45 protein-coding genes and 1 pseudogene are annotated in these 57,671 nt (G+C 69.1%); 21 read left to right on the forward strand and 25 right to left on the reverse strand.

The genetic code is table 11. The annotated features are described in order from the left end of the window. Window positions 1–86, forward strand: a pseudogene (locus ACIBL3_RS09780) (IS5/IS1182 family transposase); the annotation flags it as partial. Between the two features lie 150 nt (window positions 87–236). On the opposite strand, the gene ACIBL3_RS09785 reads toward ACIBL3_RS09780, so the two are convergent. Genes ACIBL3_RS09785 through ACIBL3_RS09805 form a run of 5 tightly spaced genes read right to left on the reverse strand, consistent with a single transcriptional unit; the run spans window position 237 to window position 6,721 of the window. After that, a complete protein-coding gene (locus tag ACIBL3_RS09785; protein WP_396352874.1) occupies window positions 237–1,172 on the reverse strand; it encodes a dihydrodipicolinate synthase family protein in 936 nt (311 codons plus the stop codon). Further along, window positions 1,169–2,188: an oligopeptide/dipeptide ABC transporter ATP-binding protein gene (locus ACIBL3_RS09790; protein WP_396352875.1), complete on the reverse strand. Its 1,020-nt coding sequence runs from the start codon at window positions 2,186–2,188 to the stop codon at window positions 1,169–1,171. Before ACIBL3_RS09790 ends, ACIBL3_RS09785 begins: the two co-directional genes overlap by 4 nt. Next, a complete protein-coding gene (locus ACIBL3_RS09795; RefSeq protein ID WP_396352876.1) occupies window positions 2,185–4,140 on the reverse strand; it encodes a dipeptide/oligopeptide/nickel ABC transporter permease/ATP-binding protein in 1,956 nt (651 codons plus the stop codon). The genes ACIBL3_RS09790 and ACIBL3_RS09795 overlap by 4 nt, the downstream gene beginning before the upstream one ends. After that, complete coding sequence (locus ACIBL3_RS09800; protein WP_396352877.1) at window positions 4,140–5,099, reverse strand: ABC transporter permease; 960 nt, start codon at window positions 5,097–5,099, stop codon at window positions 4,140–4,142. The genes ACIBL3_RS09795 and ACIBL3_RS09800 overlap by 1 nt, the downstream gene beginning before the upstream one ends. A gap of 11 nt (window positions 5,100–5,110) precedes the next feature. After that, window positions 5,111–6,721, reverse strand: coding sequence for an ABC transporter substrate-binding protein (locus ACIBL3_RS09805; RefSeq protein WP_396352878.1), 1,611 nt, complete (start codon window positions 6,719–6,721; stop codon window positions 5,111–5,113). A gap of 303 nt (window positions 6,722–7,024) precedes the next feature. Here ACIBL3_RS09805 and ACIBL3_RS09810 point away from each other — a divergent pair, with 303 nt between their 5' ends. Beyond that, entirely contained in the window at window positions 7,025–7,759 is a 735-nt protein-coding gene (locus ACIBL3_RS09810) for a FadR/GntR family transcriptional regulator (RefSeq protein ID WP_396352879.1), read from the forward strand. 28 nt (window positions 7,760–7,787) lie between these two features. Here the strand turns inward: ACIBL3_RS09810 and ACIBL3_RS09815 are convergent, their stop codons facing one another. Both ACIBL3_RS09815 and ACIBL3_RS09820 read right to left on the reverse strand, forming a co-directional pair. Further along, entirely contained in the window at window positions 7,788–8,453 is a 666-nt protein-coding gene (locus ACIBL3_RS09815; RefSeq protein WP_396352880.1) for a Type 1 glutamine amidotransferase-like domain-containing protein, read from the reverse strand. Between the two features lie 121 nt (window positions 8,454–8,574). After that, on the reverse strand, window positions 8,575–9,486 hold the full coding sequence (locus tag ACIBL3_RS09820) for an AraC family transcriptional regulator (RefSeq protein WP_396352881.1): 912 nt from the start codon (window positions 9,484–9,486) through the stop codon (window positions 8,575–8,577). A gap of 65 nt (window positions 9,487–9,551) precedes the next feature. On the opposite strand from ACIBL3_RS09820, the gene ACIBL3_RS09825 reads away from it, so the two are divergent. The 3 genes from ACIBL3_RS09825 (at window position 9,552) to ACIBL3_RS09835 (ending at window position 13,321) form a co-directional block, all read left to right on the forward strand. Then, complete coding sequence (locus ACIBL3_RS09825) at window positions 9,552–10,421, forward strand: phytanoyl-CoA dioxygenase family protein (protein WP_396352882.1); 870 nt, start codon at window positions 9,552–9,554, stop codon at window positions 10,419–10,421. Then, window positions 10,418–11,296 carry a phytanoyl-CoA dioxygenase family protein gene (locus ACIBL3_RS09830; RefSeq protein ID WP_396352883.1) on the forward strand — a complete coding sequence of 293 codons (879 nt, stop codon included), beginning with the start codon at window positions 10,418–10,420 and terminating at the stop codon, window positions 11,294–11,296. Before ACIBL3_RS09825 ends, ACIBL3_RS09830 begins: the two co-directional genes overlap by 4 nt. 69 nt (window positions 11,297–11,365) lie before the next feature. Next, complete coding sequence (locus ACIBL3_RS09835) at window positions 11,366–13,321, forward strand: hypothetical protein (RefSeq protein ID WP_396352884.1); 1,956 nt, start codon at window positions 11,366–11,368, stop codon at window positions 13,319–13,321. A gap of 2 nt (window positions 13,322–13,323) precedes the next feature. On the opposite strand, the gene ACIBL3_RS09840 is transcribed toward ACIBL3_RS09835, so the two are convergent. The 3 genes from ACIBL3_RS09840 to ACIBL3_RS09850 form a co-directional block, all read right to left on the reverse strand. Further along, window positions 13,324–23,490: a MupA/Atu3671 family FMN-dependent luciferase-like monooxygenase gene (locus tag ACIBL3_RS09840; RefSeq protein WP_396352885.1), complete on the reverse strand. Its 10,167-nt coding sequence runs from the start codon at window positions 23,488–23,490 to the stop codon at window positions 13,324–13,326. Beyond that, window positions 23,438–24,643 (reverse strand): MFS transporter, encoded by a 1,206-nt coding sequence (locus ACIBL3_RS09845; RefSeq protein ID WP_396352886.1) that lies wholly within the window; start codon window positions 24,641–24,643, stop codon window positions 23,438–23,440. Before ACIBL3_RS09845 ends, ACIBL3_RS09840 begins: the two co-directional genes overlap by 53 nt. 132 nt (window positions 24,644–24,775) lie before the next feature. Then, window positions 24,776–25,270: a DUF6069 family protein gene (locus ACIBL3_RS09850; RefSeq protein WP_396352887.1), complete on the reverse strand. Its 495-nt coding sequence runs from the start codon at window positions 25,268–25,270 to the stop codon at window positions 24,776–24,778. A 193-nt stretch (window positions 25,271–25,463) separates the two neighbouring features. Between ACIBL3_RS09850 and ACIBL3_RS09855 the strand changes: the two genes are divergently transcribed. The 4 genes from ACIBL3_RS09855 to ACIBL3_RS09870 all read left to right on the forward strand — a co-directional run bounded on the left by ACIBL3_RS09855 (window position 25,464) and on the right by ACIBL3_RS09870 (window position 28,670). Beyond that, window positions 25,464–25,955 (forward strand): DUF1269 domain-containing protein, encoded by a 492-nt coding sequence (locus ACIBL3_RS09855; protein WP_396352888.1) that lies wholly within the window; start codon window positions 25,464–25,466, stop codon window positions 25,953–25,955. Window positions 25,956–26,026: 71 nt separating this feature from the next. After that, window positions 26,027–26,284, forward strand: coding sequence for a hypothetical protein (locus tag ACIBL3_RS09860; RefSeq protein WP_396352889.1), 258 nt, complete (start codon window positions 26,027–26,029; stop codon window positions 26,282–26,284). Continuing rightward, window positions 26,281–26,538: a hypothetical protein gene (locus ACIBL3_RS09865; protein WP_396352890.1), complete on the forward strand. Its 258-nt coding sequence runs from the start codon at window positions 26,281–26,283 to the stop codon at window positions 26,536–26,538. Before ACIBL3_RS09860 ends, ACIBL3_RS09865 begins: the two co-directional genes overlap by 4 nt. Then, window positions 26,535–28,670 (forward strand): alkaline phosphatase family protein, encoded by a 2,136-nt coding sequence (locus tag ACIBL3_RS09870; RefSeq protein ID WP_396352891.1) that lies wholly within the window; start codon window positions 26,535–26,537, stop codon window positions 28,668–28,670. The genes ACIBL3_RS09865 and ACIBL3_RS09870 overlap by 4 nt, the downstream gene beginning before the upstream one ends. Window positions 28,671–28,681: 11 nt before the next feature. On the opposite strand, the gene ACIBL3_RS09875 is transcribed toward ACIBL3_RS09870, so the two are convergent. Beyond that, window positions 28,682–30,055, reverse strand: a complete 1,374-nt coding sequence (locus tag ACIBL3_RS09875; protein ID WP_396352892.1) for a DUF2252 domain-containing protein — start codon at window positions 30,053–30,055, stop codon at window positions 28,682–28,684. A 262-nt stretch (window positions 30,056–30,317) separates the two neighbouring features. On the opposite strand from ACIBL3_RS09875, the gene ACIBL3_RS09880 reads away from it, so the two are divergent. Then, entirely contained in the window at window positions 30,318–30,854 is a 537-nt protein-coding gene (locus ACIBL3_RS09880; RefSeq protein WP_396352893.1) for a potassium channel family protein, read from the forward strand. Here ACIBL3_RS09880 and ACIBL3_RS09885 read toward each other — a convergent pair. The 5 genes from ACIBL3_RS09885 to ACIBL3_RS09905 all read right to left on the reverse strand — a co-directional run bounded on the left by ACIBL3_RS09885 (window position 30,838) and on the right by ACIBL3_RS09905 (window position 33,817). After that, window positions 30,838–32,415 carry an MFS transporter gene (locus ACIBL3_RS09885; protein WP_396352894.1) on the reverse strand — a complete coding sequence of 526 codons (1,578 nt, stop codon included), beginning with the start codon at window positions 32,413–32,415 and terminating at the stop codon, window positions 30,838–30,840. The two genes, ACIBL3_RS09880 and ACIBL3_RS09885, sit on opposite strands and share 17 nt — an antisense overlap. A gap of 4 nt (window positions 32,416–32,419) precedes the next feature. After that, on the reverse strand, window positions 32,420–32,731 hold the full coding sequence (locus ACIBL3_RS09890) for an SHOCT domain-containing protein (RefSeq protein WP_396352895.1): 312 nt from the start codon (window positions 32,729–32,731) through the stop codon (window positions 32,420–32,422). Window positions 32,732–32,741: 10 nt separating this feature from the next. Beyond that, window positions 32,742–33,197, reverse strand: a complete 456-nt coding sequence (locus tag ACIBL3_RS09895; RefSeq protein ID WP_396352896.1) for a DUF6325 family protein — start codon at window positions 33,195–33,197, stop codon at window positions 32,742–32,744. A 100-nt stretch (window positions 33,198–33,297) separates the two neighbouring features. Beyond that, on the reverse strand, window positions 33,298–33,564 hold the full coding sequence (locus ACIBL3_RS09900; protein WP_396352897.1) for a hypothetical protein: 267 nt from the start codon (window positions 33,562–33,564) through the stop codon (window positions 33,298–33,300). Continuing rightward, window positions 33,548–33,817 carry a hypothetical protein gene (locus ACIBL3_RS09905; protein WP_396352898.1) on the reverse strand — a complete coding sequence of 90 codons (270 nt, stop codon included), beginning with the start codon at window positions 33,815–33,817 and terminating at the stop codon, window positions 33,548–33,550. The genes ACIBL3_RS09900 and ACIBL3_RS09905 overlap by 17 nt, the downstream gene beginning before the upstream one ends. A gap of 262 nt (window positions 33,818–34,079) precedes the next feature. Here ACIBL3_RS09905 and ACIBL3_RS09910 point away from each other — a divergent pair, with 262 nt between their 5' ends. Continuing rightward, the gene (locus tag ACIBL3_RS09910; RefSeq protein ID WP_396352899.1) at window positions 34,080–36,689 is read left to right on the forward strand and encodes a LuxR C-terminal-related transcriptional regulator; all 2,610 of its coding nucleotides are present in this window, start codon (window positions 34,080–34,082) and stop codon (window positions 36,687–36,689) included. Here ACIBL3_RS09910 and ACIBL3_RS09915 read toward each other — a convergent pair. The 5 genes from ACIBL3_RS09915 to ACIBL3_RS09935 are packed head-to-tail and all read right to left on the reverse strand — an operon-like array spanning window position 36,686 to window position 41,027. Then, the gene (locus tag ACIBL3_RS09915; RefSeq protein WP_396352900.1) at window positions 36,686–37,147 is read right to left on the reverse strand and encodes an RDD family protein; all 462 of its coding nucleotides are present in this window, start codon (window positions 37,145–37,147) and stop codon (window positions 36,686–36,688) included. The genes ACIBL3_RS09910 and ACIBL3_RS09915 overlap by 4 nt on opposite strands. Before the next feature lie 8 nt (window positions 37,148–37,155). Further along, on the reverse strand, window positions 37,156–37,740 hold the full coding sequence (locus tag ACIBL3_RS09920; RefSeq protein WP_396352901.1) for a hypothetical protein: 585 nt from the start codon (window positions 37,738–37,740) through the stop codon (window positions 37,156–37,158). Between the two features lie 56 nt (window positions 37,741–37,796). Next, window positions 37,797–38,900 (reverse strand): hypothetical protein, encoded by a 1,104-nt coding sequence (locus ACIBL3_RS09925; protein WP_396352902.1) that lies wholly within the window; start codon window positions 38,898–38,900, stop codon window positions 37,797–37,799. A 1-nt stretch (window position 38,901) separates the two neighbouring features. After that, a complete protein-coding gene (locus tag ACIBL3_RS09930; RefSeq protein WP_396352903.1) occupies window positions 38,902–40,497 on the reverse strand; it encodes a phospholipase D family protein in 1,596 nt (531 codons plus the stop codon). 11 nt (window positions 40,498–40,508) lie between these two features. Then, entirely contained in the window at window positions 40,509–41,027 is a 519-nt protein-coding gene (locus ACIBL3_RS09935; protein WP_396352904.1) for a hypothetical protein, read from the reverse strand. A gap of 200 nt (window positions 41,028–41,227) precedes the next feature. Here ACIBL3_RS09935 and ACIBL3_RS09940 point away from each other — a divergent pair, with 200 nt between their 5' ends. Genes ACIBL3_RS09940 through ACIBL3_RS09950 form a run of 3 tightly spaced genes read left to right on the forward strand, consistent with a single transcriptional unit; the run spans window position 41,228 to window position 44,320 of the window. Beyond that, the gene (locus tag ACIBL3_RS09940) at window positions 41,228–42,415 is read left to right on the forward strand and encodes an AI-2E family transporter (protein ID WP_396352905.1); all 1,188 of its coding nucleotides are present in this window, start codon (window positions 41,228–41,230) and stop codon (window positions 42,413–42,415) included. A gap of 10 nt (window positions 42,416–42,425) precedes the next feature. Further along, entirely contained in the window at window positions 42,426–43,031 is a 606-nt protein-coding gene (locus ACIBL3_RS09945; RefSeq protein WP_396352906.1) for a hypothetical protein, read from the forward strand. Further along, window positions 43,031–44,320: a cation:proton antiporter gene (locus tag ACIBL3_RS09950; RefSeq protein ID WP_396352907.1), complete on the forward strand. Its 1,290-nt coding sequence runs from the start codon at window positions 43,031–43,033 to the stop codon at window positions 44,318–44,320. The genes ACIBL3_RS09945 and ACIBL3_RS09950 overlap by 1 nt, the downstream gene beginning before the upstream one ends. A gap of 4 nt (window positions 44,321–44,324) precedes the next feature. Here ACIBL3_RS09950 and ACIBL3_RS09955 read toward each other — a convergent pair whose 3' ends face one another. Continuing rightward, window positions 44,325–44,945, reverse strand: a complete 621-nt coding sequence (locus tag ACIBL3_RS09955) for a phosphatase PAP2 family protein (RefSeq protein ID WP_396352908.1) — start codon at window positions 44,943–44,945, stop codon at window positions 44,325–44,327. 53 nt (window positions 44,946–44,998) lie between these two features. Then, a complete protein-coding gene (locus ACIBL3_RS09960) occupies window positions 44,999–46,279 on the reverse strand; it encodes a diacylglycerol/lipid kinase family protein (protein ID WP_396352909.1) in 1,281 nt (426 codons plus the stop codon). A 190-nt stretch (window positions 46,280–46,469) separates the two neighbouring features. On the opposite strand from ACIBL3_RS09960, the gene ACIBL3_RS09965 reads away from it, so the two are divergent. From ACIBL3_RS09965 to ACIBL3_RS09980, 4 genes are read left to right on the forward strand one after another with little or no spacing between them, the layout of a single operon-like run. Then, complete coding sequence (locus ACIBL3_RS09965; protein ID WP_396352910.1) at window positions 46,470–47,987, forward strand: DUF2252 domain-containing protein; 1,518 nt, start codon at window positions 46,470–46,472, stop codon at window positions 47,985–47,987. 23 nt (window positions 47,988–48,010) lie between these two features. Continuing rightward, complete coding sequence (locus ACIBL3_RS09970; RefSeq protein WP_396352911.1) at window positions 48,011–50,842, forward strand: cation-translocating P-type ATPase; 2,832 nt, start codon at window positions 48,011–48,013, stop codon at window positions 50,840–50,842. Further along, window positions 50,839–51,768, forward strand: a complete 930-nt coding sequence (locus ACIBL3_RS09975; RefSeq protein ID WP_396352912.1) for a polyphosphate kinase 2 family protein — start codon at window positions 50,839–50,841, stop codon at window positions 51,766–51,768. Before ACIBL3_RS09970 ends, ACIBL3_RS09975 begins: the two co-directional genes overlap by 4 nt. A gap of 19 nt (window positions 51,769–51,787) precedes the next feature. Continuing rightward, window positions 51,788–53,569, forward strand: a complete 1,782-nt coding sequence (locus ACIBL3_RS09980; protein ID WP_396352913.1) for a SulP family inorganic anion transporter — start codon at window positions 51,788–51,790, stop codon at window positions 53,567–53,569. Between the two features lie 13 nt (window positions 53,570–53,582). Here the strand turns inward: ACIBL3_RS09980 and ACIBL3_RS09985 are convergent, their stop codons facing one another. Together ACIBL3_RS09985 and ACIBL3_RS09990 are read right to left on the reverse strand one after the other, a co-directional pair. Continuing rightward, window positions 53,583–54,077, reverse strand: a complete 495-nt coding sequence (locus tag ACIBL3_RS09985) for a hypothetical protein (protein ID WP_396352914.1) — start codon at window positions 54,075–54,077, stop codon at window positions 53,583–53,585. 137 nt (window positions 54,078–54,214) lie between these two features. Next, window positions 54,215–54,715 (reverse strand): DUF1269 domain-containing protein, encoded by a 501-nt coding sequence (locus ACIBL3_RS09990; protein ID WP_396352915.1) that lies wholly within the window; start codon window positions 54,713–54,715, stop codon window positions 54,215–54,217. A 208-nt stretch (window positions 54,716–54,923) separates the two neighbouring features. On the opposite strand from ACIBL3_RS09990, the gene ACIBL3_RS09995 reads away from it, so the two are divergent. The 3 genes from ACIBL3_RS09995 to ACIBL3_RS10005 all read left to right on the forward strand — a co-directional run bounded on the left by ACIBL3_RS09995 (window position 54,924) and on the right by ACIBL3_RS10005 (window position 57,456). Continuing rightward, window positions 54,924–55,226 (forward strand): hypothetical protein, encoded by a 303-nt coding sequence (locus ACIBL3_RS09995; protein ID WP_396352916.1) that lies wholly within the window; start codon window positions 54,924–54,926, stop codon window positions 55,224–55,226. Window positions 55,227–55,315: 89 nt separating this feature from the next. Continuing rightward, window positions 55,316–56,617: a hypothetical protein gene (locus tag ACIBL3_RS10000; RefSeq protein WP_396352917.1), complete on the forward strand. Its 1,302-nt coding sequence runs from the start codon at window positions 55,316–55,318 to the stop codon at window positions 56,615–56,617. Window positions 56,618–56,631: 14 nt separating this feature from the next. Beyond that, window positions 56,632–57,456, forward strand: coding sequence for a hypothetical protein (locus ACIBL3_RS10005; protein ID WP_396352918.1), 825 nt, complete (start codon window positions 56,632–56,634; stop codon window positions 57,454–57,456). Window positions 57,457–57,671: the final 215 nt, after the last annotated feature.

The raw sequence follows: 57,671 nt of genomic DNA on the forward strand, positions 1-57,671 counted from the left end.
GCCGCATCACCCTCGACCCCTGGCGCATCGGCGCCATCACACAAGCCGCACTCGTCCTACTTCAACTACAAAGACCAGCCCGGTGAGAAAACCTCGCTATACCGCTCATCACGCGGAGCGGACGAGCCTGGGTGGGGAACGGCCCCTGGGCGTTCGCGGGATCCTTTACCTGTAAAGCTTTCGCTCATCACCGGTAAGCGGTGATCACTTTGCCGACCATCCGCGTCGGCGTTACATCAGAGGAGGGCGGCGGCTACGAGGTGCTTTTCGACCTGGGCGATTTCGTCCGTGTCGAGCGGGATCTGGGGTGGGGCCATCACGCCGTGCTCGATCACGCCGCGCAGTTGCAGTGCTGCCTTGAAGGCTCCTAGGGCGGAGGAACTCATGCCCATCCGGGCCGGGTCGCCGACTCCGATCAGTTCGAAGAGACGCACCAGCCGTTCCTGCTCGGTGCGCGCGTCCTCCCACTCACCGGCGGCCGCGTGATCGAAGAGCTTGACGTAGCCGTGGGGGTCGACGTTGCCGAGCCCTGGGACCACTCCGTCGGCTCCCATCCACAGCGCGTTGTCGACGGTCAGTTCGGAACCGGTGAGCACGCTGAAGTCGGTGATGTCGCCCCGGTCGCGCGCCCGAAGGATGACGTTGCGCAGACCGCCCTCGTCACCGCTGGAATCCTTCAGACCCGCCAGTACGCCGTCGGCCGCGAGCTGCAGCACCAGGTCGGCACCAAGCTTGGAGTGCACCGATACGGGCAGGTCGTACGCGAACACCGGGAGCCCACCGGCCGCCGCGACCATCCGGAAGTGTCGGTCGATCTCGGCCGGATGGGTGCGGGTGTAGAAGGGCGCGGTGACGACGATTCCGTCCACACCGGCCGCAACGGCCGTCCGGACGTGGTCGATCACCCGCAGGGTCGCCATGTCGATGACGCCTGCCAGCACCGGCAACCGGCCCGCCACGTGGCCCACGACGGTGTCGAGCACGACCTGGCGGTGCCCGTCCGGCAGGTACGCCACCTCGGAGGTGGAGCCGAGGACGAACAGTCCGCTCACACCGCCGTCGATCAGGTGGTCGACCAGCCGGACCAGGGAGGCGGTGTCCACCTGGTGATCCGGCGTGAACGGCGTACAGACAGGTGGGATGACGCCGGTCAGGCGGGCAGGCAAGGTCATGAACGCTCCAATGCTTGGGTGATCAGGTCACCGGTGGAGTCTCGCGTGGCCACGGGGTGGTAGCAGCGGAACAGATGCGCTGGGTCGGCGGCATCGGACTCGAACTCGGGCATCGAACCGGCGCAGTCGTCGTCGGCCTTCCAGCAGCGGGTCCGGAACGGGCAGCCGGTCGGCGGCCGGGTGGCCGACGGCACCGGCCCGGCCAGCGGGATCGGCTCGATCGGCGAGATCAGGCCGGGGGTCGCCGAGAACAGCGCGCGGGTGTACGGATGCCGCGCCTGACCGGCGATGCCGGCGGCCGGTGCCTGCTCGACGATCCGGCCGAGGTACATGGTGACCACCCGGTCACTCATCCGGCGTACGGTCTGGATGTCGTGCGAGACGAACACCATGGCCAGGCCGAGGCGTTCCTTGAGGTCCAGCAGCAAGTTGAGGATCTGCGCCCGGACGGAGACGTCGAGCGCGCTGGTCGGCTCGTCGGCGACCAGGAGCGACGGTTCGAGTGCGAGCGCGCGGGCGATCGCGACGCGCTGCCGCTGGCCGCCGGACAACTGGCCGGGCAGGGCATCGGCGACGCTCCGGGGCAGACCCACCAACGCCATCAGCTCCCGGACGCGTTCGTTGCGCTGGGCAATGGTTCCGCGACGGTGCACGTCGAGCGGGTCCCGCAGTACGCGATGAACGGGCAGCCGGCGGTTCAGGGCGGTCGACGGGTCCTGGAAGATCATCCCGGTCCCGGTGCCGATGGCCTCGCGGCGTTCGGCCGGTTTCATCGACCAGATGTCCCGGCCCCGGAACGCCGCCGTGCCCTCGGTCGGTTGCTGGACGCCGACCAGGACCTTGGCCAACGTGGACTTCCCGCAGCCGGACTCGCCGACCACGCCGACGGTCTCACCGGCGGCGACGGTCAGATCAGCCCCGGTCAGCGCGTACACCCGGTCCCTGCTGAAGAGACCACCGGACCGGGCCCGGTGTACGACGTGCACGTCCGAAAGCTCGAGCACCGTCTCTGTCATCGCACCGCTTCCTTCTCCAGGGGCTCGAGGACAAGTGCCGGATGATGGCAAGCGACCAGGTGCTGCGAAGCTCGGCCGGTCAGCTCGGGTGCTGTGCTGCGGCACAGGTCGGTGACCATCGGGCACCGGTCGGCGAACCGGCAGCCTGCGGGGAAGTCGGCCGGCGAGGGTACGACGCCGCGGATCTGGGTCAGCCGGGCCGCGCCGGACTCCAGCGACAGGACCGAACCGAGCAGGCCACGGGCGTAGTGGTGCGCGGGCTCGCCGACCAGGTCTGCCGTGACACCGGCCTCGACGATCTGGCCGCCGTACATCACCACGACCCGGTCGGTGACGTCGGCAACCAGCGCCAGGTCGTGTGATACCAGGATGAGGGCGAAGCCGAGTTCGGCGCGCAGCCGCAGCAGCAGTTGGATCACCTGTGCCTGCACGGTGACGTCGAGTGCCGTGGTCGGCTCGTCGGCGACGATCAACTTCGGCTCCCGGGACAGTGCCATCGCGATCAGCACACGCTGACGCTGGCCACCGGACAGTTCGTGCGGATAGCTGGTCAGCGTCCGCTCGGGATCCAGCCCGACCAGTTCGAGCAGCTCTGTCGGCGTATGCCGTCCGCCGCGGCGAACGACCTGCTTCAACTGCGCCTTGATCGTCATCGCCGGGTTCAGCGAGGACAGAGCGTCCTGGTAGATCATCGCCATGTCGTGTCCGAGCAGCCGTCGCCGTTCGGAACGCCGCATGTTCAGCAGGTCCTTGCCGTCGAAGCGGATCCGGCCGCGGATCCGGGCGCCGCGCGGCTCCAGCCCCATCACGGTGAGTGCAGTCAGCGACTTGCCGCAACCGGACTCGCCGACCAGGCCGAGCACCTCGCCGGGCCGTACGTCGAAGCTGATCCCGTCGACGACGTCGACCCCGTCGTGCCGGCCTTCGAAGCCGATCGCCAACTGCTGCACGGACAGCACGGGTTCACCGTCCGGCAAGGGGCGCGCTCGTTCCCGCAGCCGCATCGCCGCCAGGTCCAGACCGGGAAGCTCGACCAGTTCACCGGAGCCCGGGCGTGCGGTCTCCAGCAGGTCCTTGTCCTGCTTCTTGCTCTCCGCCCGGCGTCCGCCCGGCGCCGCCCAGGCGTCGGAGACGGCCTCGGACAGGATGTTCAGCGACAGCACGGTGATCAGGATCAGCAGTCCCGGGAACACCGTCGCCCACCAGCCGCCCAGCAGCACCATGTTCTTGCCGTCGGCAATCACCGAGCCCCAGGACGGTTCCGGCGGCCGGACTCCGGCGCCGATGAAGGACAGCGACGCCTCGAAGACGATGGCATCGGCAACCATCACCGTGCAGAACACCAGCACCGGAGCGGCGCAGTTGATCGCGACATGCCGGAGCAGGATGTGCGGACTGCGGGCGCCGATGATCTTCTCCGCGACCACGTAGTCCTCGCCGTACTGCGCGAGCACGTTGGCGCGGACCACCCGTGCCACGGGTGGCGTGTAGAGGAAGGCGATCGCGATCACGAGCACCGGGATGGATCCACCGAACACCGCGACCAGCACGGCGGCGAGTGCGATCCCCGGGAACGCCATCACGACGTCGAGGCACCGCATCACCGTCTCGTCGACCCCCTTGCGGGAGGTCGCCGCGACAGCGCCGATGATCGCGCCCGCGGTCAGTGCGAGCGCGGTCGCGCCAAGGCCGATCATCAGCGACCAGCGGGCGCCGTACACGAGCCGGGTGAAGATGTCCCGGTTCGCGCTGTCCAGCCCGAACCAGTGCGCCCCCGATGGCCCGCCGCCGGCGTCCTCCTGCGTCAGGATGTCGTACGGCGTCAGCAGCGGAGCCAGGATCGCGGCCAGGATCACCACCGCGAGGACCGCGACCGCGATCCAGGCCGCCGGCGACAGCCGCTTGAAGTTGATCCCGGGCCGGGAGAGCCGCTGGGCCAGTCGTGCACGCATCAGGCGGCGCTCCTCAATCGCGGGTTGACCAGCAGGTACAGCACATCGACGACCAGGTTGACCACTACGAAGCCGATCGCGATCGTCAGTACGACGCCCTGCACGACAGCCGGATCACCGTCGCGGACGGCGTTGATCATCAGCGTGCCCATGCCCGGCAGGGTGAAGATCTGCTCGATCACGACAGCTCCGCCGAGCAGGTATCCGATTCGCAGACCGAGCACGGTGAGCGGGTTGATCAGTGCGTTCCGCAGTACGTTGCGTCCGACCACCACGACCGGCGGCAGACCGCTGCCGATGGCGGTCCGGACGTAGTCCTTGTCGAGTTCCTCGACGACCGACGTACGAATGATCCGGGTCAGCTGAGCGGCCACCGGCAACGACAGCGCCAGCGCCGGCAGCGCCATCGTCCGCAGCCACGGGACGGTCCCGTCGGCCGGATTCACGTACCCGCTCGGCGGAAACCAGCCGCGGTCGACGGCGAGGTACTGGATCATCAGGAGCGCCAGCCAGAACGAAGGCGCGGCCACACCGATCAGCGAGACCAGCCGGATCACCTGGTCCGGCCAGCGGTCCCTGAAGATCGCGGCGGTGACACCGAGGACCAAGGCCAGCACCAGTGCGATCAGCAACCCCAGCAGGGTGAGCTGGAACGTCAGCGGCATGGCGGTGGTGACCGACTGCAGTACGGGCGCCTTGGTCAGCACACTGGTGCCGAGGTCGCCGTGCAGCAGGTCACCGACGAAGTGCACATAGCGCAGCGGCAGCGGGTCCAGCAGGCCGTTCTCCTGCCGGAACTGGTGCAACTGCTCCTCGGTCGGGTTGGCGCCCTGGAAGTACGCGACCGCGGGATCGTTGTTGGAGAATCGCATCACCAGGAAGACGAACGCGATGATGCCGAGCAGCAACGGAACCAGCAGCAACAGCCGGCGAACCAGCATTCTGATGATGACGGCCACAATCGGTGACCTCAGGCCCGCTTGGCCTGCAGCAGGTTGATCCCCGGATAGGGCTGCGCCTTGATCCCGCCCAGCTTCTTGGCGTCCCAGGCCGTCATCAGCTCGGTGTGGACGACGGGATACAGCACCGCCTGCTCGGCGACCAGGTCGAGGTACTCGTGGGTCAGTTCGAGCCTGGTGTCCGCGTCGGTGGCCCGGACCGCCTCGTCCATCTTCGCGAAGATCATCTTGGCGCCGGCGCTGTTCTCCCAGCGCGTGTACTTCATCCACGACCCGCCCTGGGTGTAGTTGTAGCGCAGGATCAGGTCGGCGTCGGCGCCGAACTGGTTCGGGTTCGACGCCGCCGCGACCACCTGGTAGTCGGCGTTCTGGTCCATCTTGGTGAACACCGCGGCGGTGTCCTGCGGCTCCAGCGTCGTCTTCACGCCGATCGCGTTCCACGACGCGGCGATGGTCGGCAGGCAGTCGACGATCCAGCTCACGTTCACCGCGAGCAGATTGATCGACAGGTTCGTCACGCCGGCCTCGGCCAGCAGCGCCTTGGCCTTCGCCGGGTCGTAGCTGTAGACCGTCTTCGCCTTGGCATAGGCGGGGTTCGCCTCGTTCAGGAACGACGTACTCGCCGTGCCGCGGCCCTTGAGCGCGACCTCGATCATCTTCTGGGTGTCGATCGCGGTGAACAGCGCCTGCCGGACCCGCACGTCGTCGAACGGCTTGTTCGCGGTGTTGAACATCAGGAACAGATGGTTCATCCCCTTGCCGCCCTCGACCGTGAGGCCCGAGCTCTTCAGCTGCTCGATGTTGGCGTACGGGATGTTGTCGGAAATCTGCGCCTCGGCACTACCTCCGGAGATCTTCGCGACCCGGGCGGAGGAATCGACGATGCTCAGCCAGTTCATCTTCTTGAACGCCGCCGGGCGGGGGCCGTTGTAGTCGGCGAAAGCCTCGAACGTGGTGTTCGACTTCGGCTGGTGCGAGACCTGCTTGTACGGGCCGGACCCGACCGCCTTGCCGTTCTTGGCCTGGTCCCAGGCACCCGCCTGGGAGAAGACGTGCTTGGGCATGATCTTCGCGATCGTCAGCCGCGGCGCGCCGTCGGGGAACGGGAAGTTCAGCACCAACTCGACGGACTTCTCGTCGACCTTCTTGACCTCCTTCAACCAGCTGGCGAAGAAGTTGTAGGTGAGCACCTTCAGCTTCGGGTCGAGGATCCGCTGGAAGGTGAAGACGACGTCATCGGCGGTCACCGGCTGGCCGTCGTGCCATTTCGCCCCGTCCCGCAGGGTGAACTTCCAGGACGTGGCGTTCAGGTCGGACGGCACTTCCTTGCCGAGCGCGGCGTACGGCTGCCGGGTGATCGGGTCGGTGTCGAGCAGGCCCTCGTAAATGTGCTGCATCGCCGCCATCGTGAAGGCGGAGGCACTCATGGTCGGATCCCAGCTCTGATTGTTCCCGTAGCCGATCACCGCGGTGACCAGGCCGGTGTCCGCGCCGGCGCCGACGGCTCCGGTCGAGGCCGGACCGCTGCTGCAGGCCGACAATCCACCAGTGATCGTCGCGGCTGCGCCCAGCACTCCGGAGTACTTCAGGAACGAGCGGCGGTCGAACCCGGTTTGGTTCACGATGCCTCCAGCGGCAGGGGGTGTAATAGAGCTTCACAGGAGGTAGGTTGTGGGACATCCTACGTCCTATGAGTGCCGACCTTAGGAGTCTGTCTCCGGTCGGTCAAGACCGGAGGCGATGCCGATGGCTCCACCCCGCGGGACCCAGCACGTGCAGGACCAGATCAAGAACCCGATCCCGCGGCTCGACCTGTCCGCCGGTGAAACGAGGCCGACCGCGGCCGAGCTCGCCGATGTCCGGAGCCGGCTGACCTCGGACGTAGGATGTGGGACCATACCGGAGCGGAAGACTGGGAGTGCGTCGTGGCAGTGACGCGGCCGAAACGCAGCGACGAACTCGCCAACGCGATCGCCGACCTGATCATCGAGCGCAACCTGGAACCCGGCGCCCCGCTGCCGGCCGAGAACGTGCTGATGGCCGAGTTCCAGGTCAGCCGCAACTCGGTCCGCGAGTCGCTCAAAGCCCTGCAGGCACTCGGGATCGTCGAGATCCGGCACGGCTACGGCATGTTCGTCGGCTCGGCCAACTCGGCAGCGCTGCACCCGTGGTTGCTGTTCCGCACCCGGTCGTCCGGCAGCAGCACCGAGCGGCTCAGTGAGCTGCTCGAGGTCCGGGAGATCCTGGAGACCGAGCTCACCCGCCGGGTCGCCGGCACCGACAGCGGCGAACTGCGGCAGAAGCTGTCCGGCTGTGTCGAACGGATGCGTGCCGACGGTCAGGACGCGGCCACCGCGGACCGCGAGTTCCACGAGCACATCTGCGACGCCGCCGGGGTCCCGCTGGCCCGGGAGCTGGTCGGTCTGTTCTGGGACGTCTATCGGGCCGTCGAGACCGATCTGGAGACGTTGATCTCCTCACCGGCCGAGACCGCAGCGCGGCATCAGGCGGTGGTCGACGCGATCGGCTCCGGCGACGCCGAACAGGCCGAGAACGCCGTACACGCGCACTTCGGCGAGGTCCGCGACCGCCTCGGCACCGGCCCCTACCGAAGCCCGCGGCGCCCAACTGCAACCAGTCTCGCCGACCAGGCCCACTAGACACCATGGCGCCGGTAGCGGTTGGTGGCTATGTGAGGAAGGCTTTCCAGTGTCCTTCGGAGATGATCTCGATGGTGCCGTCGGTCACTTTGATGGCGGTCTGGTCGTCGATGGCGTAGGCCGGAGCTGCGATGTCGGCGGCCCATCTTTCCGCGTCGGCCATGGTGTTGCCTGGCATGAGTTCGTGGTCCAGGTGCGGGTAGATCGAGAAGTCGACGACTCCGAGCGTGCGGTCGTCCGGCGCGGAAGGCCAGTTGACGAAGTCGGCGCCGATGCGCGGTGTCATCACCATGCTGCCGGCGCTGAGGCCTACCCAGACCGTCTCGGGTAGCGACGAGATGACGTCCGACAGCCCTGACTGCCGCATCCAGTGGTACAGGTACGTCGCGTCGCCGCCGTCCACCAGGAACACGTCCGCTTCTCGGACCCACGGCACCCATCGGTCCTGGCCGATGCTGGGCAGCGCGGTGAGTTCGAGGACGCCCACGGATGCCCAGCCCAGGCTGGTCATGAGCCGTGGCGGCTCGCCGGTGACGAAGCCCCGCACCGAGGCGGGCCCGAGCATCGGGTGGCCCCACTGTGCCGTGGGGATGCAGAGCGCACGGGACTCGGAGATCGGTTTACCCAGCAGATCGAGCAGCGCATCGCGGATGCTCTCGTTCGTGACGCCTCCGGAGGTGAGAAGGAGCTTCACACCGCCTCCCGAGTTGAGTGCGACGGATTCGTGTGACCTAGGCACCGCGGACGCGTCATCGCCTGACTCCCTTGCCCTGTGGCGCCCTCGACTGGGGCACCATTCACCTGTTCAACGAACACTACGTTCCGGATCCGACAACTGGAGTCGAGCTCATCTGGACGATGCCGCCGGCAGTTGTGGCGTCCAGGCGGCGGGCTAGGCGGTGGAGGTTGGTGGTGGTCAAGGGTGATTCCAGGGTGGCGGTGTGGCGAAAGGTTCTTGGGGGTGTGCCGTAAGTGGCTCGGAATCTGCGGGAGAAGTGGAGGGGGTCGGAGAAGCCGCAGGCGTGGGCTATTTGGGTGATGGTCAGGTTGCTGCGGGACAGCAACGACTCGGCGCGGGCCAGTCGGACCAGTTCCAGGGCGGTGATCATGCCGGTGCCGAACTGCTTCCCGAAGAGGCGGGCAAGATGTGCGCGCGACGTGCCGGCTGCGGCGGCCAGCTCGGCGAGCGTAAAGGGTCTCAGCTGGTCCGCCCACTGCGTGCGGACGTGATCCAGGGCGGCCGCCAGGGCCGGCGGTTCGGCCGGGCCGTCGTCAGCGGGCAGTGGGCCATCGATGAACAGGCGCATGATCAGGGCCAGCACGTCCGCCGCGCGGCACGCCCATGTCGGGTCTGGCTCGTCTGCCAGCCACAGCAGGTACTGCAGTAGGCCGGCCAGCGGTCCTGGCTCCGCAACCGGCCGAACGAGCGGCGGCAGAACCGGTGCCGGGTCGATGTCGAAGTGGACGTAGCCGTGCCGGGTCGGCCGCCGTTCGTCCCAGCGGTACTCGTCGCGCATGCCCGGGCGGGTCAGCAGCAACATGCCCGGGACGAGCTCCAGCTCCCGCCGGCCGCCGGCCTTGTCGGTGTGCCACACCCACGTCACGCTGCCGGACAGCAACCACATCAGCTCGTACGACGGGACCACCCGAGGGCCATAGGTCGAGCCGGGCGGATAGTCGGCGACCGCAGGCCGGAAGTCGCCGAGTGACACGATGGAGGAGGTCACGATCCGCCATGTTTTCGCATCTGCCAGCCATAGGCAACGGGTGCCGGCGGTGGCAGGTTCGACGCATGACCGGCACGACGAGTCAGATCGCCACCGACATCCGTGACCGTTATCAGGACGACGGCTACGTCATCCTCGACCGAGCCCTCTCCCCCACAGAGGTCGACGAGCTGCGCGCGGAAGCACTGCGCGCCTGCCGCGGTGAGCTCGGCGCCATCGGGGGCCACGAGCTGCCGCCACCCGGCGAGGCCGACGACGAGACCATTCGCCGGTACCTCTGCATCCACTTCCCACACAAGATCTCGGCCCTGTTCCGGGCGACACTTGCCCACCCGGCGATCACCGACGTACTGACCCAGCTCATCGGGCCGAACGTCAAGGCGATGCAGTCCATGCTGTTCACCAAGGGCGAGGGCAAACCGGGACAGGCCTGGCACCAGGACGAGTTCTTCATCCCGACCAGGGACCGGTCGCTGACCGCCGCGTGGATCGCCCTGGACGACGCGACGGTCGAGAACGGCTGCCTCTGGGCGCTGCCCGGCTCGCACCGCAGGGGCGTCCTGTACCCCGACCGGGAGCACGACGACGAGCGCTTCGACTGCACCAACGAGGCGTACGACTTCCCGTACCGCGAAGAGGACGCGGTCGCGCTGGAGGTCCCCGCCGGATCGGTCGTCGTGTTCAACGGCTACCTGCTGCACCGGTCGCTGCCCAACACCGGCGGACACGGCCTGCGGCGGGCCCTGGCCAACCACTACATGAGCGCGGAATCACTGTTGCCGTGGCAGGAAAAGCCGGAGGGGATCCACAGCGGCGCATGGGACTACCGCGACGTGGTACAGGTCGCCGGCCAGGATCCCTACGCGTACAAGGGGACCAGCGACATCGCCGTACCGCACATCCGGCGCGACCGGGACGGAGGCTGCGCCAAGTGAACCACCACTCAGCACCGAGCGCCCGGTCTGCGGCGTTCAAGATGGACACGGCGACCGAGTTCGACTATCCCGGCGATCTGTACCGGTTCGACAAGCCGGCCACCTTCGTGGAATCGATCGATGCGGTCGGCGAAGCCGAGATCGAGAGGTTCGCGGTGGAGGGCTACCTTGCCGTGCGCAACGTCCTGGAACCGGGCGAGATCACCGATGTCTTGGCTGCCCTGTCGCACGTGCTGACCAGACCGGGACAGGCGCAGATCGAGTACGAGTCATGGGCGGCGGCGCTCGTGGACACCGCGACCGGAACCGAGCGCATGGACCTCGTTCGGAAGTTCATGTGGTTCGTCAACGAGGACTCTCGGCTGCGCACACTGGCGACCAACGAGCGAATCCTGCGAGTTGTTCGTCAGTTGACCGGCAGTCAGGACCTCACGATGTTCCAGGACATGGCGTTGCTGAAGCCGCCCGGCGGCGGGCGGGAGAAGCCGTGGCATCAGGACAATGCCTTCTTCGCCTACGAGCCCGGGACGCCGATCATCGGGGTGTGGATCGCCCTGGATCCTGCGACCCCAGAGAACGGCTGCATGCATGTGATCCCAGGCAGCCACGCCGAAGGGCCCGTGGTGCACTTCAAGCGTCGCGACTGGCAGTTGTGCGACGACGAGGTCGAGGTATCCCGCGACACCGTCGTTCCGCTCGCGCCGGGTGGGGCGCTCTTCTTTCACGGATTGCTGCACCACGGAACTCCGGCCAACCGCACCGACACCCGCCGGCGCGCGGTCCAGCTGCACTACCAGCCGACCAGAACACCGGGCATCCCGCAAGAACGCCGACTCGAGATCTTCGGCAGCGAAGGCAAAGACGTCACCTGCTGATCGGGGTTGGTGCCGGACGGACCGGAGTGGGTGGTGTGCCGATCGGAGCGGGGAGCGCATGCTGTCCACATGACGGCACGCAGGTGGTCTCTGCCACTACTGCTGTCTGCTCTGCTGGCGGCGATTTTCTGCTGCGTACCCGATCGGGCGGCGGCCGCGGGCCCGCAGGACGATGGCGCCGCCAAGGTGCTGGCCGAGCGCTACTCCCCCGTCGTCAGATTGCAGCAAGATGCGTCCAACTGCGAGGACGGCGAGCAGTTCCAGCCGACCGACGTGGAGGCCGTCCTGGGCGACCAGCAGGTTGCGCTCCGCGGACCCTGGCGACCTCCTGACCTGATCAAGCCCGAACCCGAGGGCTCCGATCTTCGCCGTGGGCTCCCTGGTCACTTCCTGGACTTCCCCGGCGATCCGCTGCGGCCCGGCTGCGACTACGCCGAGTGGTCGGCGCGCATCAACGCCTCGCAGCCGGCCACCGTCTACGCGCACGTCGCCGCGGACCCCGGCTTTCCGGGGCAGCTCTCCCTGGAGTACTGGTTCTTCTACGTCTTCAACGACTACAACAACACCCACGAAGGCGACTGGGAGTCGATCCGGCTCGTCTTCGAGGCGGCGACACCGGCGGCTGCGCTGACCACCGAGCCGATCGCCGTGGGCTTCAGCCAGCACGGCGGCGGCGAGCGGGCGCGGTGGGGAGACGACAAGCTCGAGATCGTCGACGGAACACATCCGGTCGTCTATCCGGCGGCGGGTTCGCACGCCAACAAGTTCGGCCGGCGGCTGTACCTCGGTCGCGGCTCGGAGGGACTGGGGTGCGACGACACGACGAGACCGGGTGCAGACCTGAGACCACGGGTCGCCTATGTGCCGATGGCCCGCGCCGACTACCTGCAGCAGTATCCATGGCTGGCTTTCGAGGGACGCTGGGGCGAACGGCAACGATCCTTCTTCGACGGACCGACCGGGCCGAACATGAAACCCTCCTGGACCGCCCCCGTCCAGGACGCCGAGGAGACCTGGCGGGACGACAGCACCACGGTGCCGGGCGGCACGGTGCTGGGCCCGAGTGGCACCGACGCATTCTGTACGGCGGTCGCGACCGGATCGAATCTGGTCCGCGAGACGCTCGACCGGCCCTGGCTGCTCGTCCTGCTGCTCGCCGCCGTCGCCGGATTGATCTGGTACGCGGCGAGCCGGACGCGCTGGAGTGACGCCGAACCGCTGCCGGCCCGGCGGCCGCGGGCCTGGGGCCAGGCCGTGGTCTCCGCGCTGCGGTTGTTCCGGCTCCGACCGGGCCTGTTCACCGGCTTCGCCGCAGCCTTCGTCGTGCTCGGCTTGGTGACAGCCGTCCTGGCCAGGGTTCAGGTGGCCAGGCGCGACGCTCCGGCGGATCTCGGCGCGCCGACCGAGACGGCTACCGGCTTCTGGGCGTCCGTCGTCGCCTTGGCCGTCGCGTTCGTCACGATGGCGACGTACCTCGCCCTGCTGGCGATCGTCGCAGCAACCCTCGACCGACTGGACCGCGGCGACCAAGTGACGTCAGCCGTCCTGATGCGCCAGTTGGTGTCGGGCTGGAAGCCACTGACCCGAGCTGCTCTCCAGTACTTCGTCGTTTGCGCCGTCCTCCTGGCCTTCGTCACGACGATCCCGTTCGCGATCTACTACGCGGTCAGCCGCGCGTTCGCCGTACCGGTAGCTGTCGCCGAGCGCTGTTCCGGCGCTGCAGCGCTGAAGCGCAGCCGGACGCTGACGAAGGGCCGATGGTGGCGAACCGCTGTCCCGCTCGCGATCATCGTCGGGCTCGGCCTGGCTGTGGGACCGGTCCTAGGGATCACCTTGCTGCTCGGCACCGACCTCTCGCCGACGCTGATCAACGTGCTGTCCTCGATGCTCTTCGCCCTGGCGATGCCGGTCGCAGCCGTGGCCGTGGTGTACCTCTACTTCGACCGCGTGGCCGCGTCGCCGCCGGGCGAGGTGCACCCGGTCATGCTGGGTCCGCGGCCGCTCGACAGTAGCGCCGGCCAATGAGCTCACCGTTCGGTTTGGGTTTGGAGGGCTGTGGTCAGGGTGGTGGACCAGGTGTTGATGGTGGTGGGGGTGAAGAGGGCGGTGCTGTATTCGAGGTCGAGGGTGAAGGTGGTGTCGGTCAGGGTGAAGACGACGTAGAGCTCGGTTCGGGCCTGGTCTGGGGAGGGGAGGGAGTGGACCGGGAAGGTGCCGGTGGGGAGGTCGAGGGTCGCGGGTGGAGTGGTGATGACGGTGAACAGGACTGCTGGGTAAGGGGATTGCGCCTCGGCGGGGAGGGCGGTCCGGACGACTTCGGCCAAGGGCAGGGTCTCGTGGTCCAGGGCGGCGTACAGGGCTCTGGCTGTTTCGGCGAGGAGGTTGTCGGTGTCCAGCCTGACCCGGACCAGCACCGCTTCGCCGATGTAGCCCAGGACGCCGTCGTACTCGGACCGTCGGCGGCGGGCGCTGGACACTGGCAGGACGACCTCGTCGTGACCGCAGAGGTCCCCCAGCCAGCGGGCGAAGGCGGCGGCGATCACCAGGTACGGCGTGGTTCCGGCGGCTGCAGCCGCGGACCTGATCCGGTCGGCGAGCTCAGGCGGCAGATCCACGTGGTGGGTGGATCCGAGTCCGTCGAGGACCTCCGGGCGAGGGTGATCGATCGGCAAGGCCGGACGAAGCGAGGCGCCGGCGAGTTCGTCGCGCCAGAACGTCTCCAGCTTGGCGCGGGTGCTGCCGGTGAGGCTGGCGCGTTCCCAGCGGGCGTAGTCGGTGTACTGAGCGGAGGGCGGTGGCAGCTCGGCACCGCGGTACAGCGCCGACAGGTCCTCCCAGAACAGCCGCGCCGACCAGCCGTCGTTGATCAGGTGATGTACGGCGACCACCAGCACCCACCGGTTCGCCGACACTCGGCCGAGCCGCACGCGCCAGAGCGGTGCCTGCGTGGGCTCCAGAGCCGGTCGGGCGGTCTCGGCACACCAGGCGTGGATCTGGTCCTCGTCGTCCGGCAGATCCGTCACCGGCAGCGCAACCTCGACGGCATCCAACACCTCCTGCCGATCCTCGAACACTCTGGTCCGCAAGGCGCCATGCCGCTGCACCACGCCCTGCAACGCGTCCCGCAGTGCCTCGGGGTCGAGCGGCCCGGTCACGTCGACCCGGCTGAGGCTGTTGTAGACCGACGCGTCCCGCCGCGCCCGATGCCGGCCGAGCGCCCGCTGCTGGGCGAACGTCAGTGGTGCAACGTCGACGACAGGCCCCTCCCCCGCAACTGGTTCGGAGACCTGTCCTGCCGCGGGAACCACCGCAGCCTGCCCCAGCGCAGCAACGGCGCGTACGGTCGGAGCACGGAAGAACTCGGTCAGGGTGAGGTCGATGCCGGTGGCTTCGCGGATCCGGTTCAGCAGCCGGACCGCGAGCAGCGAATGTCCGCCGAGCTCGAAGAACGAGTCGGTCACCCCCAGCTCCATCCGTTCCAGCACGTCGCACCACACGTCGCGCACCACGCGTTCCAGCGGCGTGGCTGGAGCGACCGCCGAACGCGCCTCCGCCGGAGCCGGCAACGCGGACCGGGCGAGCTTGCCGGTGGTTGTCAGCGGCAACCGATCCAGCCGGACCCAGCGCCGCGGGACGAGGTACTGCGGCAGTCGCATCGCAAGGTACTCCGTCAGCTCGGCATGCTCGACCGAGCCGACCGTGTACCCGACCAACTCACCGTCATTCACCACCACGGCGGCATCCTCGATCGCCGGGTGATCGAGGACAGCCGCCCGGATCTCGCCGGGCTCGACCCGGATCCCGCGGAGCTGAACCTGGTCGTCGGCGCGGCCGTGGAACTCGAGCTCGCCACTGGAGCGCCACCGGCCGAGATCACCAGTCGCGTACCAGTTCGGCGCGAAGAAGGCAGTCGCCGTCTCCTCCGGCCGGTTCAGGTACCCGTCGGTGACACACACGCCCTCGACACAGATCTCGCCGATGGCACCGGGCGGCACCGGGCGACGATCCGCGTCGAGCAACCGGATCCGCACTCCCCGGATCGGCCGGCCGATCGGCGGGCGCGTGTCCCCTCGAGCAACTAGTTGCTCGGTCACCACAATCGACGTCTCGGTCGGCCCGTAGCCGTTGTAGAGAACGCAGTCCGGGTGTGCGGCGAGGAACTCGTGCTCGACCGCGGACGGCGTCGTCGCCTCCCCCGCCGAGTAGATCTCCCGCAAGGACGGCAGCTGTGGACGAGTCGCCAGCAGCGAGTGCACAGCGCTGAACGGCATCGCGATCCGCTGGATCTCGTACCGGCGGATCTGCGCAGCCAGTTCCGCCGGGTCGTACCGGCCGGCGTCCTCGATCAGCACCAGCGTCCGGCCGGTCGCGAAGGTCGTGAAGATCTCGTGCATGCTGACGTCGAAGGTCGGCGACACCCACTGCAGCGTTCGCGTGGGCTCATGGGCGGCGACGTACTCGAGGACGTGGTTGACCGGACCGCGATGCGGCACCAGCACACCCTTCGGCAAGCCGGTCGATCCCGACGTGTACATGCAGTAGGCCAGGTCATCGGCGGTCACGTTCACCTCCGGCCGGTACGGCGTACCTGGCCCGAGCAGATCCAGTCGCAGCGTCGGCCGGTCACCGAGATCGGGCATGCCCTCCCGCGTGACGAGGAGGACCGCGTCCGAATCGTCGAACAGGAACCGCAGCCGCTCCACCGGGGCCGCCGGATCCAGCGGCAGATAGCCGGCGCCAGCCTTCAGTACGCCGAGGAGTACGGCGACCTGTTCGGGCCCACGTGGTAGGCAACTCCCGACCAGCCGGCCCCGCTCGACGCCGAGTGAGATCAGCTCAGCGGCCACCCAGTTGGACCGCTGGTCGAGCTCGGCGTAGGTCAGGTCGCCGAAGTCCCCGGTGAGCGCAAGGGCGTCCGGATGCAGGTCGGCCTGCCGTTCGAACAACTCCTGCAGGCACTCGGTCGGTGCTGGGCCGGGCTCACCTTCCAGCCGGGACAGGAGTTGATCGTCCTCGGCGGTGAGCACCGCCAACTCCGCCGGCGGGACATTGTCGGCTCTGGTCGCCAGGTCGAGGGTGAGCTCGAGGTAGCGAAGCAGCCGCCTGATCGTGGATTCGTCGAACAGGTCCGTGTCGTACTCGGCCACGCATTGTACGCCTGACGGCGCGTAGGTCAGATACAGCAACAGGTCGAGCGGCGCCCGCTCGCTGGGCAGGTCGAGCAACGTGGCGGACACCGCCGGCGGCGCGAAGGCCACCTCGTCGGCGAGGTTCTCGAACTCGACCATGACGCCGAACAGCGGATTGCGCCCGGTCGACCGGTCCGGGTTGAGCTTCGCGACGATCTCCTCGAACGGCAGGTCGCGATGGTCGACCGCGTCCATCAGCGACAGGCCGAGGGATCGGGCCAGGGCGGCGAGATCGGTGTCTTCCGGCAGCCGGATCCGCAGCGGCAGGGTGTCGACGAACATCCCGACGGCTTCGGACGCGGCCTTCCCACGGCCGGAGACGCCCGTACCGATGACGAAGTCGCGCTGTCCGCTGAACCGGGACAGCACCACGCTGAGCCCGGCGAGCAAGGTGCTGAACACCGTGACGCCCGCGCGTCCCGCGAAGGCACTGAGCCGGCTGGTCAGCGCCTCGTCCATCTCCTGGGTCACCGACCGGCCCTTGCCACTCCAGGACCTCGGCCTCGGGCGGTCAGTGGGCAGCCGCAGCTCAGGTGCATCGGCGAGCTCCGCGAGCCAGAAGTCACGGTGCTCGAGACCGAGGCCGCCTGTCGGGCTGTCGTCCGGGAGAGCGTCCACAGCGGGCGGCAAGCCCGGGTCTGCGGGCCAGGACCGGTAGTACGCTCCGAGGTCGCGCGTCACGACCGGGGTCGAGGCGGAGTCGAAGACGATGTGATGTCCTACCAGCAACAGCACGTGGTGGTCGTCGGCGAGCCGGACCAGCCGGGCTCGCAGCAGCGGCGCCGTACTCAGCTCGAGCTCGCCCAGCCGGACATCACGCAGCAGCTCCTGGAAGTCATTGCCCTCGGCATCGACCAGCTCGCACTCGATCCGCACGCCGGACCGGACGAACGCGCGCGGCTCACCGTCGATCTCCCGGTACTCCGTCCGCAGTGCGGGGTGCCGGTCGACCACCCGCTGCAGGGCGCCGCGCAGCGCATCCTGGTCCAGCGGTCCGCGCAGTTCGATCGCCTTCGGCTCGTGATAGGTGTTCGCACCGGGATCGAGCTGCTCCAGGAACCAGATCCGCTTCTCCGGAGGCGTCAGCCGCCGCCCACGATCCACTGGCGCCTGCAGGTACTCCGCCCGGAGTTGGTCGACCGCGGTCAGACTCTGCATCACCTGGTCCGGCGCGAGACCGAAGTCCACGAAGCAGGCGAGCTCGTTCGCCCCGGCAGCGAGCATCGCGTCGACGATCTCGCGGCAGCTCTCCCGGGTGCCGATGAGGGCCCGGGACTCGCAATACCGTCGATAGGCCTGGCCGAGCAGGAAGTCGACGTCGTCCGGCGCCGTCTTGTCGAGATCGATCTGGAAGCCGAGGCTGTTGGTCACCTGGCCGAACAGCGACAGCGACGAGCGGAGATAGTCGCAGAACGGCTGGTACGCCTCGGCCCGGACCGTCTCCAGGTCCTCGCCGACGTAGGTGTGCAGCAGGACCACCACCCGCCCGGCGTCGGGGTCCAGCCCGTGCTCGGCGCGCGTCGAGCGGTACAGCGCGAGGTTCCTGGCGAGGTCCTCGACGGACTGCGCCATCAGGTTGGTGACGATGCCGAGGCCGTGGCGGGCCGCGAGCTTGTACGACTCGGGATTGCCGACAACCGCGGTGAACAGCGGTGGCTCGTCCTGGATCGGGCTGGGATGGAGCCGTACCTCGGTCGGCTCGCCGTTCCCGGCGGTCGCGGTGATCGTCTCACCGGCCCAGAGTTTGCGGACGGTGTCGAGCCGCTCGTACATGTCGGTGCGGTGGTTCCCGTACGCGTCCGGCGCGAGCACGAAGTCGCGGGCATGCCAGCCGCTGGCGACACAAATCCCGGCCCGGCCGCCGGACAGGTTGTCGACCACCGACCATTCCTCGGCGACGCGGATCGGGTGGTGCAGCGGAAGGACCACCGAACCTGCGTGCAGCCGGATCTGCCGGGTCCGGGTGGCGAGCGCCGCGGCCAGCACGGACGGGTTCGGGAACAGGGCGCCGAAGGAGTGGAAGTGCCGTTCGGGCAGCCAGACAGTGTGGAATCCCTGCTGGTCGGCGAACTCGGTCGCGCGCAGGATCAGGCCGTACTTGTCCGTCGCGGCGGAGTCGGGGTAGTCGCCGAAGAAGTACAGGCTGAAGTCGCACTTGGCCGACGAGGCCGGCGCCGGGTCGCGGTGCTCCCGCGGCTCATCCACCCGGACAGGACGCGAGACCGGGACCGAGACCGCGGCCGGGGCCGGGATCGGGATGGGGACCGGGACCGGGGTCGGCTCGGCCGTTTGCGACGGCGAGCTGGCAGACCGGCCGAGCAGGTCGGCGAGTTTGGCCGGGGTGTCGACGTCTTCGAACAAGCTGCGCACGGGTACGGCGACGCCGAAGGTCTCCTCCAGATCCCCGACCAGCCGCATCAGCGACAGCGAGTCCGCCCCGAGACTGAGGAACGGAACCTCCGCCGGCACATCAGCCGCCACCATGCCCAGCGACGGCGCGACGAGTTCCCGGACCCGGTCCAGCAGGTCGCCCGAAACCTGCCGTGCCGGCACCGCGGCAGGCGGCTCCTCAGCGGTTCGTCGGGTCAGCGGATGACCGGGGAGCGGGATCCGGCGACCGGTCGACAGCGGCGCCCAGTTGATGTCGGTACCCGCCCGGTACAACTCGGCCACCGCCTCGGCGAACTGTTGCCCCGATCCGCGGCGCTGGCTCGCGACCCAACTGGTGCCAGGTGACATCCGCCGGCCGAGTGGCGTGAGGACGACGTCGGGTCCGACCTCGAGGAACCGGCTCGCGCCGCGACTCTGGGCGGCGGCGACAGCGAGGTCGAAGCGAACCGGCCGGCGGGCGTGATCGACGACGTACTGGCTGCTGACGCTGGTCAGCAACGAACCGTCCAGCCCGCTGACGAACGGCAGACCGAAGGGCTGGAAGCTGATCCGGTCGGCGTACGCGCTGAGCTCGTCGAGCACCGGTTCGACCATCACAGAGTGGAACGCCCGGTCCACCGCCATCCGCCGCCAGGTGACGCCCTCCCGGTCGAGGACCTCGGCCACGCGGGCCATCGCCGGCTCCGGGCCGGACAGCACCTGCCGGTCCGGTCCGTTGCTGACAGCAACTTCCACTCCACACTCGGCGGCGATCCGCTCGGCCGTGGCCCGATCGGCGACCACCGCCACCATCGCCCCAGGTTGCAGACCGGCCCGCATCAGCTCGCCCCGCCGAGCCGTGAGTCGCGCGCCGTCTTCCAACGACAGCGCACCGGCCGCGTACAGCGCCGCGTACTCGCCGACGCTGTGCCCGACAACCAGGTCCGGTACGACGCCCAGCGACCGCCAGACCTCGGTCCAGGCCACCTGGTTGGCGAACAAGCCGACCTGAGTCAGCTCACCCGCTTCCCCGCCGATCACCCGCCCGACCTCGTCGAACACCTTCCTCGCCGGCTCGAACGTCCGGCTCAGCCAGTCGGACATCCCCAGGTACGCCGCTCCCTGTCCCGAGTACGCGAACACCAACGGGCCCTCGCTCGACGACCCACTCTGGGTCACCTGGTCCAGGGCCGCCGTCAACGCGCCGACGCCGACGCCGGCCACCGCCTGACGGAATGGGTGATGCCGTCGGCCGAGAGCCAGCGTGGTCGCGACGTCGGCCGGTGCGAGTCCGGGGTTGGCCGCAAGGTGGTCGCGCAGCGAGCCGATCAGCTCGCGCAGTGCGGACTCCGACTTTGCCGAGACCGGCAGGACCACCGGCTCGTCCGCTCGCGAACGCGGCTCCGCGGGCTCGGGTGGTTGTTCGAGAACGACATGAGCGTTGGTGCCGCCAACGCCGAGCGCACTGACCCCGGCCCGACGCGGCGCTCCCGCCCCGTTCCACTCTCGCGACTGCGTGACCAGCTCGAACGGGCTGTTCTCGATGCGCAGGTCAGGATGCGGCCGGTTCAGGTTGAGCGTCGGCACCAGACGCCCGTACTGCAGCATCAGGATTGCCTTGACCAACCCGGCCATCCCGGCACACGAGTCGAGGTGTCCCACGTTCGCCTTCACCGAACCCAGCGCACACTTCGCCGCTCGCGCATCCGCCGGGCCGAACACCCGCGACAGCGCCTCGAACTCGATCGGATCGCCTAGCGCGGTCCCGGTTCCGTGCGCCTCGACGTACGACACGGTCTCCGCGCCCACGCCGGCGCGCTGCAAGGCCCGCCGTACGACGTCCACCTGGCCGGCCACGCTCGGCGCAGTGAAACCGACCTTGCTGGTCCCGTCGTTGTTCACCGCACTGCCGAGGATCACGGCGTGGATGGTGTCGCCGTCGGCGAGCGCACGATCCAACCGCTTCAGCAGGACCGCGGCCACCCCGTTGCCGCCGACCGTGCCGTCCGCGTCGGCGTCGAACGGTCTGCAGCGCCCGGTGCGGGACAGGATCGAGCCGGGCACGTACTCGTACCCGGCGTCCTGCGGCAGCCGGATCGCCGCGGCCCCGGCGATGGCCAGGTCTGCGTCACCGGTGAGCAGTCCCTGAACAGCCAGGTGGACCGCGACGAGCGAGGTCGAGCAAGCCGTCTGTACGCCGATCGCCGGCCCGGTCAGCCCGAGCCGGTACGCGACCCGGCTGGCCAGGAAGTCCGAGGTCTCGCCGATCGTGGCTTGCATCGCGGTCGGTACGTCGCCGAGCGCGTTCGGTGCGGACGGGTTCATCCGGTCCTGATGTCCGTAGAGGTTCATCCCGGCGCCGGCGTACACACCGATCCGAACGGTGTCCGCGGCCGCGTAACCACCGTGTTCCAAGGCCTGGTGCGCGACTTCGAGGAACTGCCGGTGGGCCGCGTCGGTGAGCGTGGCCTCCTTCGGGGACAGGCCGAAGAACTCGGCGTCGAAGCCCTCTGCGTCGTCGAGCACTCCGCCCGCGAGTACCTGATCCGGCCTGGATGCGCCAGTGAAGGAGGACACGCTGTCCACTCCCCCGCACAGGTTCGCCCAGAACTCGTCGACCGACCGCGCTCCTGGGAATCGCGCCGCCATCCCGACGACGGCCACCCGCCGGTCGAGCCCTTCAACCCTCACCTCGCCACCGCCCGAGCCGACCTGAATCGCCGCACTGGTGCCAACGGCGTCCGTCAGCCAGGCGGTCAAGGCGGCGGCGGTCGGGTGCTCGAACGGGACGGTGGCCGGTACGTCGATCCCGAACCGGTCCGCCAACGCCGCCCGCAAACGCACCAGCTTGATCGAAGTCAATCCCAGTTCGTAGAACGGGACGTCCGCGCCGACGGGCCCACCGGCGAGCTCGGACAGCAGGCGACGCACCTCTTCCGCCACTTCACCAGCCGCGGGGATCCGTGCGCCACGAGCCGCGGCGTCGTACCAGCCCTGTTGGTACCGCTCGCGTAGTTCGTTGCGCCGGACCTTGCCGCTCGCGGTGCGCGGGAACTCGCCGGATGGCACCCGGACAACGTCGGTCGCCGTCAGCCGAAGCCGGCGGAACAGCTCCGCCTTCACCGCCGGCACCAGCTCGTCTCCGCCGCTGCCGTCGTCCTCGAGGAACACCACGAGGTCCTCGGTACCGGTCGCGGCATTCGGCACCCCGCACGCGCCGATGCCTCGCAGGCTGAGCCCTTCGACGCCCCCTGCAACCTCCTCGATCTCGTGACAGAAAACGGTGTTCCCGTTGACGATGACGGTGTCTCCCTCGCGGCCGGTGATCACCACCTGGCCGCCGGACACGAACGCCAAATCGCCCGTCCGCAACCACTCGCCGTCCGGCAACGCGGCCGCGGTGGCCGGCTCGTTGTTCACGTACCCGGCGGTGATCCGGTTCGACCGGACCTGCAGCCGCCCGATCCGCAGCTCGGGCAGGACCTGGTCGTCCTCGTCGACCACCCGGATCGATGCCCCCGGCGCCGGCCCGCCGACCGCGACGAACGTCGTACAGTCTGCTTCCGGTGTGTCCGGCGGCGCGATCACGAGCTGACCGGCTACTGACGACTTGAGCACTCGCAAGACGCCGCCGTCATCCGTGAGCCGCCCGATAGTGATCGCGGTCGCCGTCTCGGCCATCCCCCAGGCCGGCCGGAAGCACGTCCGGTCCAGTCCTGACGACGCGGTCGCCGCGAAGAACCGTTCCACTACCGGCAGGACGATCTGCTCACCGCCCGACACGACCGAGCGCACTGCACCGAGCTCCAGCTCGTCCCGCATCAGCTCGGCCGTCAGCTGCAGCCCGAAGGTCGGCGCCCAGATGTGGTGTGCCTGGTGCTCGGCGGCTTTCTCCAACCACAGCAGCGGATTCGCCAACACGTCACTCGTCGGAAGGTGCACGTTGGTGGACCCGGTGAACACGGGCAGGACGTGGTACAGCAGCAAGGCGCCGCTGTGGTCCACCGGCAGCCAGTTGAGCATCGTCTCGCCCGGACGGACGTCGAGCTGGCGGCGCGCACCGGCGGCGAACTCGGCAATGCCTCGATGGGTAAGGGCCGCCGCCTTGGGTGCGCCCGTACTGCCGGACGACAACATCAGTAGGGCCACGTCGCCCTGGTCCGGCTCGTGCAGTTCCTCAGCTGGCGCGTGCTCTGCCAAGTCGTTGACGATCGCTACCTGATAGCCGGTCAGCTGACCTGCATTCGCGGGATCGGTCAGCACAAGCGGCGACTCCAGCAGCTCGCAGGTGTGCCGCAGCCGGTCCATCGCAGGCGATCTGGCCGTCACCGGCTCGCTGATCACCGCGGGCCGCATCCCGCCGAGCACGCAGGCCCAGAACGCCGGGAAGAAGTCGTCCAGGGACAACCCCAGCACGACCACCGCGTCGCCGTCGGACGCTCCCCGGGCGCGAAGACCGGTCAGGATCCGCCGGGCCCGGGCAAGCAACTCCGGATATGCGAGCAGTCCGGCAGGTGTCCGCACCCCGGCGGCGGGATGCTCAGTCGCGGCACGGCGCAGCGCCCGAACCGCGTCAGCCGGATCATCCTCGGTCAGCGCCAGCCGGGGACCGTGACTGATCGATGTGTTCGCCATGGCGCCTCCTCGAGAGCAACAGAAAGACCAGTACGCCGGTCACCGCGATCCCGTGCAGCCCGCCGACCACAGGCAACACCGGCAGGACGTCGAGCAAGCCGGCCGCGATCACCATGCCGCCGGCGAAGGCCGAGTTCTCCACGCTCGCGGACAACCCGAAGACCCGGGTGCGTTCCTGCTCGGGCCCGGTCTGCAACGTGGACAGGTAGCCGATCTCGCTCACCCCGTCGGCAACCCCGGCCAGCAGGCACACCACGACCAGCCAGTACGGCGGAAGCCCGGTGAAGGCGAGCACGAAACACACCGACATCGCGCAGGTCGCAATCGCGAACGTCCTGTGGTCGACGCGCTTCACGAGCCTGCTGACCAGTTGATGAGCGCTCATGCTGCCGATCGCCCAAGCCGTCCAGAACTGGGTGCTGACGGCAGCCGGATGGTCAGGTGCCGTCAGGCTCGCGTAGATCGGTAACGCGACGTTGTGACCGGCCGAAGCGAGCGCATCGACGCCGCGGACCACGACCATGCCGGCGATCAGCGGCGGCAGGTACCGCCAGAGCGACCTGCTGCCGCGCGGGCTCGACGACACCGGGAGCTGCCCGGACTTCGGCCACATCACGAACGCCAGCGCCGACGCGGAAACGACGAACGAGCCCGCGTTCAACAGGAATGCCGCGGTGTAGCCACCGAACTCGATCACCAGCGCCGCCGTGCCGAAGCCGAGCACGCTGGCCATCGAACGCGCCGTCACCAGGCGCCCGTTCGCCCGGGTCCGGCCGTCCGGCGGCACGAGATCCGGGATCCCGCTCCGCAGCGCGACAACCAGCGTGGTGTTGCCCGCCCCGAGAACGACCGCGACCAGAAGGAGGACAACCAGGCTTGGCGCCAGCACCAGGACCACCATGGCCGTTGCCTGCATCAGGTCCAGCCCGATCAGCAACGGCCGGCGCGCCACCCGCAGCAGCAAGCGGCCGGAGACCAGCCCGGTCACGAACCCCGTCCCGAGCCGGATCGCCATGATCGCGCCGGTGGCCCAGGTGCTGCCGGTCCACTGATAGCTGAACAGGCCGAGCGCGATCAGGTTCAGGTAGTTCCCGTACGACGACACGGCGTAGCCACCCAGCAACAGCCAGAAATCGCGGGGCGGACGCGACATCGAGGGACCCTCCCTGGATCGCCGGGATGGGCGGAAACCCGACGCCAGTAGCAGCTTAGAAAGATTTTCACCGCGACAGCAGCCACACCGGAGAGTCGCCCGCGGCGACCAGCCGGCGTGACCTCCGACGAGCTACGCAGCCGGAGGGTAGGGACCGGCCTGCGGTGGCCTGGTCGGCGCGGTCGTGGTCGCGCTCCGGGCTGTGCTGCTCACGAGCGAGCCGATGGTCACGCCGATGGCCAGGTTGATGACAGCTGTCGCCACGGCCTCCCAGGAGCGTTCAGCGGCGAACGGCGCAAGCATCGCGGCCAACGTGGCGAGAGTGATGACCCATCTGAAGAACCGGAGCGGACTGGGCGTGGACAGGATCAGCAAGTGCGCGAGTCCGGTGGCGACGAGGGCAGCGGCGGCCGCGCAGCCCGCGTACGTCCAGGTGTCGGCGTCGCCCCAGACACCTTCGCCCTCGGGGGCCAGCACGGCCAGGTCGAAGACACTGCGGGCGAGCAGGATCCCCACGACTGCGACGAGTGCGGCCACGACAGCCGTGGCCGCCCCGCCTGCCCACAGGCGGGCGGCGTTCACCCGCGGCGCTCTGTCGGCTGCGTGCGACGGCAGCGGCATGGTCATGCGTCGGCCTCCTGTCCGGCGACGTTCTCCAGACCTTGGCCAGTCCGCCGGTCCCGCGGCATCACCCGGCAGGGATGATTCGCCGCGCGCCGGGTGAAAGGCCCCGGGCCCGTTCACCCGGTGGGGATGAGGCGGTCGCCTCGCCGTCGGCCGAGGCTGCAGGTGACGTACCGACCGATCCAAGGAGCACACGATGGCGACACTGACGGTGTGGAAGTTCGAAAGCCCGACGGCAGCCGACGACGCGGTCACCACGTTGGAGTCACTGGCCAAGCAGGAACTCATCCAGTTGCACGACGCGGCGACGGTGTCGTGGGAGCCGGGCAAGAAGAAGCCCAAGACGCGGCAACTGCACAACCTGGCCGGCGCCGGGGCGATGGGCGGCATGTTCTGGGGAATGCTCTTCGGGCTGATCTTCTTCGTGCCGCTGTTCGGCGCGGCCATCGGCGCGGCGACCGGTGCACTGGCCGGATCGATGAGCGACGTCGGCATCGACGACGACTTCATCAAGTCCGCCCGCGACAAGATCACTCCCGGAACCTCGGCGTTGTTCGTGATGTCGAGCCAGGCGGTACCGGAGAAGGTGAAGGCCGCGTTCGCCGACCGTGGAGTCCATGCCGAGCTCATCCAGTCCAACCTCTCGGCCGAGCAGGAGGCGGAGCTTCGGGATCTGCTCGCACAGTAACGACTGCGGGCGACCCGGTCATACCTCAGGGATGACGACACACCCCCTGCAGCAGCGGTGCGATGGTCCCTATGTCGCTGACGACGTACGAGATCCGCGTTGTCGGACCGGTGCCGGAGGAGCTTCTGCCACAGCTCGGGGACGTCACGATCACGACCCTGGAGATGCGGACAGTGCTGACCGGCATGTTCACCGACCAGGCCGCGTTGCACGGGTTCCTGCAGCGGCTGCGGGCCTATGGGCTCGATCTGGTCGAGGTGCGATCCGTGGTGGCTCCGGAGGACGAGGACCAGCCGGCCGACACCGAACCCGGCGAGGAGGGACCGTGATCGCGCACCGGAAAGCCTGTACGGCGTACGAGTTCACGGTCGTCGGCCCGATGGGCCCGTTGTTGCGGGCGGCCTTCCCCGGACAGCGGATCACCGCGATGGAGCCGTGCACGGTGATTCGGGTGGAGGTCCCCGCCGACCGGGTGCTGGACCTGGTGGACCTGATCGGCTTGTTCGAGTCCGCCGGAGTGGTTGTCGAGGATCTCTACCGCTCGTCCGCGCCGGAACCGAGCCGCCCGGGAGCGGCGGAATGACCTCACCGGCGCCTTCCGCCCGGCGATCGGAGCTCGCCGGGCGGCTTGCCCATGGGGTGCGGCACCGGCGGTGGTACTCGTCGCTGGCGTCGGCAGTGCTGTGGCTGGTGGCCACGTGGCTGGCGGTCCTGCTCGCCGACGCGATCGTGCCCGGATTCCATGCGGACCGGCCACTCGGTCCGCTCGGATTCGCCGTCGTACTGGGGATCGCGGGTCTCGCGCTGCAGCCGCTGCTGGTGGCGGGAGCCGTGCGGCTCGGCTGGATCGGCGTACTGCTCCTCGCGCTCGTCGGACAGGCGTTGATCGTCCTGGTGGCCGCGTGGCTGCTGCCGGGAGCGCATGTCGACAGCTTCTGGGACGCGTTCTTCGTCGCCTGGATCGTCGGCATCGTCGGCACGGTCGTCGGCTGGCTCAGCACGTCCGGCACCGACGAAGCCCTGGTCGAGCGGCTCGTGGCGTCCGGCCGCCGGCGCCCGGTGAAGCTCGACGACGCCGACGTGGACGGCGTGGTCTTCGTGCAGCTGGACGGCGTACCGTTCCCGGTCCTGCAGATGGCGGTCACGGCGGGGACAGTGCCGACGCTGACGCGCTGGATCCGCTCGGGCAGTCACCGGCTGCACGAGTGGACGCCGAAGCTGCCGGCCACGACACCGGCCAGTCAGATGGGCATCCTGCACGGTGTGATCGACGGGATCCCCGCGTTCCGCTGGTACGACCGTGCCAACGACAGGGTCCTGGTGGCGAACCGCCCGGCCGACGCCGCCGTGATCGAGGCGGCTCTGACGACCGGGCGTGGTCTACTCGTGGACGGCGGTGTCAGCATCAGCAACCTGTTCACCGGCGATGCTCCGCAGGCGGCCCTGACGATGAGCCGGCGAGCCGGCCGCGGTGAGATCACCAGGTCGGCTGTCGCCCAGTTCGTCGTCAGCCCGACCGGCCTGACCCGAGGTCTGTCCCGCTCGATCTCGGAGCTGCTGCGCGACCGGTTCCAGGCTCGTCGCGGCGTACGGCGCGACCTCCGTCCGCGCTGCCACCGATCCTGGACGACGGCAGCCCTGCGCGCGGTGACCAATGGCGCGCTGCGCGACCTCAACACCGCGCTGGTCGCACAGCACATGCTGCGCGGCACCAGATCGATCTACGTCGACTACGTGGACTACGACGAGGTCGCCCACCACGCGGGACTCCTGCGCCCGGAAAGCCTCGAGGCACTGGAGTCGGTGGACCGCGTACTCCATCAGCTCGAGCTGATCGCATCCGTCGCGCCGCGCCGCTACCGCTTCGTCATCCTGTCCGACCACGGCCAGGCGCAGGGAACGGTCTTCGCGGACCGGTACGGCGAGGAACTTGCCGTCGTCGTCTCGCGCCTGGCCGCGGCTGATGTCGCGGTTTCGTCCGACCCGGTCGAGGGGTGGGGCCGGACCCGGATCCTGGTGGACGAGCTGGCGACCGGGAGCGGAGTCAGCGGCCGGACGATGCGCAACGCCTCCGAGGCCATGCAGCGCCGCGGCCACGACGAGGCGGACGCGGTCGACGCGGGCGGCAGCCGCCGTACGGGGAAGGCCGAGGGCGACGAGGAGTTCCATGTGTTCGGGTCCGGCAACCTCGGACTCATCTACGTCCGCGGTGCACGGCAGCGACTGAGCCGGGGTCAGCTCGACGAGCGGTATCCCGCACTGGTGGCCGGGCTTGTCACGCATCCGGGCATCGGCTTCGTCGTCGTACTCGACGAGGTCGCCGGACCGGTCGCGCTGGGCGCCGCGGGCAGGCACCGGCTGAACGACGGTCGCGTCGACGGAGTCGACCCGCTGGCGCCGTTCGGGCCGAACGCCCCGGCCTTCGTCCGCCGGGTGGCACTGCGACCCGAAGCCCCCGACATCTACGTCAACAGCCTGGTGGAACCCGGCACCGAGGAGGTCGCCGCCTTCGAGGGCCTGGTCGGGTGCCACGGCGGGCTGGGTGGCTGGCAGGACCGCGCGTTCGTCGCCGTTCCGGTCGACGTGCCGTTCCCGACCGAACGGGTGGTCGGAGCCGACGCCCTGCACGTCGCCCTGACAGACATCCTCAAGTTCTGCGGGCAGCGAGCGAACCTGCCGCGAGGCACCCAGTCCACCGCGACGTCGGGAACCTGATCGGCGGCAGGCTACAAACCGCTCTCGGCCTCCAGCCGGCCACTCTTCACGGCGTCCAGGAACAGCTGGTAGTCGCGTTCGTTCTGGTCGGCGTACGCCTCCGCGTACTCGGCCATCGCTTCGGGGAACGCGTCATCGCTGTTCAGGTACGTCGCCAGCGCGATGCGGTCACCGGATCGCGCATGGGCCCGGGCCAGCGTCCATCCGCACAGCTGGCCGTACATCATCATCCCGACCGGGTCCATCTTCTCGACCACAGCCGGCCCCTTCATGTCCCGCAGTTGCCGGACGTAGAAGTCACGGGTCTGCCCGTCGATGCCTTCGACCCGCTGCCAGCCGAGGAAGATGTCACCGGCCGCCTGCAGGAGGCGCTGCCCCACCACTACCCGCTCCCCGTGGTTGCGGGGGGCGGACCGTTGCCTGAGTGCGGTGGGCACCTTCGACTTGAGGACGGACGGCCCGGCCTCCTTGATCTGCAGGAAGAGCGGATCGCCGTCGTCCCGGCCGCGCAGCAGCACGGCCCAGCACCGGGTGCCGACGCTGCCGACCCCGACCATCTTGCGGGCCAGGTCGACGAACTCGAACTGGTCGAACAGCATCCGGGGCTCGACCGGCAGCGACCGGCGGTACAGGCTCAGCAGGTTCTTGATCCCGGTCTCGAGCTCTTCGCGACCGGCGTCGGGCAGCAGCTCGGCGATCGGCACCAGCAAGTCCGGATCAGCCTTGATCCGGACCCCGTCGTCGGTCATCTCGGTCAGCTTCGCGAAGGACTTGAGCCTCCCGCTGCCGCGCGCCTTCAGCAGCGACTGGTCGACGTTCTTGCGCCGGCTCGAGCTCATCTTGGCGCGCAGCATCTCCTGGACCTCGTCGATGTCGGCGCGGGCGTACCAGACGTCGAGCGCCCGCATGGTCGCGAACTCGGCGCCGGCGTCGCGGTAGCGGCGTACCGTCTCCAGCACGCACTTGCGGCGCTCCTTCCGGGAGAAACCGTTGCTCCGGCCCGCGACGACCAGGCTCGCGGACAGGCGTTTGACGTCCCACTCCCACGGACCGCCGATGGTCTCGTCGAAGTCGTTGACGTCGAAGAGCAGGCGCCGTTCGGGCGATCCGAAGACCCCGAAGTTCGACAGGTGGGCGTCACCGCACAGCTGCACCCCGAGGCCGGACACCGGCGCCACGGCGAGGTCGGTCGCCATCCCGAGCACGTTGCCGCGGTAGAAGGCGAAGGGCGACGCCATCATCCGGCCGTGCCGCACCGGCACGAGCTCGGGAATGCGGGACCGGGCCTGCTCCTCGAGCAGCGAGACCGGGTCCGGACGGTCCGCGGGCAGAACCAGCTCGGCCTGCTCGCGCGGCGGCAGCGCTGCCCGCGCCGCAAGTCCCAACCGGGCATGGTCGGACGGAGTGAGACGACGAACGGCGTAGGCCGATCCACGGTTGGCAGGGGCGGACCTAGTCGTGCGCGTGGCGGTCGCTGCAGTCACCATCGGCGTCGATCCACTCATGCTGCCTTCCCCCTCCAGCCTGGGTCGACCCACGCAATCCGGCTCTGCTGGGTGAAAGCTCCACCGAACACCGGAGACGACCCAACCAGCATCACCCCCGCCGGATGAACCACCCGCGCCGAGTCCGGGCTTGACTTGACGTGTGAAAGGAGCCGAGACCGACTACCGGCAGCTCTCCCCGCGGAGCCGCCGCCGGCTCGCCACGAGATCGCTGATGCGTTCCCTGCTGGTGTCCGTGGTCATCGTCGCGGGCTACTTCCTGCTGCCGATGCGGGTCGACAGCGCCCTCCCCCTGGCCGCCCTGGCCGGCGGGCTGGTCGTCGTCGGACTCGTGCTGGGCTGGCAGATCCTCGACATCGCCCGCTCGCCCTACCCTCGGGTCCGGGCGATCGGCGCGCTGGCGACGTCGGTGCCGCTGTTCCTCGCGATCTTCGCGACCACCTACTACCTGATGGCCGACGCCGACCCGGCGAGCTTCTCCCAGCCGATCAACCGGCTCGATTCGGCGTACTTCACCGTGACCGTCTTCGCGACCGTCGGCTTCGGGGACATCGTGGCCGTGTCCGGACCGGCGCGCGCGGTGTGCATCATCCAGATGTTCGGTGACCTCATCCTGGTCGGCCTGGTGGCGCGCATCCTGCTCGGCGCCGTCCAGCACAACCTCAGTCGCCGGGAGTGACCGGCTGCCGCTGCAGGCGCACCATCCGGAACGAGTTCACCAGGCCGGCGAGCCCGGCCAGAATCGGGATGCACAACGCCACCTGCAGGGCGATCGGGCGCGCGGTGGTGTTGATGTCGATGATCTCCGCGCGCGTCTCCGGCGGCTGCGTGGCGAGCAGCTCCTCGAGCTGGGTGTTGGTCATCACCTCCGCGTCCTCCTCCAGCGCGGCTGCGACCTGCTCCTGCTGCGCCGGCTGCAGGACGGTGCTCGACTCCGCCAGGTTGGTGAAGGTGAAGGACAGCGTTGCGAGCATGATCGCGCCGGCGAACGCCAGACCGAAGGAGAGTCCGAACGAGCCCGCCGCGGAGTTGACGCCGGCCGCCTCGCTGACTCGTTCCTGGGAGATCGGCGACAGCGTGTAGTTGTTGAGCTGGGACACGAGCAGGCCCAGACCGGTGCCCGCGAGCAGCAGCGGCCCGACGAGGGCCCAGCCGGAGTCGGCCCGGGGCACGATCGGGAGCAGCAGCACCAGGCCGATGGTCAGGAGCGTGAATCCCCACCTGACGATGGTGCCCGGCGGGCGCCGTCCCGCCCGCTTCTCGGCGAGGATCGCCATCCCGAACATGCTGAGCGAGAGCGGCGCGATGGAAAGACCGGCTTCCATCGCGTTGTACTCCAGGACCATCTGCAGATAGATCGGCAGCGCGATCATCACGCCGCCCAGCGCGATCTGCTGGAGCATCTGCTGAGAGACGCCCAGCTTGAAGACGACGGAGCTGAAGAGTCCCGGGTCGAGGAGCGTCGGCTTGCCCTGGCGCTTGCGTCGCACCAGCCACCAGGCGAGCGAGGTGAGCCCGACCACGCCGATGGCCAGGATCAGGCCGACCCACTCGCCGCCTTCCTGCCACACCAGGATGCCCAGCACGATGCCGCCCATCCCCACCACCGACAGGAAGGCGCCGACCACGTCCACCTTTCGTGATCCGGTGTACGGCGCGTCATGGATGAGCCCCTGCCCGATGAGCACGACCGCGATCACCACGGCCTCGAGCAGGAACGCCACCCGCCAGGACAGGAAGGTGGTGATGAAACCTCCGAGCAGCGGCCCGATCGCGGCAGCCAGCGCGGCGGCGGCGCCGACCAGGGCGTAGGCCTTCGTCTGCGCCGAGCCTTCGAAGTTGCCGTGGATCAGCGACTGCATGGCGGGCAGCAGCAGCGACGCCCCGATACCACCCACCAGGGCCCAGAAGACGACGATCGCCCAGAGGCTCTGCGCCAGGGTCATGGCCAGGGCGCCGACCGCGTACCCGCACAGTCCGAGCAGGTACGCCCGCTTGCGGCCGATCAGGTCACCGACCTTGCTCCCGATCAGGATGAACGCCGCGGAGACCAGTGCCTCGAGGGCGATCGCCGACTGGACACCGCTCACCGTCGTGTCGAGGTCCCGGACCACCGCGGAGATCGAGACGTTCATCAACGAGGTGTCGACGACGAGCACGAACATCGCCATCGCGAGCAGGATCGCAAGCCGCGGGTTGGCCTTCGTGCCGGCCGGAACACCACCCGCTTCCTCGGCCATGATGTCAGCCGGCGAGGATCTTGGCCTTCTGCGCCTCGAACTCCGCGTCGGTGAGAACACCGGACTGCTTGAGCTCGCCCAGGCTCTTGAGCTGCTCCAGACGGTCGGACGTGCCCGACGGCGCGGGGGCAGGCGGGGGCGCGGCGGCGGGGGGCGGCGCCATCTGGTCGGCGTAGGCCTGGTTCCGCGCCGCTGCCGTGTCGGCGTCGCGCTGCGCGAATTTCTCGTCCTGACGCCGTTGGACCCGGCCATGGACCGCCGTGGCGGTGCCTGCGACGGCAGCGGTCCGTACTATTCCTCGCAACAGACCTGGCATGTCAGGCTCCTCAACTCGTGGTTTCCATGGCTTCCACGGCCTCGAGGGCGTCGAGTGCCGCCATCACGTCCTCGGCCGGAATGCGGCCGCCGGCGATCAGCTGGCCACCCGACTCGAGTGCCGCCGCGACGAACGGGATCGCCCAGGTGTTCTCGTAGACGATCATCGCGGCCAGGGTGCCCGGCTCCATCGCGGCCGCCACCTCGGCGAGGTCGTCATCGGCCAGGATCCCCGACCGGGCGCCGCTGAGGTCCGCGAACCCACCGGCCGGACCCGACGACTCGGCCAGATCGACCATGTAAGTGGATCCGGACGCATCCTTGCCGACCAGCATCACGTCGTACACGTGGACGATGCCGCGCTCGACGAGCTTCACGAGTTCCTCGGCCGCGCGACCGGTCAGCCGGTTGCCGGTGAACTCGAGGAGCACGTAGTCGATGGGTCCGTGAACGTCTACCTCTGGCATGACTCTCCACCCCTCCACGAGGGTCTGGCGACCCCGGCGTCCTGTTCGTCGCCACACTGCCGCCGACGGGGCACGCGGTCATCACCCGCGCGGGATGAACTCAGCCGGGCACGGTGGCGGACATGGTCGCGGGGATCGCGAGCTCGGCCGGCGTGACCTGCCGGATGCTCAGGATCAGCAGCCCCGCGGCCTGCAGCATCGCGACCAGATCCGCGATGCCCTGGTCCTCGCGGACTCGCATCCGGAAGGCTCCGGACGTCTGGTGATCGGCCAGCGGACCGGCGCAGAACGCCAGCAGAGCAGGCTTCAGCTCGCCTTGAACGACGACCTGGTACGACGGGCGGCAGCGCTCACGCCTTGCTGTCATCGTCTTCCTTCCCCGGATCGACGTCGATCCACTCTGTCGTGGTCGCGGAAGGGTCCAGCACCCGGCGGACCTCGACGACCTCGATGCCCAGGGCCCGGAGTCTGGCCAGCAGACCGTAGAGCGCGGCCTGGTCCGGGATGCTGTAGACGACGGTGTTCACCTGGTCGACCGCCAGCGTCTCCGCGCGCATGTCTCGGAGGTCCTGCTCGGGTACTGCGCCGGCCACGCGGATCTCGTATGTCGCATCGACCATCGAAACCACTCCGTTCCCCACCCCTGTGCGTTTCGACGCTCGCAAACGTCCGATGCCGCGGCGTCACCCCTGTGGGGTGAACCTGTCCACCGGAGTTCGGCCCGGCCCTGCAATCGGGTACCGCATCGTCTCGAATGTTCGGCAATCGGACAGAAAACGCTGGTTTTATGGGCGTTTCCGTGATTCCGTCGAAGGGTGCGACCCGCTTCGCACGCCCTCCCCAGCGTTTTGGTGATGCCGTCGCACATCGCTAGGAGGGGACATGCCGAGCGATCAGCACGAAGGGGTGGGAAGCAGACAACGCACTTCACCGGACGCACCGTCGGGTCGCCTCGCGGCCACGACGATGGCTTCGGTGATCCCGCGCGGAACTGTGCCACGCCCGCGGCTCGTCGACCGGTTGGACCTCGGGGTTCAGCGGCCGCTCACGTTGATCAGCGCACCTGCCGGGTTCGGCAAGACGATCCTGGTGCAGTCGTGGGCACAGCAGTACCAGGGGTCGGCGGTGGTCAGGCGGATTGCCTTGGCTGCCGGCAGCGAACCCGCGGACGTCCTTGACCACGTCCGGCACGGGCCACATCGCAGCGGTCAGCAGGCACTGGTGCTCGTGGTGGACTGCGGCGACCTGACGATCACGCCGGAGATCGGGCAGAGCCTGCACCGCCTCATCCGCGGCGACGCCGGACGGGTCCGGGTGGTGCTGGTGACGCGATCCGATCCGCCGCTCCCCTTGCACCTCTATCGGCTGGCAGACACGATCGCGGAGATCCACGCCGCCGACCTGGCCTTCACGGTGGACGAGACCACGGCGCTGATGCGCACGTTCAAACTCGACCTGACCGACGCGCAGGTCGCCGAGATCCGCGCCCGGACCGACGGCTGGCCGGTCGGCCTGATGTTCGCGGCGATGAACCTCGCCGGGAAGTCCGATCCCGAGCAGGTCATCCGGGAGTTCCGCGGTGACACCGGCAACGTGGCGGCGTACCTGATGACGGAGGTGCTCGACGCGCAACCGCCGGAGCTGCGGAAGTTCCTACTCCGGACCAGCCTCGTCGAAGTGGTCCGGCCCGGGCTGGCCGAAGCGCTGACGGGACGTCCCTGTGACCTCCGGTCGCTGCAGTTCCTCTCGCACGGCAACTCGTTCATCCAGCCGGTGCCGGGGACGGCGGACTGCTACAGCTACCAGCCGCTGTTCCGCGAGTTCCTGCGCGCGGAGATGTTGTTCGAGATGCCTGCGGTCGCCACCACGCTGCACCGTGCGGCCGCCGCCTGGTTCGCCAGAAACGGTCAGCCGTTGGAGGCGATCCATCATGCTGTCACGGCCGGTGACTGGTCCCACGCGGCCCAGTACCTGGTGGCCGATCTCGACTGCGCCGCGCTCCTCGTCGGGCACGGCAGCCGGCAGCTGACTTCTTTGTTCGCCGAGTTCCCCGACGACCTCGAGGGCCCCGAGGCGGCGGTCGTCCGGGCCACGCTGGAGCTCGGCGAGTTCGAGGTCGACCGGAGTACGTCGGAGCTGGCCAAGGCCAGGACCTGGCTGGACCACGAAGTCTCCGCGCGAAGCCAGGCCGTCGAACTGGCCATCGGCGTACTGCAGGCCGTCTGCGCCAGCCTCGACGGGGATACAGAGACCGGACTGAGCGTAGTCCTGGCCGCAGAGACCAGGCTCCGGGCTGCAGCACCGGATTCAGCGGTCGCCCATCCGGAAGCCAGGCTGCTGATCGTCGGCTGCAAGGGCCGGGCGCTGCTCCGGCGCGGCGACTTCCCGGCGGCCCTGGACGCCTTCAACGAAGGTATTGCGATCGCGGAAAACAGCGGCGCCCACGAGGCCCTGGCCGAGTTCCTCGGTATGGCCGCGCTGGTCGAGGCGATCCGGGGACGCCTGCGCCGAGCCGGCGAGGTCGTCGCGCAGGCGACCGCGCTCGCGGAATCGGGCGCGCAGCCGGACCTCCCCCAGGCCACGCTCGTGGCCGAGGCCTGGATGCGTACCGACCAGGGCGATCTGCCCGGCGCCGAAGACCTGGTGCACCGTGCCGCCGAGGCTGCCGTTCCCACCCACGACACGCGAGTCGTCGCCGCTGCACTCGCTCTGGTTCGGGCCAGGCTGCTGCGGGCGGGTGGCGATCTCGATCTGGCCGCTGCGGAGCTGCGAGCCGCGCGCGGCAGCTACGGCTCACAGGGTGGCTGGCTCAGCCAGGCGCTGATCGTCGACCAGGCGAAGCTGCTGGTGTCGCAACACCTGCCGCAGGAGGCCATCAGGGTGATCGAGCAGTCGGAGGGCCGCGACCAAGCCGCGTCCCTCCTGGTGCTGCAACGCGCAGCGGCCGAAGCAGGCCAGCGACCGCCCGCTCAGTCACGCGTGGCCACCGATCGCACCGAGCCGCTCGAGATTCAGGTGGACGGCTGGCTGGTCCAAGCCGCGGAGTCGATCAGCGCCGGGAACACCGGCCGTGGCGGACTCTGCCTGGAACGCGCCCTCAGAATGGCGGCGCCTGAGCAGCTCCGACGTCCGTTCACGGAGGCGCCGCCGTCGCTGCGGACGCTGCTCCAGCCGAGCGGCGACCTGATGAGACAGCACCCCTGGCTGCGCGGTCCGTCCCATCGGGGCCGCGGCCGCGCCGCCGATCGCTGGGGAGTGCCACGGTCCGAGCTGGTCATCACCACATCACTGACCAGCAAGGAGCAGGAGGTCCTCGAGTACCTCGCCGAGCTCCTGACCACCGAGGAGATCGCCGGCACCATGTACGTCTCGGTCAACACGGTCCGGAGCCATGTCCGGAGCATCCTGCGCAAGCTGGGCGCATCACGCCGGAACGAGGCCGTACGGCGAGCCTGGGAGCTGGGCCTCCTGCCCTCGCGGCCCGAGGGCTAGGCTCGCCAGTCGTAGATTACCGACGTGCGCAGGACCAGATCCTGGAGCGAGCTGTGCCGGCGGCCGCCGGCACAGAACAGGAGTCCGATCGGGAACGCGACACACAAGATCGCCCGCGCCAGCGCGACGATTGGCCGCACTCGCCTGCCACCGCGGCCCACCACGCGCAGTGCCATGACATGGCAGCCGTAGGTCCGGCCGGTGAGCGACCACGCGACGAAGAAGTAGCCCGTGAGCACCACCAGCCCCGTCGTCACGCTGAGCAGCGGCGATGCCTCGCTGAACTGGAAGCCCCGTGGATCGATGAGGAACAGCAGCCCGTTGACGCCCACGTAGCCGGCCACCAGCGCCACCACCACGACGATCCCGTCGATCACACCGGCGATCGACCGGGTGACGAGACCCGCTCGTCGTCCCTGGTACGGCTGCGCCTCCCTCGGGACGATCGGCAAGGTCACGTCTGTCCTCATGTCGTCGCGGGAGTCATCACGGGTGCTGCCCGGCGGCGCCACCTCAGCCGCGCCACCACGCGGCCGACGGCCTCATCGCCGGAAATGCCCTGCAGCCGTACGCCGCGGACAGTGTCGGAGGCGACGGATCCGGTGGACTGCCGGATGATCTCGGCGAGATCGACCTCGGCGATGATCCCCTCGGCCATCCCGGCCACGTCGACCCGCTTCAGCACCTCCGCCGCCACCGCGGGAACCATCCGGTCCAGCGCGGCCGACAGCTGACGCGTCAGCTCCGCACGTCCTTGGCCCCCGCGCCGGGCCAGCTCTGCGAGCCAGGTGGCGGCCTGGTACCGCTCCGCCACCATCGGCGGCCGCAGGATCACGACGGCGACCGGGCTGAGCGCTCCACCGACCCGGCGTCCGACCGGGCTGAGCACCTCCCCGACCTGGCGTCCGACCGTCTGCGCGACGGCCACTGCCAGCACGGAGGCCCCGACTGCCGCGTCCAGCACGAGGATCGCGTCCAGGCCCTGCGACGCCGGCGCGTCCGCCGGGTTCTCGGCACCAGGCGGGATCTCGGACTGCTCTGCTGTACCCACGCGACCATGCTGCGTCCGGCCGTCTGGCCTCACCTCATCCACCGTGGGTGAGAGCGTCACCGCTCGGCCTCGGTCCGGTCGACGGACTGCTTGCGGTAGCCGGCGATCGGGCGGTACCGGTCGTACAGCGTGATGAGGATGCTGAACAGGAACACGAAGAAGAGCGCGTCCGCCAACTCCATCCGCCCGGGTCCCCGGGACAGCAATACGTCGGCCAGCACGACCAGTACGACGTTCGTCGCGAAAACGACCGCGAACGAGACCACCGCGGAGTTCCAGGAGTAGCCTCGCCGCGCCGCCCACAGCCCGATCGCCGAGTTGATCACCACGAAGACGGCGATCCCGAGGAACATCCGGAGGCTGGTCGTCTCGACGCCGGGCAGCAGCTCACCGAAGATCACGCTGATCAGGCCGATCAGGAAGACCTTCTCCAGGGTCGTGGTGTCGAACACCTTCCGGTGCGCGGCCTGGTACGCGGCGCGCTCCTGGGCCTCGTCGATCCCCTCGGGCAGCGGGTCGGCGCGGAACCGCCAGGACCAGTCGGGCGGGCTCAGTCGCGGGCGAACGACGAAGTACAGGACCGCGAGCAGCGCGAGTACGGCGACCGCGAGCGCCGGCAGGAACCAGGACACGTCCCGGATCGTGTCGGTCAGGTCCAGCTGGGCGATGTGGATCCAGTACTCCTGCGGCAGCTTGACGAAGATCCAGATCCCGCCGGCCACCAGAATCCAGAACTTCAGCGCGTAGCGCAGCGGGTTCCGCCGGGTGCGAACCCCTTCGTAGGCGATGAAGTAGTACTCGAACGTGTTCGGGAACAGCAGCAGCAGGAACCGCGCGCCGGTGAGCTCGAAGGCCACCACGCCGATCTGGCGGTAGAAGAACAGGAAGCGGCTGACCCGGACGGCCGAGGGGTTGGTCCAGTTCCGCAGGCTGGCCAGGTACGCGATGGACAGGTAGAAGACGTCCATCGCCTTGTCGTAGCTCTGGTAGAACGGCGGGTCGTACCCGAACAGCTGGAAGATCGTCTGGTCGACACCGTCGAGCAGCAGGCAGGCGAGGATCGCCGGCAGCGGGAACGACGGGATCAGCAGCGGCAGCGCGAAGCGCGCCAGGACGACGCACCAGAACAGCACCTCGGCGCCCACGTCGGAACTCCCCATGTCAGAACTCCCCACGCCGGCGCATCCGACGCGGACGGCCGTCGGGGTCGTAGATCACCCGGTAGAGCGGCTCCGCCCAGAACGCCTGGAACCGGGACACGGGTTGGGTCACGTGCGGGCGGATGTGCCCGGGTGGCCGTGCGCCCTTGCGGCCTCCGGCGTACCAGGCGTCGAGGTCGGCCGCGGTCCGCTGCCACAGGTCGAAGCCGGCCTGCGCGTCGAGCTTCGCCAGGCTGCGCCGGGTCCGGCCGAGGTGCTCCGACCACACCTCCAGCCGCAGCTCCCGCGGGAGCCGCCGGGTGCCGTCGGCAACGAGGTCGCCGTGCTCGACCGTCGAGTCCAGGACGGCGCAGGTGAGTTCGCTGTCGCTGGTCCAGGACCGGCGGTTGAAGTTGTCCGAGCCACAGGTGAACCAGACGTCGTCGACGATGCAGATCTTCGAGTGGACGTAGATCGGCGCCCCCGCGTCGTTCTCCAGGTTGTAGATCCCGACCCGCCCGGGCGCGGTCCGCCGCAGCATCCGCACGGCGCGCAACTGGCCGAAGCGGGCCGGCGGTCCACTCAGCGCCCCGTCGTCGGCCGGATACCGCGGTACGACGACGATCAGCCGGAGCTCGGGCGACCGATCCAGGGCGTCGTGGAGCCCGCGGGCGATCAGCTCGGACCACAGGTACTGGTCCTCGACGTAGATCAGGCTCCGGGCATTGCTGAACGCCTTGGCGTACGCACGGGCGATGCTCCGCTCCCCGTCGGGCGCGAACGGATAGCCGGGATGCTTGTGGCCGTACGTGCGGAGCACCTGAACGGCGTGCGGTCCGGCCGGCGGCGGATCGGGGAACGCCTCGGACAGCGGCTGCGGATGGCGTGGCATCCGGGCGAGCCGCTGCACGATCATCCGGTGCGGCGTCCGCCGGTCCAGCGGATTGCCGTCGTCCCAGCGCTCGCAGAAGGTGCGGAGCAGATCGCCGACGGCCGGTCCGCGGATCTCCAGCGCCGCGTCGTGCCACGGCGTGCGGTCGCCGTACCTGGGATCCATCGGCGCCTGCTGCGGATCCCCCCGGTGGTCGCCGTCGTCGCGGCGCTGGTGGGACAGGTCGATACCGCCGACGAAGGCGACATCCAGTTCGGGCCGGCCCGCGTGCCGGATGACGAACAGCTTCTGGTGGTGCGACGCCATCCGCCGGACCCGCTGGTCGAGCAGGACCTCGGCGCCGGCCTCGTTCAGCTTCGTCCCCAGCCGCTGGTTCTCCCGGGCGTTGAAGTGCAGGTGGTCCGAGTGCGAGCGCCACAGCAGTCCTCTGACCTCGACCCCCGACCGAGCCAGATCGGCCAGTACGGTCCCGATCGTCGGGCCGTCCGGAAGCAACTTCTCGTCCGCGTCGCCGCGCCAGTCAGTGAAGTACACCCGGTCGCCGGACCGCAGGGCGCACAGCTCCTCGTACAGCCGGCGGAAGTAGGTCGCGCCGTGAATCAGCGGCCGCACCAGGTTGCCCTCGATCCAGGACCCGTCCACGTCGCCCATCCGGTCGATGTCCGTGCCGGGGTTGCCGCGCTCGTCCGGTCGGAGGAACCACTTCCCGGCGGTCTGGTCGATCATCGTGACACCTCTCAGTGCGTCAAGGCGGCCTTCAGCAGGACGATCACCAGGCCCAGGACGAGGTTGACCACCCCCGCGGCAACCAGGCGGGTCCAGGTGGCGCCGGCTCTGGCGGCGACGTACAGCGCCCACCCCAACTGAGATCCGACGGCCACCGCGAGCGCCAGCCAGGCAGCGCCGGCGTCCGGCACCCCGAGCAGCCCGGCGATGCCGGCGGCTGCCGCGGGAGGTACGGCGGCCTGCACGATCGGCCACTCCCGCCGGCCCGCGACGCGGAACTCCCGCCAGGACATGAGTGCTCGGGTCGAGTGCTCGCCGACCAGATGGGCGTACACATGGGCCAGCCAGAACACCACGCCGGTCGCGAGCAGCAGCACCATCAGCTCGCCAGGGTGTGGCGGCTCCTGCCCGGGACCGGTACCGGCCACCACCGACGCCGCGAGCAGAGATCCGTAGATCGCCCCGGCGTAATCGGACGGCTGCCGATCCTGGTTCGCTCTGGCGGCGCCGGCCTGCGACCCGTCACCCATCCGGCCTCCTTCGCAGGGCCGCTCTAGCTCGTCACGGAATCAGGGGCAGCGTCTCGCAGCGACCTCCGGCGCCGCCTCACCCCGACCGGATGACCCAGCGCCACACCGACGCGGCCGAGGATCATCCGGGGTGGGTGATGCTGCCCAGGACGATCTGAGTGATCTTCGAAGCCCGGGTGAGTCGGCGAGAGGGGGTTGCGATGTCCGCAGGCTCCACGGAGTCACCCGACGGCCGGGTTCCGGCAGCAGATCCGGAAGTGGATCCAGCCGCGGCCGCCTGGGCGCTGCCGCGTGGGGTCGTCGTCCTGCTCGGCACCGCGGGCGCCGTACTGACCGCCGCCGGGCTGCGCGGGTTCTCGCACATCGCGGGTCCGGTCTTCCTCGCGCTCGTGCTGACGATCGCGGTGAGCCCGCTGCGCCGGCTGCTGGTCAGGCGCGGAGTCAAGGGGTGGCTTGCCGCCGTGATCGCGCTCGTCGTCGTCTACGTCTTCCTCCTCGGAATGGCTGCTGCGCTGGGCTACTCGGTGGCCAAGCTGGCGACTCTGCTGCCGACGTACGAGGAGAAGTTCGACGAGTTGGTGAACGATGCTCGCGGCTGGCTGGCCGACCGGGGCGTGGGCGCCGATCAGCTCGAGGCCGCACTGCAACAGATCGATCTCAGCCAGCTGTTCGGTGTCGTGCAAGGCTGGCTGACCGGACTGCTCGGGGTCGTCTCGAGCCTGGGGCTCATCGTCGTCGTCCTGTTCTTCATGTGCATCGACGCGGCCCCGTTCGCGGACCGCCTGGGCGAGGCGGCGCGGGTTCGGCCGGACATCATCGGCGCGCTGGCCGGCTTCGCCCGGAACACGACCCGCTACCTGATCGTGTCCACCGTCTTCGGCCTCATCGTCGCGATCTTCGACGTCGGGGTCCTCTACCTGCTGGACATCCCGTTGCCCTGGCTGTGGGGACTGCTCGCGTTCATCACCAACTACATCCCGAACGTCGGGTTCTTCATCGGCGTGGTGCCGCCCGCGCTGCTGGGCCTGCTGGACCAGGGCTGGGCGACCCTGCTGTGGGTGATCGTGGCGTACAGCGTCATCAACTTCATCATCCAGTCGATCATCCAGCCGAAGATCGTCGGCGACGCGGTCGGCCTGTCCACGACGCTGACGTTCCTCTCGCTGATCGTCTGGGCCTGGATCCTCGGCCCGGTGGGCGCCGTACTGGCGATCCCGCTGTCGCTCCTGGTCAAGGCCCTGCTCCTGGACGCCGACCCCTCCACCCGCTGGCTCAGCGGCCTCATCTCCGGCGGCCAACCGCCGGAGCATGCCCCGGCCGTGGAGCCTGCCGAAGTCCCGCCCGGCGAAGTCCCGCCCGGCGAAGTCGCCGCGGAGCAAGCCGGATGAGGAGATCACCATGTGGCGCTCGGTGTTGCTGAACGAGTTCCCGGACCACGACGTCCAGGCGTTGCAAGGCCTGCCCGGCAGCCTGTCACCAGGCTCGCCCGCCCTGCAGCCGTCCGACGGCGCCGTGCTGATCGCGCCCGGCCGCGGTCTGAACTACGTCCTCGACACCCCGCTGGTGGATGTCGTCGGGCTCAGCTGCAGGTTGCGGATCAGGCAGACCGATCCAGCCGTCACCTCATCACTGCGGATCCTTCGCCTCGGGAACTCGTTCGACCTCCGGCTCGAACCGCTGACGGCCTTCCAGGCGCTGGTCCGGGTCCGGCTGCACCGGATCTGGCACGACATCGGCCAGTTGCCGAACTCCATCAGCCGGTTCGCTGATCTGCGCTTCGACTGGCACACCAGCGGCAAGACGTACCTGCGCGTCAACGACCGGCTGGTCGGCTACCACGACGCCCTGAGTCGAGGTTCCCGGCTCACCATCGAGGACGTCACCTTCGGCTCGGCCGAGTCACTGCCCAGCTCACCTGAGCAGCACTACGAACTGGGCGATTTCTACGTCCGTGCGCTCTGCCGCCGCAGCCGCTGGTCGCGGCGGCACGCGCCGGCGCGGTAATGACCGAAGCCGCGTTCGCGGTCCTCGCGCTGCTCGTCCTGGCGTGGGCCGTGACCTCGGACCTGCTGGCGAGGGCGAACATCACCGGTCCGCTGGTCTTCACCGTCGCCGGCTTCGTGCTGGGGAACCCGGACTGGGGACCCCTGACGCTCGACGTCGGCACCCCGTCGGTCCACCTGACCGCGGAGCTGACCCTCGCGCTGTTGTTGTTCGCCGACGCGGCCCGGGTCAACATCTCGCGGTTGAAGCACGACATCTATCTCCCCGGGCGTCTGCTGGGCATCGGGCTCCCGCTCTCGGTGGTGTTCGGATCGTTGCTGGCGGCGTGGTTCTTCGACGATTTCACCTGGGCTCTGGCAGGTTTCGTGGGCGCCGCGCTGGCCCCCACCGATGCCGCTCTCAGTGCACAGGTCATCAACGACGAGCGGATCCCCATGCGCCTGCGTCGCGCGCTGAACGTGGAGAGTGGACTCAACGACGGCATCGTCACGCCGGTCGTCACGTTCACGCTCGCCGTCGCCGCCGCCGAACTCGGAACCGCACGCCCGGACGGGACCTCCACCGATGGGGGCGGCGCGCTGGTGGAGCTGGCGGTCGGCGTCACCGTCGGTCTGGTGATCGGCCTGGGAGGCGCCAGGCTCCTGATGTTCGGTTCGCAGCGGCGCTGGACCAGTCGCGGTGCCCTGAGACTCGGCACGCTCGCGGCGGCGCTCGGCAGCTTCGCCCTCGCGATCGCCTTCAGCGGCAACGGATTCATCGCGGCGTTCCTGGCCGGACTGGCCTTCCGGGCCGGACTGGACGAGGAGGTGCTCGACGCGGACGACGCCGTCGAACCGCCGGAACTTCTCGGCGAGATCCTGGCGTTCGTCGTCTGGTTCCTGTTCGGAGCCGCGTTGGTGCCGATCGCCGTGCACAACTTCGGCTGGCCGCTGCTCGCGTACGCCGTACTGAGCCTGACCGTGGTCCGGATGGTGCCGGTAGCCCTGGCCTTGATCGGGAAGGGACTGGACCTGCGCACCGTCGGCTTCGTGGGATGGTTCGGTCCCCGGGGCCTGGCGTCGGTCGTGTTCGCGCTGCTCGCGGTCGAGGAGCTGGGCGAAACCGAGTTGGTGGAACGTGCTGTCGCCGCGGTGTCTCTCACCGTGTTGCTGAGTGTGGTGCTGCACGGTGTCTCGGCCGGGCCGCTCGGCAGGCGGTACGTCCGCCACGAGCAAGCCGGCGACGAGGTGAGCCCCGGCCCGCGGTCACGACGCCCTGCCCATCATCAGCTCGGTTCCAGCACGAGGTGAAGGGTCAAGTCTTCTTCTCGACTGCTGCGGAGGGTGGCCGGCGGCGCAGCGCGAGCCACGCGGCCGCTCGCCCGGACAGCGCGCCGACGGTCGCCCCGACCAGAACGTCACTCGGGTAATGCACTCCCGTGTACACCCGGGAGAAGGCGACGACCGACGCTGACGCCCGCAGGGCCGGCCGGAGCGCCGGCAGGACGCCTCCTACCGCGACGGCGAAGGCCGCTGCGGAGGCGGAGTGTCCGGACGGAAAGGATCCAGAGGACGGCATCCGTACCCATCGCTGGACCGGGACTCCGTGGTCGTCCCGGTCGGGCCGGAGCCGTCTTCTCGCCGCCCTCTTCATCGGCTGATTGACCACGAACGACGCGACCCCGATCGCGCTGAGGCCCGTCACGGCAGCGCGCCGACCCTGTGGGCCACCGAACAGCGCGAGGGCGCCGGCCACGAGGAACCACGGCTTGGAGAAGTTGGCGAAGTCGGACGCCCGCCGCAGCGGCTCGTCCAGCACCGGCGTCGACATCCGCGCCACCGACCGGAACACCGCGTGGTCCCAGGCCTCGAGGCGGCGCAGCGGCCCGGACCCGGGACGGCTGTCAGCAGGCGAGGTCGAACTCGCTTCGGTCACCACGTGAACTCGAAGTCGTTGTTCTTGGCAAACATGTCGAGGCCTCCAGGGGGTCAGCTCGCCGGTTTCCGGTCCCGGCCGAGGGCGACGCGCACCAGTTCGGCCAGGCCGTCCCGCAGACCTTCGGGAGCCGTCGCCGACGGCGATGCTCCAGGGTGCTGGTGCGCGATCCGCACCCGGAGGACTCCGGGCCGGATCCGGAAATGCAGCGGCGCGTCGAGAACCAGAGCCTCCCCGTCGATGCCTGCCGGGAGTGGGCGATCGGCCTCGACCTCGAAGGTCGGTGCGGACCACTCTCGCCAAGGACGCTGAAGACGGCGTTCAGCGCTGTCCGCGGGCGCCCCGAGGACGGTGATGCCGAGCAGCCCGTCGTCGATGCGCGGGCGGGTGCCGGAACCGACGGCGCGGCCGAGCCTGTATTTGTTGTTGGACACCAGCACGGCAGCACCACCGCGGTGTCCATCGCCGCCGGGACCGGTCCAGCGCATGTCGAGCTCGCTGCCCCCGGCACCGAGTGCGTCCGGCACGGTGTCGAGCAGTGTCCGGAGCTTCGCCTCGCGGTAACCGGATCGCTGGACGGCTTCGGCGTACAGGCCGAGCGACACGTTGTTGACGAACACCCGGCCGTTGACCTCGGCAAGATCCACCAGCCGCTCCCCGCCGTCGACGAACGCGTCCAGCGCACCGACGACGTCGTCACGGTCGACCCCGAGATCGAGTGCGAAGTGGTTGCGGGTGCCGGCCGGCACGCAGGCGTACGGCAGGGCGCGCTCGGCGGCGATCGCGGCGACGATCGCCTGCGAGCCGTCACCGCCGGCCATCGCGAGTCCGTCGGCGCCCCGCTCGACCGCACCGCGGACCAGGGTCTCGAGATCGTCCCCGGCCTTCAGCTCGATCGGCTCGATCCCCCGGTCCCGCGCTTCCTTGGCGAGCGCGAAGCGTTCTGCCTTCCCGCCGCCGGAGCGCGGGTTGTAGAACAGCACGGGGTGCCGTGGGGCGGGAACACGGGGCAGATCCACGTGCGAGCTGAAGCTGGCTCGCGTCGCGGCCAGGGTGATCAGGAGCCCGGCCAGGACGAGCAGGTCGACGCCGAACGATCCACCCACGGCAATCAGGATCACCGCACCGGCAAGGGCCAGCACCCCGATGTACAGCCCGGCCGCGCGGGCGACCCCTCTGCGCAGTGCGCCGTACCAGGCCGAGACGGCGGCGATCACGACGCAGGCCAGCACCCCGAGACCACGCGGAAACTGGCTGATGGCGACCACCACACCGAGCACAACCGTCGCCGCCCCGACCACCAGCGCCACCACCGCCGCAACCCGTCGCTTCATGAACTCACACCACACCCGTCCGCTCCGCCAGGCATCCCACACCCCGGATGAATCCGGCCCTGCTGATCGTCCATCAGGGGTGATGCGGCGACCCCGGTTCTGCTGAATCGTCGGCGCCGTACGCGGCTCGCCGGGCGAGTACCCGGCTCATCCGGCGAGTCGCGCCTGCGACAGAGAGGGGCGGGCGGAGATGTCGGCGAAAGTTCAGCATTTGACGTTGGAGGAGCGCCGGGACCGCGGTCTGCAGGCCCGCACCCTGGCGATGCCGGACAGTCACACAGGATGGCAACCCGCCACCGACCGGCCGGACCCGGTGGCACTCATCGAGGAGCAGAACCTCCGTCGGGAGCCGGACCTGGTGCCGGTGCGGCACGGCCGGATGATGGTCTCGCCGTTCACGTTCTACCGCGGTGCGGCCAAGATCATGGCCGTCGATCTCGCCGGGACCCCGACGGCCGGCCTCGAGGTCCAGCTCTGCGGGGACGCCCACCTGTCGAACTTCGGCGTCTTCGCCTCCCCGGAGCGACGGCTGGTGTTCGACATCAACGACTTCGACGAGACCCTTCCGGGCCCGTTCGAGTACGACGTCAAGCGACTGGCGGCGAGTTTCACGGTGGCAGCCCAGAACAACGGCTGCTCGGCCTCGGACACCCGCGCGATCACGAAGGCCTGTGTCACCTCCTACCGGGAGACGATGGCCGAGTTCGCGGCCATGAGAACTCTCGACGTGTGGTACGCCCACACCTCCGAGGAGCAGATCAGGCAGGCGGTGGACGCCTTCTTCGCCGGTGCCGGTGCCGGCGCCGACGGCAAGAGCAAAGCCAAGGGCAAGGGATCCAAGAAGGGCAAGCAGAAGGACACCGGCGCGGACGAGGGTACGACCACGATGACGGGCAAGCAGCTGAAGGAGGCCCAGAAGCGCTTCCAGAAGAACGCCCTGAAGGCGCACTCCCGCAACAGCGAGCAGGCCCTGGCGAAGCTCAGCGAGGAGGTCGACGGCCGCTACCGTATCGCCAGTGTCCCGCCGGTGATCGTGCCCGGGCGCGAGCTGCACGCGATGTACGGCCTCGACGCCAAGCAACTCGAGGACGCCGTCGTCGACCTGTTCCGGGGGTACCGCTCCAGCCTTCGGATCGACCTCCGGCAACTGCTGGAACGCTTCGAGATGGTCGACTGGGCCCGGAAGGTCGTCGGCGTCGGCAGCGTCGGGACCCGGGCGTTCATCGTCCTGCTGCAGGGCCGCGACCGCAGCGATCCGCTGTTCCTCCAGGTGAAGGAAGCCACCCGGTCGGTGCTCGAAGGACCGTTGCGCAAGAGCGCCTTCAAGCAGGCGGGCGAGCGAGTGGTCCAGGGCCAGCGGCTGATGCAGGCCAGCAGCGACATCTTCCTCGGCTGGTCCAAGGGCGTTCAGGCCGACCGGTTCTACTACTGGCGCCAACTGCGCGACATGAAGGGCTCCGCGCTGGTGGAGCTGATGGAGCCCGCCGCGCTGGCCTTCTACGCGCGCCAGTGTGGCTGGACCCTGGCCCGGGCCCATGCCCGGTCCGGCGACCCGGTGTCCATCGCGGCCTACCTCGGCGAGGACGACGCCTTCGACAAGTCGATCACCGACTTCTCCGAACGCTACGCGACCCAGAACGACCAGGACTTCGCAGATTTCGCCAAAGCCATCAGCTCGAACCGGATCGACGCCATCGAACAGGTCTGACGTCGGCGCGAGGGGAGAAACGCGTGAGTGAGACCGGCATGGAGACCGGTGCGGAGACCGGCAGCGCAACGTCATCGGTGACCGCCGGGAAAGCGCCGTACGCGCTCGCCGCGGAGGCGGTGGTCGCGGCCGCCGGCTCCGACGCCGACTCGGGCCTTTCGGCGGACGAGGCGGCCCGCAGGCTGTCGTCGTACGGGCCGAACGAGATCCCCGCGGAGAAGCCGCCCTCGATCTGGGTCGTGGCCGCCCAGCAACTGCGCGACCCGATGAACATCATGCTCATCGCGGTCACCATCGTCAGCCTGCTGATCGGGGAGCTCTCGACCGGCATCATCGTCGCCCTGCTCATCCTGCTGAACGTCGGCCTCGGCACCCGCCAGGAACTGACGGCGCGGGCGAGCGTCGACGCGCTGGCCACCTTGCAGGTACCGCAGGCGCGGGTCGTCCGCGACGGCGAGGTGACGATGATCGCGGCCACCGAGGTGGTTCCGGGCGACCTCGTCCAGGTCGAGGCAGGCGACATCGTGCCCGCCGACGGACGCATCGTCCGGTCCGCGACGCTGGAAGCCCAGGAGGCTGCGCTGACCGGGGAAAGCGCACCGATCGCCAAGGGCACCAGTGCGTTGGCCTCCCCCGACGTGGGCCTGGGCGACCAGACCAACATGCTGTTCCAGAGCACCTCCGTGACCCGGGGCACCGGCACCATCGTGGTCACCGCGACCGGACTGCAGACGCAGATGGGGCGGATCGCGACGATGCTCACCTCGGTGAAGCGCACCCGGTCGCCGCTGCAGCGCGAGCTCGACTCACTGACGAAGGTTCTCGGGATCATCGCCTGGGGAGCGGTCGCGGTGATCGTGGTGGTCGGCCTGTTCCGCGGGATCCCGGGCAAGGACCTGCTGTTGCTCGGGACCGCGATGGCCATCTCGGCGATCCCCACCGGCATGCCGGCGTTCGTCTCCGGCCTGCTGTCGCTCGGTGCGCGCGAGCTGGCCGACGCGAAGGCCGTGGTGAAGAACCTCACCGACGTCGAGACCCTCGGTGCGACGAGCGCGATCAACACCGACAAGACCGGAACGCTGACGCTGAACCAGATGATGGTCTCCACGTTGTACGCGAGCGGGTCCTGGTTCACCGTCGACGGAGAGGGCTACCGCAAGAGCGGCGCGATCCGTTCGGTGGCGGGCGTCCCGGTCCCCGACTTCACCCGCCTCGGCCTCGGACTGGCCCTGGACAGCGACGCAGTGGTCGATGACGCCGGCCAGGTGATCGGCGACCCGACCGAGGCGGCGCTGGTGGTACTGGCCGCGAAACTCGGCATCGACGCGGAGGAGACGCGGCGCAGCTACCCGCGGCTGGCGGAGGTTCCGTTCGACTCCGAGTACAAGTTCATGGCCACCTTCCATCGGGTGACCGTGGACGGCGTCGAGCACGTCATCGAGCTGGTCAAGGGCGCGCCGGACGTCGTCGTCGCACGCTGCAGCCAAGCCGGCGGACCGCTCAGCGGCTCACAGGTCCCGATCGCGCAGTCGCGGCAAGGCATCGACGAGGCCAACACCCGGATGGGGCAGAAAGGCCTGCGGGTCCTCGCGTTCGCGGCCCGTCTGGTGACCGACGACGAGCTCGCCACGATGACCGGCGACCCCATGGCGTTGACCACCGGGCTGTCGTTCGTCGGGTTGGCGGGCATCATCGACCCGCTGCGCACGGAGGCGAAGAGCGCGGTCCGTACGGCGCTGAACGCGGGGATCGACGTACGCATGATCACCGGCGATCATGCGGTCACCGCTCAGGCGATCGGCGAGGATCTGGGCCTTGGTCCCGGCGCGATCAGCGGCCAGGAACTGCAGGCGCTCACCGACGAGCAGCTGAAACAACGGTTGTCCGAGCTGCACGTGTTCGGACGGGTCACCCCCGAGGACAAGCTGCGGCTCGCGCAGGCCATGCAGGAGCAGGGCCTGATCGTCGCGATGACCGGTGACGCGGTCAACGACGCGGCTGCCCTCAAGCAGGCTGACATCGGGGTGGCGATGGGAAGCGGCAGCGAGGTGACCAAGCAGGCCGCGCGGATGGTGCTCACCGACGACAACTTCGGCACTCTCGTGCACGCGGTCGAGATCGGCCGGCGCGTCTACGACAAGGTCGTCTCGTACGTCCGGTACCAGATGACGCAGTTGCTGGGGCTGGTCCTGCTCTTCCTCGCCGCCACCGTGTTCGACATCAACGACGGGGTGGCGATGACTCCGTCGATGGTGCTGTTCCTGTTGTTCTTCGCCACCGCTGTCGGTGTCGTGATCATCGCCGTCGACCCCGGTGATCCCGCGGTCATGCACCGTCCGCCGCGCGACCCCGGCGTACCGATCACGAACCGGAACGCCGTGATCAGGTGGGTCGGCTACGCCTTCGTGCTGTTCCTGGCGGCGTTCGCGCCGCTGGTGGCAGGGCCGGACGAGCCGAGTACGACGCAGGGCACCGTGTCGATGACAATGACCTTCGTCGTGATGGGTCTGGGGACCATGTTCAACGCGGTGGTCAACCGGCGCGCCCCGGCCAGCGGCCTGACCCCTCCGATCGTGAAGGCGCTGGCGATCGCCGTGATCCCGGTGGTCCTGCTGTCCCTGGCGACCCAGCTCCCGACGCTCCAGGACGGGCTGCTCACAATCGCGCTCAGCCCGCGCCAGTGGCTCGTCTGCTTCGGCCTGGCCGCGCTGCTCCCGATCGTCGTCGAGCTGGACAAGCTGCTCACCAGGCGGGGGCAGCGGAAGCCGGCGCCTCTCAGCCCCGAAAACGCCGTCGCGCCGGCCCGGGCCCGGCACACACCGCCGACGCCCGCCGAGGTTGGGAGCAGGGAATGACCTCTCGAGAGCAACGGATCGCCGAGTTCATCGAGCCGTTCCGCGTCAAACCGGGGTCGAGGGTCAACCTGGCCAGGGACTTCGAGCCGGACTTCCGGGGCATGATCCAGTCGAAGAAGCGCGGCCGCGAACTACTGGTCCAGGGCACCGAACTGCTGTCGGAGTACCAGTCCCGGCTGTACGCGCAGCACACCCACGGTGTGCTGGTGGTGCTGCAGGCGCTCGACGCCGGCGGGAAGGACGGCACGATCCGGCACGTCATGACCGGGGTCAACCCGCAGGGCGTGTCGGTGAACAGCTTCAAGGTCCCCTCCAGCGAGGAGCTCGACCACGACTACCTGTGGCGCTACGGGCTGAAGTTGCCGGCCCGCGGTGAGATCGGGATCTTCAACCGCTCGCACTACGAGGAGGTGCTCGTGGTCCGCGTGCACCCCGAGCTCCTCGACCGCCAGAAGCTTCCGCGCGGCTCCCGCAAAGGCCTGTGGAAACGGCGTTACCGCGAGATCAACGAGTGGGAGCGAACGCTCAGCGACAACGGCATCAAGATCGTGAAGCTCTTCTTGAACCTGTCCCAGGAGGAGCAGCGGATCCGCTTCCTGCGGCGCATCGACCTGCGCGACCACAACTGGAAGTTCTCCGCGGCCGACATCCGCGAGCGCGAGTACTGGGACGACTACCAGCGGGCGTTCTCGCGGATGCTGTCCAGGACCAGCACCGAGTGGGCGCCCTGGTACGTGATTCCCGCCGACCGCAAGTGGTACGCGCGGATCGCCGCCGCCGCGGTGATCGCCAACACGCTGATCGAGATCGATCCGCGCTACCCCACGGTCAGCAAGGAAGCACGCAAGGCGCTGCAGGAGATCAAGGTCACCCTGGAAGACCAGGCCCCTGAGGGCGCGGCGGCCGACCCGTTCGCGGCCAAGTAGACCGGCCGGACTGACCACCATGGCCGCCGTCACCGACCCGCCCGAGGTGAAACTGCCCTGGTGGCAGGAGTACGTGCCGGGAATCGGAGTGGCCAGGTCGTACCAGCGGTCCTGGCTGCCGAGGGACGTCGTCGCCGGACTCGTGCTGTCGGCACTGCTGGTGCCACAGGGCATGGCGTACGCCGAGCTGGCCGGACTGCCACCGGTCACCGGGCTGTACACCTCGATCCTGTGCCTGCTCGGCTACGCGGTCTTCGGTCCCTCCAGGGTCCTGGTGCTGGGTCCCGACTCGTCCCTGGGACCGATGATCGCGGCAACGATCGCGCCACTCCTGCTCGCCAACGGCGACCCTGCTCGCGCCGTCGCGCTCGCCTCGATGCTGGCCGTGATGGTCGGCGTCGTGATGGTGGTCGCCGGCGTGGCCCGGTTCGGGTTCGTGGCGGACCTGTTGTCGAAGCCGACCCAGATCGGCTACATGAACGGGCTCGCGCTGACCATCGTGATCGGTCAGCTGGACAAGCTCTTCGGTTTCTCGGTCGACGCCGACGGCCTGATCGCCGAGACGGGTGACTTCTTCACCGGGCTCGCGGACGGCGCGGCCAACGCGACGGCCGCGATCCTCGGGATCGGTTCGCTCGCCGGCATCCTGCTGCTGAACCGGCTGCTGCCCAAACTGCCGAGCGTCCTGATCGTCGTGGTGGTGGCCGCGCTGCTGGTCAACGCTCTCGACCTGGAGGAGAACGGCGTCGACACGGTCGGCGTGCTCCCCCAGGGTTTCCCGCCGTTCACGATCCCCGCGGTGAGCTGGAGCGATCTGCCGCCGCTCCTTGCCGGGGCGTTCGCCATCGCCGTCGTCGCGCTCGCCGACACCATGTCCACGGCCTCGGCGTTCGCCGCGCGCAAAGGCGATCGGGTGCGCGGAAACCAGGAGATGGTCGGCATCGGCGCCGCCAACATCGCGGCCGGGTTCTTCCAGGGCTTCCCGGTCAGCACCAGCGGATCCCGCACCGCCGTCGCCGAGCAGGCCGGCTCCCGGTCCCAGGTGACCGGCATCATCGGCGCCGGGATGATCACCGTGGTCCTGGTGTTCGCCACCTCCCTGATGCAGTACGTGCCGCAGCCGACGCTGGGCGCGATCGTCATCGCCGCCGCGCTGTCACTGGCCGACATCGCCGGTACGCGCCGGCTGTGGCACCAGCGCCGTACCGAGTTCGGGCTGTCGATCATCGCGCTGCTCGGCGTGGCGCTCCTGGGGGTGCTGCCCGGCATCCTCATCGCCGTGGGCCTGTCCATCCTGAACGTCTTCCGCCGCGTCTGGTGGCCACACGCGGCCGAGCTCGGCCGGGTGGACGGCATTTCCGGCCTGCACGACACCCGCAGCTACCCGGATGCGCAACTGCTGCCGGGCCTGGTCGTCTACCGGTACGACGCGCCGCTGATCTTCGCGAATGCGCGGATGTTCAGTGACAAGGTCCGGGAGATCGCCGTGGATCATCCCGATCTGCGCTGGATCATCGTCGCCGCCGAGCCGATCACCGATGTCGACACCACGGCCTCCGACATGCTGCAAGAGCTCGACGCCTGGCTGAACGACCGCGGGGTGTCCCTGGTCTTCGCGGAGATGAAGGACCCGGTGCGCGCGAAGATCGAGCGGTACGAACTCACCCGCACGATCGATCCGGCGCACTTCCTGCCGACCCTCGACGACGCCGTCGCGCGGTACGTGCAGGAGACCGGCGCGAACTGGCGCGACCCGCAGCCGGAGGCAGACGACGGGGGCTCCCGCCGGGGAGCCCCCTAGGTAAGCCTCTCGGTCAGGTCCTCGGCGGGACTTGCTGTTGCTCGGCGGCTGTGGGTTGGACGTCCTCGTCGTGGCCGTTCCACGCCACGTCCACCTCGCCGTGCCTGCCGATCCGCTCCCGTACGTCGGACCAGCGAGCGGTGAGCGCGTACAGGATGACGGTGTCCAGCGCGATCATCAGCAGCGACCAGAACGGGTAGGCCCCGAGCGACAGGATCTGCGCCACGATGTGCAGGCCCACGACCACGATCGCCGTGATCCTGGCCCAGGTCTGCGCCACGAGCACGCCGGCGCCGACGGCCAGCAGGATCAGACCGGAGATCAGGAGCACCCAGCCCCAGCCGGTCACGTCCACGACGATGAACTTGTCCGGCGTGATCACCAAACGCTCGTCGTCGAACAGCGCAACGAGTCCTTGGAAGACGTTGACCAGCCCCGTGATGACCATCATCACGCCGGCGAAAATGACGAAGCCGGCCATCGCCCCTCCGCCTCGTTTCGCAGCCATCTTTGGCATCTCCTCTCGGTGCGTCGGCCGCCGCCGGAATCGGCGGCGGCCCTGTCTGGATGCTGTGCCTGACACGCCCGTGAGCGCCTCACCCCACGCGGATGAGGCGCCGAGTCGAACGGCCGTTGCAAACGGCGCTACTGGGCGGCGTCCTTGACCTCCTTCACGCTGTCCGCGTCGACCTCGTGCTTGGTGAGCTTGTCCGCGTGCTCCAGCGCCTCGTCGACCTTCGTGACCCACACCGCCTCGAACAGCGCGACGATTCCCGAGCTGTTCGCCGGCAAGGAGTCCTCGACATCGGCCTTGATCGCGGCCTTCTCCCGGTGGGATTTGAGCCCACCGATACCAAGTCCCGCGCCCGCACCGACCGCTGCGCCGGCCAGCAGGCTCGGTGGGAAGATGAGACCGATGACCGCGCCACCGACGGCGCCCAGCACTGCGCCTCTACGGGCTGTGTGGAAGTCGTCGTCGACGTTGATCTTGCCGTCGGCCCCGCGGCTGACGAGGACGAGCCCTTCGACCTTGATCAGATCGTCGGACGCGGCTTTCTTGATGGCGTCCCAGTCACCCCGTGCTGCCTGCGAATCCATGTAGGCGGCGATGTACAGGACGACGGGAGCGTTGTTGTCGGATCCCACGGGTCTCTCCTCTCCGGGCGACCGGGGCGCACGCGGCCCGGCGTACCGATCGTGGCCACGATGCCGCCGCCGCGGCCGGTCTGCCTCACCCCAGGCGGACGAGGTACGACGGGCGCCGGCTCGATTCACCCCGTCCGGATGATGCCGGCCGTCGACACGCGCGCAACGATCCACAGCGACGCCCGCCCTGGGCGCGAGGGGGATCGACATGGGGTGCTTCTTCGTCTTGCTGGCCGGCGTCTTTCCGCGGTTCGCGCTGCTGATCGTCTGGATAGCGCGTCCCAGAATGGTGGACGCCGCGTTCGACTCCTGGATCTGGCCGCTGCTCGGGATCGTGTTTCTCCCCTTCGCGACGCTGATGTACGTCATTCTCTACACGGGCGGCGGCGGCCTGAGCGGATCCGACTGGTTCTGGGTGGTCTTCGCCGGCCTGCTCGATGTCGTGCACTGGGCGTCGAGCGCGGTATCGCGGCGGCAGGCACCCGGCTACCCGGGCAGCGTCCAGGCGTGAGTTCAGCGCGGTTCATCCGCGTGGGGTGAGGTTTCGGGTTGCCGGGGGCAGCGACGATCGACTGCAGCCGGCAGGTGAGGAGGCGCAGCATGTCCGATCCAGACCCCACTCCGCCTGGTCCGGAGCGCAGCGCGCCCGCCCAAGCGCCGGCGGCCGAGCGGCCGTCCAGAGGGCGTACGGCCGCGGTGATCATCTGTGTCCTGCTGGCGGCCTTGCTGACGACACCCGCAGCGGTCGCGTACTGGGGACAGCGCACCCTCAACGACACCACCCGCTACGTGAACACCGTCGGCCCGCTGGTGAACTCGCCCGAGGTCCAGAACGCCATCGCCACGAAGGTCACCGCCGCGATCGAGGAACAGGTCGACATCGAGGCGATCCTCAACGACGTGTTCGCCGGCGTCATCACCGACCGGCCCCGGCTCCAGCGGCTGATCGGGCCGCTGTCGGCCGCGATCAACGGCCTGATCGACCGCCAGGTCCGCGAGTTCATCGCGTCGGACGAGTTCGCCGACCTCTGGACCGCCGCCAACACCAGAGCCCAGCAGGCCTTCCAGCGCATCCTGGACGGTGACCAGTCGGGCGCCGTCCAGCTGCAGGGCGATCAGATCGTCCTCGACGTCTCCGAGGTGATCGAGCGGGTCAAGCAACGCCTCGTCGACCGGGGGCTCACGATCGTGCAGAACATCCCGGTCCCCGACGTCGACAAACAGATCGTACTGATGGAAGCACCGCAGGTGAAGCAGATCAAGACCATCTACGCGTTCGCGAATCCCATCGCGCAGTGGTTGATCGTGGCAGTGGCCGGGCTCTACCTCATCGCCTTGGTGCTCGCCCGGAACCGTCCGCGAATGACGGTGGTGATCGGAGCGGCGCTGGCCGCGAACGCGCTGCTGATGGCGGGGGCGCTGGCGGTCGGCCGGCAACTGTTCATCGACGCCTTGGCCGGTACGACGTTCGGTCCGGCCAGCGCGGTGTTCTACGACACCCTGCTCGCCTACCTCGAGCGCGGTCGTCAGGTGTTCCTCTGGCTGGGTCTGATCCTCATCGTCATCGGCTGGTTCGCCGGTTCCAACAGGTACGGGACCGCTGTACGCACCACCGTCAACGGCGGGCTGGAGAGCATCGGCGGAGCCGTGTCCGACAGCCCGGTCGGCAACGCCGGCCGCTGGGTCGCGCCGAACGTCGGATGGCTGCGGGTGGCGGTCGGCCTGCTGGGCGTCGTCGTACTGCTGTGGGGCAACGATGTTTCGCTCTCGCGGCTGTTCTGGTCACTCGCTCTCGTAGTCGCCTTGCTGGCCGTCGTGCAGGTGTTGGTCGGTGCCGGCCGGTCGACGGCCGAGTCCCGGCCGGTGTCACCAGGAGAAGCCGTCCCCGGAGCCGCGAAGTAGCCGGGCCGGCCGGCATGAACCTCGTCTGGGCCGCTTTGGTCGTGGTCCTCGTGACCGCGCTCACCGTCACGGCGATGCTCCTTGTGCGCCGGCGGGCGCCGGCGGGCAGTTACTTCAGCGCCAGTGACCGCGCGTCGGGTGTCTTCGGCGTCCTCGCCACGGGTTTCTCCGTGCTGCTCGGTTTCATCATCTTCTTGTCGTTCACCTCGTACGACCAGTCGCGGGCCGGCGCCGAGTCCGAGGCGACGATCGTGGCGCAACAGGTCGAGACCGCGCAGTTCCTGCCCGACCGCACCGCGTCGGAGCTGACCGGCGAGCTGATCTGCTACGCGCGTTCGGTGGCCGGGGTCGAGTGGGAGGCCTTGAACAAAGGCACGCTCGGGAACGCGATCAATCCCTGGGGAGCGGAGCTGTTCATGACCATCTCGACCGTCGAGCCGCAGACCGCCACCGAGCAGTCGGCCTACGACCGGTGGATGGACCAGACCGCCGAACGGGAACAGGCGCGGATCGACCGGGTGCACGGTGCGGAGGGGATCATCCCGCTGCCCTTGTGGCTGGTCCTCTCGGTGATCTCCGTGGTGATCTTCGGGTTCCTGCTGTTCTTCGCCGACCGGTCCGAGCGCGCCGTGACGCAGGCCGTCCTGATGGGCAGCGTGACGATTGTCATCACCCTGCTGCTGTTCCTGCTGGTGTTCTTCGACCATCCGCACGGCGCGGGCGTGGGCCGCCTGCAGCCCACGGCGATGGAGCGAACCATCAGCCTGATCGACACCGAGCTCGACGTGGCCGGGCTCACTGTGTCGCCTCCGTGTGACGACCGTGGCAACCGGCGCTGAGCGCTTCGAGGGCCAGCCGGCTCTTGACGCCACCCACCCCTCAGAGGATGACGCCAAGAGCGATGACGGCGGTCAGGATCGGCGAGCAAATCCCCGGGCTCCGAATCACACCCCCCGCCTGCCGGCCGACGCTAGCTGAGGGTGGAAGGACGCGCGTCACCCGTGGTAGACGATCTCGTTCGCATCGTCTCGCCGGGATGAGGTAGCGGCGTCCG

Source organism: Kribbella sp. NPDC050124, from assembly GCF_044460355.1.
In the GTDB taxonomy this organism is placed as follows: domain Bacteria; phylum Actinomycetota; class Actinomycetes; order Propionibacteriales; family Kribbellaceae; genus Kribbella.

Bases quoted from the DNA above. Each gene is read 5' to 3' on its own strand.
- ACIBL3_RS09785 (WP_396352874.1), bottom strand. From the start codon at position 1,172: ATGACCTTGCCTGCCCGCCTGACCGGCGTCATCCCACCTGTCTGTACG.
- ACIBL3_RS09790 (WP_396352875.1), bottom strand. From the start codon at position 2,188: ATGACAGAGACGGTGCTCGAGCTTTCGGACGTGCACGTCGTACACCGG.
- ACIBL3_RS09795 (WP_396352876.1), bottom strand. From the start codon at position 4,140: ATGCGTGCACGACTGGCCCAGCGGCTCTCCCGGCCCGGGATCAACTTC.
- ACIBL3_RS09825 (WP_396352882.1), top strand. From the start codon at position 9,552: ATGACCGGCACGACGAGTCAGATCGCCACCGACATCCGTGACCGTTAT.
- ACIBL3_RS09835 (WP_396352884.1), top strand. From the start codon at position 11,366: ATGACGGCACGCAGGTGGTCTCTGCCACTACTGCTGTCTGCTCTGCTG.
- ACIBL3_RS09840 (WP_396352885.1), bottom strand. From the start codon at position 23,490: ATGGCGAACACATCGATCAGTCACGGTCCCCGGCTGGCGCTGACCGAG.
- ACIBL3_RS09845 (WP_396352886.1), bottom strand. From the start codon at position 24,643: ATGTCGCGTCCGCCCCGCGATTTCTGGCTGTTGCTGGGTGGCTACGCC.
- ACIBL3_RS09850 (WP_396352887.1), bottom strand. From the start codon at position 25,270: ATGACCATGCCGCTGCCGTCGCACGCAGCCGACAGAGCGCCGCGGGTG.
- ACIBL3_RS09855 (WP_396352888.1), top strand. From the start codon at position 25,464: ATGGCGACACTGACGGTGTGGAAGTTCGAAAGCCCGACGGCAGCCGAC.
- ACIBL3_RS09860 (WP_396352889.1), top strand. From the start codon at position 26,027: ATGTCGCTGACGACGTACGAGATCCGCGTTGTCGGACCGGTGCCGGAG.
- ACIBL3_RS09870 (WP_396352891.1), top strand. From the start codon at position 26,535: ATGACCTCACCGGCGCCTTCCGCCCGGCGATCGGAGCTCGCCGGGCGG.
- ACIBL3_RS09885 (WP_396352894.1), bottom strand. From the start codon at position 32,415: ATGGCCGAGGAAGCGGGTGGTGTTCCGGCCGGCACGAAGGCCAACCCG.
- ACIBL3_RS09890 (WP_396352895.1), bottom strand. From the start codon at position 32,731: ATGCCAGGTCTGTTGCGAGGAATAGTACGGACCGCTGCCGTCGCAGGC.
- ACIBL3_RS09895 (WP_396352896.1), bottom strand. From the start codon at position 33,197: ATGCCAGAGGTAGACGTTCACGGACCCATCGACTACGTGCTCCTCGAG.
- ACIBL3_RS09900 (WP_396352897.1), bottom strand. From the start codon at position 33,564: ATGACAGCAAGGCGTGAGCGCTGCCGCCCGTCGTACCAGGTCGTCGTT.
- ACIBL3_RS09905 (WP_396352898.1), bottom strand. From the start codon at position 33,817: ATGGTCGATGCGACATACGAGATCCGCGTGGCCGGCGCAGTACCCGAG.
- ACIBL3_RS09910 (WP_396352899.1), top strand. From the start codon at position 34,080: ATGCCGAGCGATCAGCACGAAGGGGTGGGAAGCAGACAACGCACTTCA.
- ACIBL3_RS09925 (WP_396352902.1), bottom strand. From the start codon at position 38,900: ATGGGGAGTTCCGACGTGGGCGCCGAGGTGCTGTTCTGGTGCGTCGTC.
- ACIBL3_RS09930 (WP_396352903.1), bottom strand. From the start codon at position 40,497: ATGATCGACCAGACCGCCGGGAAGTGGTTCCTCCGACCGGACGAGCGC.
- ACIBL3_RS09935 (WP_396352904.1), bottom strand. From the start codon at position 41,027: ATGGGTGACGGGTCGCAGGCCGGCGCCGCCAGAGCGAACCAGGATCGG.
- ACIBL3_RS09940 (WP_396352905.1), top strand. From the start codon at position 41,228: ATGTCCGCAGGCTCCACGGAGTCACCCGACGGCCGGGTTCCGGCAGCA.
- ACIBL3_RS09945 (WP_396352906.1), top strand. From the start codon at position 42,426: ATGTGGCGCTCGGTGTTGCTGAACGAGTTCCCGGACCACGACGTCCAG.
- ACIBL3_RS09950 (WP_396352907.1), top strand. From the start codon at position 43,031: ATGACCGAAGCCGCGTTCGCGGTCCTCGCGCTGCTCGTCCTGGCGTGG.
- ACIBL3_RS09960 (WP_396352909.1), bottom strand. From the start codon at position 46,279: ATGAAGCGACGGGTTGCGGCGGTGGTGGCGCTGGTGGTCGGGGCGGCG.
- ACIBL3_RS09965 (WP_396352910.1), top strand. From the start codon at position 46,470: ATGTCGGCGAAAGTTCAGCATTTGACGTTGGAGGAGCGCCGGGACCGC.
- ACIBL3_RS09975 (WP_396352912.1), top strand. From the start codon at position 50,839: ATGACCTCTCGAGAGCAACGGATCGCCGAGTTCATCGAGCCGTTCCGC.
- ACIBL3_RS09980 (WP_396352913.1), top strand. From the start codon at position 51,788: ATGGCCGCCGTCACCGACCCGCCCGAGGTGAAACTGCCCTGGTGGCAG.
- ACIBL3_RS09985 (WP_396352914.1), bottom strand. From the start codon at position 54,077: ATGGCTGCGAAACGAGGCGGAGGGGCGATGGCCGGCTTCGTCATTTTC.
- ACIBL3_RS09995 (WP_396352916.1), top strand. From the start codon at position 54,924: ATGGGGTGCTTCTTCGTCTTGCTGGCCGGCGTCTTTCCGCGGTTCGCG.
- ACIBL3_RS10000 (WP_396352917.1), top strand. From the start codon at position 55,316: ATGTCCGATCCAGACCCCACTCCGCCTGGTCCGGAGCGCAGCGCGCCC.
- ACIBL3_RS10005 (WP_396352918.1), top strand. From the start codon at position 56,632: ATGAACCTCGTCTGGGCCGCTTTGGTCGTGGTCCTCGTGACCGCGCTC.